Here is a 49,601-nt window from a genome sequence, read left to right as displayed (position 1 = left end):
GATGCTGGAGAACCATCCTCAACGGGTGGCTGCGTATTTTAGAGATCCGAAGGTGAAGTATGCTGCATAAACATTTCAATATTTAATTGCCGAATTAATAGTCTTAATGATGATTCTTAAGCCGCCAGCCCGAATTCGCGCGCCAAAAAAGCGCGCCCTTTTTCCGTGAGCCGCAACACGCGCGGGGCGGTGGCTGAAGCGTGCACATAAGACCGTGCGGCAAACGCATCAAACAAAGCCGCGCCGAGCCAGCCGGCAATATGCGGCACTTGCTCGGTCCAGTCCATGCACCAAGCCGTGTGCGGCTGCAATGCCGCAATATCCAGCGTTTCCAGCCACAGCCGCCCGGCATCGGTAATCACAAAGCGCCCGTTGGCCGCATCGGCCAACAATTTTTGCTGCGCCAACAAAGCCTGTGTCAGCGCCACGCCCTGCCGCCCGGCCATATGGTCGTAGCAGCGACGCAAGGTGTGTAAAGCCGGCTCGCCCGCCATCACGCTTTGCGGCTTGCTGCCGAGGCGGATTTCGGCCAATTGCTGCAACAAATGGTAAACCTGATTATCGGCAATGCGGAAATAGCGGAATTTCCCCTGCTGCTGCACGCGCAGCAGCCCCGCATCGGCCAACAGCTGCAAATGCCGGCTGGCCGTTTGCGCGCTGATGCCGGCGCTCTCAGCCAAGGCCGTGGCCGGCAAGGCTTCTGCGCCCAGCAAGGCATCGAGCATCAAGGCACGGCTGGGGTGGCCGATTAAGTGGGCGATGTGGGTGAAATAATGAGCGAGCGACATGGCGGTTTCCTCGGCTTTATACCGATTCAAAAAAGCAAGCTTGCAAGGTGGCAACGCAGCCAGATTACTTTTTAGAATGGATATTCTCGGCCGCTTTCAGACGGCCTGTGTGAATAGGACATGGTATGCTGACAATCAGTATGATGAAGCCACTGTGCCTGAATTCATTTCGTTACGCAACGAAATAAGGCCGTCTGAAAAATGTTTATATTGAGGCTGTCTTTTTATTGGGAGCGCATCATGCCCGTGTTTCTGTTTGGCTGCCTGTTCAGCTTGGTGTGGTCGTCGGCTTTTGTGGCGGGCAAGGTTTCCATTGATTATGTGTTGCCGCTGAATTTTTTGTTTTTCCGCTTTGTGTCGGCCGGCTTGCTGCTGCTGGCGGTGTGGGCTTGGCTAAACCGGCGGCAGCCTTTTGCCGGCTTGCGCAATCGCCGCTTGTGGCTTGTCGGCAGCTTGCTGGGGCTGCTCAACTATGCGCTTTACCTCGGCTTTTCCTACACCGGCCTGCAAACCGTGTCGCCGCAGCTGGTGATTTTATTGGTGGCCACCACGCCGTTTATCACTTTGCTGCTGTCGGTGCTGCTGGGCACGCGTCTGCATGCCAAGCTGCTGCTGGCCATCGCCATCGGCTTTTCGGGCGTGTATATCGCGCTGTCAGACAAATTGGGCAACGCCGCTTTCGGCCTAGGTGTGGTTTGGGTGCTGCTGGGCGTGGCCGCGCTCTCGGCCGGCACCCTGTTTTACCAGCGCCATGCCCAAGCATTGCATCCGCTGCCCTTAATCGGCATTCAAAATCTGGTCGGCGGCCTGCTGTTGTTGCCGTTCGCCGAATACCAAAGCCTGTATGCCGCAATGACGAATACACCATTTGTGTTGTCGTGGCTGTATCAAGTTATCGCCATTTCGATTGTGGCCATGTGGATGTGGTTTTGGCTGGTGCGCCGCATCGGCTCCGATTCGGCTTCGGTGTTTCACCTGATGAATCCGGTGTTCGGCATTTTGCTCTCTGCCGCGTTTTTTCATACCGCCGTTACCCGCAATGATATGATCGGCACCGCGGTGGTCATCGCCGGCATGGCACTGTCCATGCGTTGGAAAGCGCCGGGCGGGCACGCCCGCTGATGCCTGCCGTTTATTATCAGCATTAAAACCGAGTCTTTTGCACAACGCTTTTTTATCGCTTTTGCGACCACCGGCAACAAAAGGCCGTCTGAAAATATTTTCAGACGGCCTTTTGTTGATTTGCCAAAAACTTATTTCTTCAACACCGCACGCCGCACAATCTGCCACCAATCTTTCGCGCCCAGCTTCGGCCGCGCGCGGAACACATCGTATTTGTTTTCTTCAAGTTTGTGCACAATACGCTGGCCGCCGAGAATAATCATGCGCAATTCCAGGCCGGTGCGGCCTTTGAGCGTTTTGCCCAAAGGCGAGCCCGCCTTGAGCATTTTGTGCGCTTTGTCGCATTCATAAGCCATCAAGCGCTGGAAAGCAAAATCCACCCGCCCCTCGCCAATCTGCGCTTCGGTGACGCCGAATTTCTGCAAATCTTCCTGCGGCAGATACACGCGCCCTTTTTGCCAATCCAGCGCCACATCCTGCCAAAAATTAATCAGCTGCAAAGCAGTGCAAATGCCGTCGCTCTGGGCAATGCTTCGGCTGTCGGTTTCACCGTAAAGATGCAGCATCATGCGCCCCACCGGGTTGGCGCTTTTGCGGCAATAATCCACCAATTCACCGAAATCCTGATAACGCTTTTTCACCACATCCTGTTTAAAAGCATCGAGCAAATCGTAAAACGGCTGCAAAGGCATGGCAAACGGGCGCACGGCCTCGCGCTGCAAACGCTGCATCAACGCACTTTTCGGCGTTTCCCCGCGCGAAACCGTATCCAGTTCTTTTTGCAGCTCCTCCAGCCGGCACAAACGCACGGCATCTGCCACCTCACCTTCATCGGCAATATCGTCCGCCGTGCGCGCAAACGCATAAACCGCATGCACCGGCTTGCGCAAACGGCGCGGCAACACCAGCGAGCCGACGGGGAAATTTTCATAATGGTTGACTGACATATTGTTCTCTTTGGTTTTATCGTTTGATTTCGATAGATTTTCAGACGGCCTGCAAAAAGAAAAGGCCGTCTGAAAGATTAAAACCCGTTTTCCATCATAATATATCTTGACTGCTCAATATATTGATACTAAAAGGAATTTAGTTTTTATGAAAATATTTTACCCACTTGTTTACCCACTTTTTACGCTTGCTTGAAATATGCAATATCAATGCACATAAGCGGGGATTACATCGGGTTTGCCTTTTTGTGCGGCTTGCCACAAGTCATAATCGGCTTGCTGGTGTAGCCAACTTTCAGGGCTGGGGCTGTTGCTGCCTAACCAAGCATGCAGGCGCAAGGCCATATCGGCACTAATGCCCGATTTGCCGTTAAGCAGGCGGGAAAGGGTCACGCGGGAAATGCCTAATTGCTTCGCGGCCTCGGTTACGCTCAAGCCAAGTTCTGGCAAAATATCTTCACGAATCACTTCGGCGGGGTGCGGGGGGTTGTGCATACGCATGATGTTTGCTCCTAATGGTAATCTTGATAATCCACAATTTCGGCATGGCCGTTTTCAAGTTTGAATGTTACGCGCCAATTTCCATTTACTTTCACGCTCCAATGGTTTTTTAAATCTCCTGCCAGCGGGTGCAAGTGCCAGCCTGCAATATTCATATCACTAGGGGCTTTTGCGCTGTTCAGCCGCGCAAGGATACGGGCAAGTTTGACAGCATGGGCGGCCTGTATCCCTGCTTTGCTGCCTGTTTTGTAAAACCGCTCAAGCCCTTTGTGCTGAAATGAAATTATCATGGCTGTATCTCTATTGTTTACAACATTGTATCGTGTGTGTTTACATTTGGCAAGCATCGAAACCAACGCCAGCAGCCAGCCAGCGGGGCAAGTTTCCGCCGCGTTTTTTGGCCGTCTGAAAGGTTTGCTATGCCGCGCCATAAAGTGCCAATAATTAAGGGCTTAACAGGCTTGTTAAAAGTTAATTAACAATCCCCCACAAGAAAATTTTCTCTGTATGCGAGTGTGGGGGGTCTAGGAAAACAGGGGGCGGAAACTTTTCATGCCCCGCCCCTTGCGGGTTTCCAGCCCTTAAACCATTCTTCAACAAAAAACCTTTAACAAAATCAATGAAAAAACAGCTAAAAAGTATGCGTGAGAGGGGCGGCGGTCTAGAAGAAAAGGCCGTCTGAACTCTCAAACCGCCCCCCCCTTGCAGCCAGTAAGGAAGCATAAGCACCGCCACGCTTCCCAATAAATGCGGTGCGAATTGCCCGCATGGCTCGAACGGCTGGAAGTACCTAAGCTTTCAGACGGCCTTACCTCTGCCGCCGCTTATACCCGTGCCAACATAGCCAGCAAGCGGCCTTTGCCGTTTGCCTGCCCGATATGGTAGCCGCTCAACACGGCCAGCGCGGTGATATTCAGCTCTACCACCGCTTGCCCGTAATCATCTGCCAGCTTCGGCGTGATGATGCCGCCTAGTGATACCGTATCGCCCTTGCTCATGGCCAGCAGGGCGGTGCAAACACCCGCATCAAACGCGATTACATTGCCATGCACGGGTTGCCCGTCTTGCCGCACGGCCATCACATCAATCTTGCCGATAACGTAGGGGCTGGCGCGGCGGGTAAACAGCCGCTTCGGCGGCAACACCAACACGCCGCTAATGATACCGTCTATCATTTAAAACACCTTTTCCGCGCAAATATATATAGCGCACCCTCAAAAAGCTGGTTACTTTGGTTACTTCGTTGATTTAAAAGGAAAAAACGTAAAATTTCGTGGTTACCGCTTGGTTACTTTTACATTAACATATTGATTAAAAACAATAAAATAGCGGTTACCGCATTAAACTATTGATTTAAATAAACAAACAGCTTGTTTTACCTGTTTTTAAGTGCTTTTGCGTCACCATGAAACACTTAACCACATGATTTATAAAGATAAATAATTGGTTATCATAATAAATCATTGTTTTATATTATAAATAAAGATTGTTAAATTTCTCTATTCATTACGGGTAACCACGGTAACCACGGTAACCAAGCGGTAACCAGCAAAGTAACCAAGCCTTTTAGTTAAAAATATGATATAAAATAATAAGTTATATTCGAGTAACCAAAGTAACCACGTTTTTCACCCTCGCGTATGTGGGCGCAACGCCTGCTAGTCTTCTTCTGCATCTGCTTTCATCCGCTCCGCTGGCGGCAAATGGCCGTCTAAAACGTAATACCAGCCCGTGCTTATCCCTGCACGCTTAAGCTGTTTTGTCCACCGCGTGACGCTTCGTTTCAGCCATCCCGCCGCATGCAGCACTTCACACACGAAATCTTTATCAAAGCCGCCGCAAATATCGGTTTCAAATGCTTGGCTGTTGATGTAGAACACTTGCAAATCACGCGCCGCGTCATACTTCACATAGCCCGCATGGTAGCGGCTCGTTTGGGCATAACCGCCCTTGCCGATACTTTCCAGCTCGACAAACATTTCAGAATTACCCTTCGCTTGCAGGTAATCCGCCGCCCTCTGCAAAATAACGCGCTCCTCCTGATTGCCCTTGCCCTCACGCTCATACCACGCGTTAAAGCAGGCTTCCACACCAGCCGCACCCACACCAGCCGCCAAGCCTGTAATGCCCCATTCGGCGGCCAGCTCCAGCGCGGCGGCGGCTAAAGCAAAGCGTTTGGCCACACGGGCAGGCTGCCCGTCTAAATCGGCAGGCAGGCGGGCGCGGAACGCATCGCAATAGCTGTTTACCTTGCCGATTAAGGCGGCTTTATCCTGCTTCATGGCTTCGGCCAGCTTGCCCACCCATGCGCGGCCTGCATGGCCGTAATGGTGTTTGGCGGTTTCTTCCAGCATTTCTGCAAACGCCGCGCCGTCTGAATGGCCGTGCAGGGTATCGAACACGCGGAATCCTTTCCCCGCATCGGCAGGAATAGACGGCAGGCGCACATTCTGCCCCGCGTTCCACTCAAAGCCTGCTTGCTTCATATATTGGGATACAGGAAATTCACCCGTTGAAAGCAGTAAAACGCGCCATTCCAGCCGTTCGCGGTTGCCGCCCTGCTTTGCACCTTGCAGCTTGCCCACGCCGTTAAACAGCGAATAGGCCACGCTGCTCACGTCTTGCCCCCGCGCTTGGCTGATTTCATCCAGCAAAATAAAGCCGTCTGAAGTGGCCGCCGCCATATTGTCAATCGCCAAGGCGGTTGCTTTCCAAGTGTTTTTAAGCTTATCGGGGCGGCCATACACCGAAAGCGCCAGCATGGCGGTGGTGGTTTTGCCGCCGCTTGATGCGTGAAACAGGTGAAAACCGCCGTTTTCTATCTTCATCGGCGCAAGCAGCGGGGCGGCAAAGGCCGCGCCCAATGCCAGCAGCAGGCGGCTGTTGCCCGCTGCATAGGCGGCCAAATGCGCTTGCCACGTTTCAAGGCTGCCTGAAACGCCATAGGCGGGCTTTTTGCTGGTGTCGCCGTTGTAAATCACCTTGCCGCCCGTGTGGCCGATAATTTCCCCGCTGGGCAACACATAGGCCGCGCAATCGTCATCAAGCCAGCCGCCACGGTTGGCTATCTGCCATTCGGTTTTATCGCCCTCCCATTGCAGATAATCGGCTAATGCGCCCATGGCCTTACCGCCCGATTTCACGCCTATGCCCAAACCGCGCAAAAATGCCCAGCAAGCAGGCATGCCCACGATTTCCAGCGGCAAGGCGGCTTGTTTGGGCTGCTTTTCGCCAGCGCGGTAATACTCGATTACCCTGTATTCTTTGTCGTCTTCACCGATTCCGCGCCCTACCAAATTCACATAATCGGCAATATGCAGCGGCGGCAAGTGGTAAAAATCGCCCTCTCGTGTTGTACCTACTCCGACAAAAAACACACCAGCCAAGCCGCCGTTATTCGGCTTGCGCAATTCGTAAAACGGCAGAATCGGCGTGTCGTCTGCCGTCTGAATATTCTGCAAGGCCTCAAAATCGCTTTTTACGGCGTTTTTGCCGCGTGGGCTGGTGTTGCCCTTAACCACACGCAAACCGCGCTTAGGCGCTTTGTTTTCGCCCTTTGCTAGCGAGTTTTCGGTGTTGTGGTCTTGCTTGGTGTCGTTATCTTTCCCCAAATCGTCTTTATCCTTGCTCATGCTGCCGCCCCTTTCTGAATTTGCGCCGCCAACACATCCAGCGCATCCGCGCCCGTGTGGTCAGGTTGCCAAATCTTGATGCTTTCCAATTCGCGCTGATAGCGCCGCTGCAACAGCCTTGCCGCCTGCAAGCCCGTGCCGTTTGTGTCGTTGTCGGCAATAATCACCAGCTCGCGGATTCCATCGGGCAACACCAGCGATTGAATGCCGTGTGCAGAACCACACGCCCACATCGGCACACCCGATACATACCGCGCTGCAAAAGCGGTTTCTATGCCCTCGCATACCCCCAAAATGCCGTTTGCAGGCTCAAACAAGCGCATGGCCGCGCCCGTTAGGCTGCCGCTGGCCGCGCTCCGCATTTTCTTGGCGGGCAGGCGCTCGCGGGTTTTCGGGTCAAACAATACGGCCTTGGCGGGCAAATCGTTATAGGCCGTCTGAAAGTAAGTGATGTGCAGGCCGCAAGCCTTGCCCGTTACGTCTTGAAACAAGCCCACCATGGTGGGCAGATGGGCAATCACGCGCCCGTTATGCCAATAGCTCATGCGCTTGTGAAAGCGCAAAGCCGCGCCGTTTACAGGCATTTTTTCGGGCAACGGCACACCGCGCACCCAAAGGTAATCGGCAATATCGGGCGCTTCATCCCATGCCACACATTCCGCCCACAAAGCCGCCAAGCGGTCACGCCGCGCTTTGTCTTCGGCGGTGTTGTCGGCTTTTGGGGCGGCTCTTGCCACGGCGGGGGCGATTTGGCCGCCATCCAAGCCCACCACCACGGCCACGGCTTTCACGGCTTCGGCAAAGCTGTAGCCATACATCAGCATCAGCAAATCTAAGCCGCTGCCGCCATCGGGTGTGCAATGGTTGCAGATAAAGCCGCCGCCCTGCTTGTGGTTGGTGAAGCGAAAACGGTCACGGCCTCCGCAAGCGGGGCATGGCTGGTGTTTTTGGGTGTTGGTCAAAGCAGCAGGCACATTCAGCGCTTGCAGGATTTCAGGCCAGCGGCCACGGGCGGCGGCTTTAACGTCATCGAGCCGATAGCGCGGCTTGTTTTCGCGGGTTTGAGTGTTTGAATTCATGATTCTGCCTTTCCAAAGGCTGCAACAAGCCCGTCTAAGGGCAGAAATGCCCTTTAGGCTGCTTACATTGCGTTTTAATGGGGTTTTGTGGGTTGGGTGATGGGGTAGATAGCCTAAGCGCTGGAAACGCGCTTAAAACGCTTCTTTTGCGCCTTTAACTCATTTTGCAGAATCAGGGCGATATACCACTTACCATCTGATTGCTGCACCACGCACACGCGGCCATAGCTCGGATTAATCGCCAAGCCCTCAACCATGGCGGCCACTTCTTCAAGGCTGGCCACGGGCTGAAAGGGGCGGATTTCTAAGATTCGGTTCATGCCGCGCCCTCCGTCAAGTCAGCGAGGCCGTCTGAAAGCAAATCAGGCACGGGCAACGGCGCGGCTTGCTGGCCTTGCTCATGCACACGGAACACCAGCCAGCGCGGCGGGTGATACACCATGCCGAAACGCAACGCAGGGTAAGCACCATGCAGGGCTTTCAATGCGCCAAATGCAGCGGTCGCTTCGGTGTGACTGTGATGCGGGGTGATATATAACGGGGTTTGAATCTTCATGGCTTCGGCCTCCGCTCGCTGCTTTCCGCCGTGGCCGTGTCATAGCCCTTGCTGTAGCCCGCCTGATAGGCATATTCCACATCAAGGATTGAACGAATAGCCGACAATTCGGCCACAGCAGCCCCCAATTCGGCATTTACAGCATTCACACAGGCGCTTACGTCTGAAAGCGCCACTTGGTAGGCGGCTTCGGCGTGGGCATTGGCTTCAGCCAAGCGGCTGATTGTGTCCATCACAGCAGCGATATTGAGCAATGCCCCCTCTGCCTGCTCGGATAAAGCGCCCAATTCTTCGGCGCTCAAATCGCCGACAGCATCAGCGTGAAGCAGCTCGATATTGGCCAGCAGGGCAGGGATTCCGCCTTGATAGCGCTTATTTACGCGGTTTGGTGATTGTGTGGGCTTGTTCATTGCGCACCCCCTGCAATCACGCTGCACACCAGCCAACGGCCATCTTGCTGAATGATGTTGAATGCGTAATCGTTGCGGTTGGCTTCGGTTAAGCGGTCGATAAAGCGGCCAGCGTCTGCCAATGTGGCGAATGAGCGTATTTTGCGGCTGATTAACGGGCGTGAATAGCCCTTGCGGATTTTAGTCATGATGGTTAGTACCTTTTCGAACTGGGTTATTAAGCCCGCCGCCACGCTGCTAAACGTGTGGGCGGGAAACAAAAGGCGGGTTAGCAGACTGGCAGTTCGAACCAGCAGGCGCAAGGCCTCCCGCCCCTGTTTCCCATTGGAAAAGGTATAACAAGGGATTGCAGACGTAAAAATACCGCTTGCCCGTTGATAGGCTTTGGCGGCTTGTCTGCCGAACTGTAAAGGGCTGCTAAACCCTGTTGCACGATTGAATGCAACGAGCTTATTTTGCGGGTGTTTTAGCGAAGCGTCAAGCCATACACGGCAATGGCACAAGACAAGGCCGTCTGAAAACGCGGCAAAGCAAATAAGATTTTGAAATTGTGGTAACATCGGATTTCCTTTTTTTATGCCCCTATAGCCGCCAAACAAGGCGGGATTCACCGCCAAGCCGCAAAGCTTGGCGGTTTCGATTTTTGATTCATTCCAAGTCACAAATCAAAGCATCAAGGGATTCAAAAACTTCAGTTAAATCATCAATCACGCTATCAATTTCGTAGCTTTCTTCACTTACATCATCAGAAAGAAATACCGCCTTTGAAATGTCTTTCATTTTGCCTATCAGCGGTTCAATCAAATCGAATTGTTCTTGCAGAATGTCCACTAATTCATCTTTTTCAATATTCATGCTGTTTTCTCCTTGCTGGTGTGTTTTGCACGGCTCGCAGCGATTCGGGCGCGTAACCATGCGTCAATCTCCGATTCAACCCATGCAACCGCCGCCCCTGTTAGCCTGATGCTTCTTGGAAAGCTCGCATCATGGCGCGGGTCTTTCGGGTTTAATTTGGCGTAAATGGCTGCTTTCGATAAGGCCGTGCGTTCAACCACCTGCCCGATTTTCAGCATTTTTACTGCTTGGCTTTCGGTATTTTCCATAGCGGAAACTCCCATAAAAAAACCGCCCAAAGGCGGTAGATACAAAAAAAGCCCATACGGAAAACCCGTATAGGCTCATTCAAAAAACTATGGATTACAAAATAGAAATTTTACAATAATCGTCATTCAGACGGTCAAAGGCGGCTTTGTTTTGCGCTTTCAGCTTGTCAATTTCAATTATTACATCATAACCGCCGCCGCCAGCATTACAGTATATGCTGTTCATGGCGTAATATACCGCTGGAAGCATCAAGAAACGAAACGAATAATGATAACGCCGCGCCTTGCCATATTTCTTTACTTCCAAACGCCGATAACGCGCTAAATATTCGATTTCATCATTCCAGTAAACCAAATCAAGCAGCCTGTATTTTGCGGCCTGATTCCGCGCACTAAACGCCTGCAATTCTACCGCTTCCAGTTCCCACTCTTCCTCATGCTCTTGCCGCCGTGCTTCGCCGCTCAACATCTTGGCTTTCTGCCTTGCCCTACAAGCAGCCACGGCTTCGGCTTGCTGTTTCTGTTTTTCCACTATAGCGGCTTGTGATTCCGCATAATGCGCGGCTTCAATGGCGGCCATTTCCCTTTCAAACATCCAGCGGTCAATATCGCTTTTGCGCCATGCCTCTGATTTATTTCCGATAGGAACAGGCGCGGGAAAAGTAGGGTCATACGCCGCCTTGTCGTTTTTATTCATCATGCGCAAAATCATACCGTGCGCATGCCCGATAATCCTCACCAACTCAACCATTTTTATATAAGTTTCAGCCATATAAGCACCCATTCAGATACAAAAAAGCCGCCCGAATCAGGCGGCGGCAAACTCTCTAAAATTCAATAAAAATACAATAATCCACAAACATAAGCCTACCAAAGCGATTTAAAGGCGCAAAAAAAAACCGCCATCGGGCGGCTGGGCTTGCTGCAAACGCAAGTAAAACAGTTTGGCATAATTTAACCAAATTAGTGCACCATGTCAACCTATACAATTCCACAGCAACCAACTGGCAGCGATTTCAGACGGCCTTTAACCGCCTTTGCGCTTTTCAGACGGCCATTTGTATTCAAGCACCGCGCCCACAGCCAACACCAGCACCATAACCGCTACAAACTTCCAGCCCCATGCTTGCCAAGCCAAAAACAGCATAAACAACCCGATAACAAGAAAAAAGCCATGCGCAAGCCAAACCATCAGCCGAAATATAAACATCGTCTTCACTCCCTTGCTGGTGTATTCCCGTTTTCAGACGGCCTACAAAGCCGCCGAAAAACCGAAAAAGCGTGTGACTTTGACAAATTTACGGTACTTTTTACGGTACTTTTGATTTTTAATAAAATTTTTTTCAATAAAATCAATTTATTAATAGACAAGTTTGTGTCTTTACACAAGACAATAACACTATTTTCTACCGTTTTCAGCCGCCACAATCGCCGCCGCCTCGTCATACCGCTGTTTCAGAAAGCCGCTATACCATGCGGCCAGTTCGCGCCGCTCTTCAAAGCGGAACTCTGCCGCCGTCAGGTAGTGGGCTAAAGAATCCATGCCCTGCTTTTTCAACGCCGAACGCTGGATATGCCCAAGCGCCAAGTCTGTGGTTAGAACGTCTTTGCCGTTGATGGCGCAAATATTGGTCATGGTGTGCCTGAAGCCGTGCATAGACGCGTTGGATTTACCCGCATGGCTGCCATCAAAGCCCAGCCGCTTAATCGCCACGTTGCCCACCTTTTGGCTGATATAGGCATTGCCGCCCACACCACGGCGCAAGGGCGGAAACAGATAGGCTTGATGGCCTGTGATGGTATGCAGCTCTTGCAGCAGCGCCAGCGGCCAATCGGCCAGCGGTATCAGAAAATCATTGCCCATCTTCATATCTTCATCGGGCATAAACCAAATGCGCCGTTCAAAATCAATATTCTCCCAACGGCTCTTGCTCAATGCGCTTTTACGCGGTGCCAGCAGCGCATTGAATAACAGCAGATAGCGGGTTATCGGGTGAATATCCGCGCTGGTTTGCAGGGCGTGGAAAAAGGCCGTCAACTCCGCCGCTGGTAAATGCGGCTCGGGGTTGCTGGTGTGTTTGGCCAGCAGCAGCTTTGCGGTGTCTACAGGATTGCGCCGCTCTTGGCTGATTAAGCCCTTGTTCACGGCAAAATCCCAAATCTGCCCCACAATCTGCATGGTGCGCTTGGCGCGGGCGGGGATATTCTTGTGATTCAGCCACTCGGCAAATTCCGCCAACGCCTGCGCGTCCACATCGTTGATATTGGCATTCGCCGCAAAGAAGATTTCAATATGCGCCAAGCTCATGCGGTCACCGTTCAGCGTGTTTTGCGCCACCGCGCCTGCACGGCTTGCAAGCCACGTCTGCCCTACTTCGGTCAGGCTCTTGCCGTTTTCCCTCTCCAGCCGCTCCATGCGCTTAATGGCCTGCTTCTCCGCCATCGGGTCAATACCACCCCTAAGCTGCCTTGCCAGCTCAAAATTAGCCGCCCGTGCTTCTTTCAGGGAAACTTGCGGAAAAGTGCCGATAGAATATATCCGCTCTATGCCATCGTTGGATTTATAGCGCTTTTGCCATGATTTGCCGCCATGCACAGACACCAGCAAAAACAACCCCGCGCCATCCGCCAAACGATAAGGCTTATTTTTTGGCTTTGCGGTTTCAATTTGCCGCTGCGTCAGCTTGTCTTTGCCAGCCATTCAAACACCCAAAAAATTTTACCCACTTTTTTACCCACTTTTTACGGTCGCTTGGGGTAGATTCGTGTAGATTATTGTAGACAATATCAACCTATATATTTTTATAACATACTGTATTAAATCATATTTTTTAGATATGCATAGATTGCTATAGATTGTCAAATTTCTTAAAACCCGTTTTCCATCATAATCTGCCCGGGCACTTTGTTGCGGTGCATGGCAAAGCCCATATCGAGCAGGGTTTTGAAGGTGTCCTTCACCATTTCGGGGTTGCCGCAAATCATAAAGCGGCTGTTTTCAGGGGTGAAATCGATGTTGAAGGCGCGCGCTAAATCGCCGTTTGCCAGCAATTCAGGCAGGCGCGCGCCGTGCAGTTGGCCGCCGGGGCTGCGGGTGGTAACGGGCACAAAGCTGAGCTTATGGAAATATTCTTCAATCAGCGGGTGGTGTTTCAAGTCGGCGATGGTTTGGTTGAAAATCAGCTCGTCGGCATGCGACACGGAATGCGCCAGCGCCAGCCGCTCGAAGCGCTGCCAGATGTCGGGCTGCTGCAAAATGGATAAAAACGGGGCGATGCCGGAGCCGGTGCAGAGCATGATTAAATCGCGCCCGTCGGCAAAGCGCTCGGGCAGCAGAAAGCCGGTGGCGTTTTTATCGAGCAGCATTGTGTCACCGGCCTTCATTTCGGCAAATTTGGCGCTCATAGGCCCCGCTTCGATCAGCACGGCGAAGTATTCGAGCGTGTCGGCATATTCGGCAGACACCACGGAATAGGCGCGCCAAATAAAACCTTGTCCATCATGAAAGCCCAGCCGTGAAAATTGGCCGGCGGCAAAGCGGTAGGCTTCGGGGCGGGTGATGGCAAAGGTGATCAGCTTGTGTGTGTGGTGCTTCACCCACAATAGGGTTTCTTCGGTGTATTTGGCTTCGGGTGGCGCGGCCATGCTGTGCTCGTGATTTCAAATGGTTCAGACGGCCTTGATTATACTGTAAGGCCGTCTGAAACATAACCATGCGATTTATGGGGAAATCTGTGTTTGCGTTATGATTGCGGTTTGGCGGGTGCGCTTTGTTGGTGCGTTTGCGGGTGCGCAGGTGCCAATGGGTCGCTTTTGCGCTGATGGGCGGCAAACCAAGCCAGCGCGCCAATCAGGGCAGCCAGCAGCGTGAGCCACAGCAAAAGTTTGGCCACGGGCAGCGGCTCAGCGGCTTTTTGATGGTGCGCCGGCATGGGGCTGGCGATGGTTTCGGGCTCGTGCCCGCTTTGTTGTGCGGCAATCCATTCATCGTGGGCGCGGCGGCGCTCGGGATCGGAAAGCACTTGATAAGAGCGGTTGACCAGGCTCATGATGCGGTGGGCATCGGGATTATGGCGGTTTTGGTCGGGATGGTATTTTTTGCAGAGCAAACGATACGCCGCGCGGATAGCCTCTATCGGGGCATCCGGCGCCACTTTCAGATTATCGTAGTGGGTGCGTATGCGTTTGGACATAAAAGCCTGCATGGCCTGAAAAGAAAAGCCGATTATAGCAAAAGCCGTCTAAAACGTTCAGACGGCTTTTCGCTTGATTGATTCAATAAAGCAGCCTATCAAGCCGCATCATGGTTTACGGCATCTTGGCGGCGCAGCAAAGTAATCAGGCTGCAAATGCGCTGCTTCATTTCACGGCGGTCGACAATTTGATCGATGGCGCCTTTTTCCAGCAAAAATTCGGCGCGTTGAAAGCCTTCGGGCAGGGTTTCGCGCACGGTTTGCTCAATCACGCGCGGGCCGGCAAAGCCAATCAGCGCATTAGGCTCGGCCAGCACCACATCGCCCAAAAAGGCAAAGCTGGCCGACACGCCGCCCATGGTCGGGTCGGTGAGCACGGAAATAAACGGCAGGCTTTTTTCGCTAAGCAAATGCAGCGAAGCGCTGGTTTTGGTCATCTGCATCAAAGAATTCAGGCCTTCCTGCATGCGCGCACCGCCGGAAGCCGACACGCAGATAAACGAGCAGCCGTCGGCAGCGGCACGGCGCACGCCTTCAACAAAACGCTCGCCCACCACCGAGCCCATCGAGCCGCCGATAAAGCGGAATTCAAAAGCCGCCACCACCACCGGCAAGCCGTTCATGCTGCCTTTCATCACCACCATGGCATCGTCTTCGCCGGTGAGCTTGCGCGCAGCGGTGAGGCGCTCGGGGTATTTTTTGCTGTCTTTGAATTTAAGAATGTCTACCGGTTTGATTTGGGCGCCGATTTCTTCGCGGCCTTGCTCATCGAGCAGCAGATTGAGGCGCTCGCGCGCGCTCAGGGCATTGTGGTGGCCGCATTTGGGGCACACATAGCTGTTTTGCTGCAAATCGGTGGCATACAAAGTGGCCGAACACGACGGGCATTTGCTCCACAAGCCTTCGGGCACCACAGAAGAAGTGCTGTCGTCGCGCTTGATTTTCGGGGGTAAAATTTTATCTAACCAGCTCACGGATGGCTCCTTAAATGTGTTCAAACGGCCGGCCTCTATCTTTCAGACGGCCTTTGGAAAGGGTGAAAAAGCGCCCTGATTTTTCAGCTGATGGCGTTTTTCAATGTTTTGGCCAGCGCGCCGGCGGCGGCGGCTTCGTTGCCGGGGTTGCGCTCGATTTCGTTCACAATGCGGCTACCCACAATCACGGCATCGGCCACAGTGGCGATTTTGCGCGCACTTTCGGCATCGCTGATACCAAAACCCACGCCGATCGGAATATCGATGTGTTTGCGCAAAAGCTCTATTTTACGCGAAACGGCTTCGGTATCCAACTGCGCCGAGCCGGTTACGCCTTTGAGCGACACATAATACACAAAACCGCTGGCCAGCGAAGCAATGGTTTGGATACGCGCTTCGGTGGTGGTGGGTGCTACCAGAAAAATGCAGTCTATGCCTTGCTGTTTGAGCGCTTCATGCAAGGGCGCAATGGTTTCCACCGGCGAATCCACGGTGAGCACGCCGTCCACGCCCGCTGCGGCGGCCGCTTGGGCAAAAGCGGTATAGCCCATTTTGTGCACCGGATTGAGATAACCCATCAACACCACCGGCGTGGCGGCATTGCTTTGGCGGAACTCAGCCACCAGCGCGAGCACATCTTTGAGCGACACGCCCTGCGCGAGCGCACGCTCGGCGGCGCGCTGTATGGTGGGGCCATCGGCCATCGGGTCGGAAAACGGAATGCCCAATTCAAGGATGTCGGCTCCGTTTGCCGCCAAGCTGTGCATCAGCGAGAGCGTGGTGCGCAAATCAGGGTCGCCGGCGGTGATGTAGCTCACTAAGGCTTTGCTGCCGTTTAGTTGCTCGAAAGTGGTTTGGATTCTGCTCATGGCTCTGCCCGTGTTTCATACCCGTTCAAAAAAGCAAGCTTACAAGAGCGGGCCGCAAACAATACAGATAACAAGCAAAGCGGCAACGCAGTAAAGTTATTTTTGATGGGTTTCAGACGGCCTGCCGCACAAAGCGCCAGGCACTCAAAGCCTTGAGTATAACACCGCTTTCAGACGGCCTGTAACGATATTTTACACACAAGCCGCCCCCAAAGCCGTGGCAAACAGCGTGCCGCCGCGCGCTTTCGCCTTTATAATCGGGCGCATGACTACCGACACCCTCCTCCCCCCTACCGCACCGAAAACCCGCAATGCCTTAATCGAGCAAGTGATGAGCCGCGCTGCCGGCTCGCATTCGCGCTACGGCAACCGCATCGAAGTGCTGCTCGACAGCACCGAAAATTTTCCCGCTTGGGAAGCGGCTTTGCGCGCGGCGCAAGAATCGGTGTGCATCGAAATGTATATCTTCGCGCCCGATGAGTTCGGCCGCCGCATCCGCGCCATTTTGCTCGACAAGCTGGCCAAAGGCGTGAAAGTGGCGCTGGTGTATGACTGGTTGGGCAGCCTCAATGCGCATGTGCGCGGTTTTTTCAAGCCGCTGATTGAAGCAGGCGCAGAAGTGCGCCCTTACAACCCGCCCGCCTGGACCGCCGGCATCGGCCTTTTTTCGCGCAACCACCGCAAATCGCTGATTATCGACGAGCACACCGCTTTTGTGAGCGGCTTGTGCATTTCCGCCGCGTGGGAGGGCAAGCCGGCCAAAGGCATCGAAGCCTGGCGCGACACCGGCTTGGCGCTGCAAGGGCCGATTGTGCAAGATGTGTTGGCCGCGTTTGAAGACACCCTGATATCGCAAGGCGGCACCATGCCGCCGCTCAAGCGCTATGAGAATGAAGACGCCATGCCCGCGGGCAGCACGCGCGCCCGCGGGCTCGCCACCACGCCGGCCAACATCAACACCATGCGGTTCGATCTCAACATCATCGGCCTGGCCACGCAAAACCTGTGGATCACCGATGCTTATTTCATGCCCACGCGCATGTATGTGCAGGCGCTCATCAATGCGGCCAAAGCCGGTGTGGACGTGCGCATTTTGGTGCCGCGCACTTCCGACATCAAATGGATAGGCACGGTGTCGCGCACGCAATACCGCAGCCTGCTCGATGCGGGCGTGCGCGTGTTTGAGTGGGACGGCACCATGATACACGCCAAAACCGCGCTGGTAGACGGCCAATGGGCGCGTGTGGGCAGCACCAATCTCAATTTTTCCAGCTGGTATGCCAACCGCGAGCTGGATATTTCCATTGAAGACCCCGCCACGGTTTACCAGCTGGAGCGCGCTTTTATCAACGATTTAAACCACGCCACCGAAGTGATTCTAAACGAGCAGGCTCATGCCGAGCTCAAAGAAGAGCGCGAGCGCATGTTTCGCGGCTTTGCCCGCCTGCACAAAGGCCAGGCCAAAAGCGTGATGCGCCAGGCCATGCAGCTGAGCCACGCTTTCGACACCGGCATTTCGGGCACGCGCGTGGTGGATGAGTCGGAAGCCTGGGCTTATCTTTCCATCGGCATCGGCGTGTTGCTGCTGGCGCTTTTGTTGTGGTTTGTGCCGCAGATTGTGATGTGGCCGCTGCTGCTGATTTTGGTGGTGGGCGGGCTTTCCGCCGCTTTGCATGCCATCAAGCAGCTTGCCGAATTCAAGCGGCGCAAACCATAATACCGTTCAAACACAATACACTACCGCTCAACTATAACGTTGTTTAACAAGCATACCGTTTAGCCGTTTTAAATGCCGTCTGAATGTTTTCCCCACATTTCAGACGGCATTTTTGTATGCTGGGGCTGTAGTGCTCACTTTTGTATTTAAAAATAAAAAGGAAACAACTATGCGTATCAGCGTTTTCATACTCGCTGCGGCCGTTGTTGGCGGAATTTACTATCTGCAGGTCAACCCCGATGTTGCCGCACAAATCAAGCACGCATTCAGCCGTGAAAATCTGCTTGAGGTGCAATATCCTGAAAAAGGCAAGCATCTGCCGATTCAAAAAGATGCGCATCTTTCCGGAAAAGTGCACTCTTAAGCGAATAAAAAATCAGGCCGTCTGAAACGTTTCAGACGGCCTTTTCCATGCCTGTAAATCTTGCTCAGGTTTTCGGCAAGGTCACGCCGGTTTGGCCCATATATTTGCCTTTGCGGTCTTTATAGGAAGTTTCACACACTTCGTCGCTTTCAAAAAACAGCACCTGCGCCACGCCTTCGCCCGCGTAAATTTTGGCCGGCAGCGGCGTGGTGTTGGAAAATTCCAGCGTCACATAGCCTTCCCACTCCGGCTCAAACGGCGTCACGTTCACAATAATGCCGCAGCGCGCATAAGTGGATTTGCCCAAACACACGGTGAGCACGTTGCGCGGAATGCGGAAATATTCCACCGTGCGCGCCAGCGCAAACGAATTGGGCGGGATAATGCAGCAATCGTCTTCCACGGTAACGAAATTTTTCGGGTCGAAATTTTTCGGGTCGACAATGGTGCTGTTGATATTGGTGAAAATCTTGAATTCATTGGCACAACGAATATCGTAGCCGTAGCTCGAGGTGCCGTAGGAAATGATTTTCTGCCCGTTGGCTTCTTTAATCTGCGTGGGCTCGAAGGGCTCGATCATACCGTGCTCTTCGCTCATGCGGCGTATCCATTTGTCGGATTTAATGCTCATTTCGGTTTCCCTGCGGCTGCTCCCGCACGGGCGGGAATGGTTGGAATCAAAAAACTTATTCTAAGAAAAAGCGGCATGCAGCGCAATCGTTCTGCGCCGCCGGCACCATTGCTATGGCGCGGCTTCAAAACCTGCTCACGATTTTTTATGATGCCACGTCCGTGCCGAAACAGGCGGTAAAAAAAAAGCGCAAACAGGTTCTCAGACGGCCTATTACAGCCTATTCCTGCCAGCCGCCCAAGTATGACACCAATTCATCGAGCATGGTGCTCAAGGCTTCGGTCATCAGAATTTGCGAAGCAAACATCAGGCTGGCCGCATCATCGCCGTGCCCTTCGGCTTCTTCTTGCAACACATCCAGATATTGAATGCGCTTCAGTGTGAAATCTTGGGTGAGGATGAAGCTGATTTGCTCGCGCCAAGTCAGGCCGAGCTGGGTAACGGTTTTGCCGTTTTTCACATGCTGCACCACTTCATCGGCGGTGAGATCCTGCTTCGACACTTTCACCGTGGGCACCACATCGCCCACGCCTTTGAGCTCGCAATCGCTATCAAGCTCGAAGCCGCCTTCGGCCGCGCCGCGCAAAAGCCAGTCGGTCATCAGGCTGCCGGGCGATTGTTTGGTGTTGGGCAGGCTGGCTTCCAATCCGCCCAAGGCTTCGCGCAGCTTGGTGAGCAGGTTTTCCGCCTTGGCCGCGGCAGCATTGTTCACCAGCAAATAGCCGTGTTTGGTGTCGAAAATCGCTTGGCTGCGGCTGCTGCGGGTAAAGGCGCGCGGCAGCAAATCATCGGTAATCTGCTCTTTTAATTCTTGCTTTTCTTTGCGCCCGACATTGCGCGCTTCGGCATTTTGAATTTCCACCACACGCTCGTCGAGAATATCGCGTATCACGCCGGCGGGCAGCACTTTTTCTTCTTTTTTCAAGGCCACGCGCCACGTGTAATCAGCGGGAAACACCAATTCGGGTGAAAACGCCACAGGCGCGGCAAAACCCTCACTAAACCAGTCCAAACCCATGCAGGGCGCAAATTCGGCAGCAGCGAGCTTGTCGGCCAGCGTGTCCAACTCGGGCAGCTTGGCGGTGTTGAGCGGATAAAAACTGATTTGCTTAAACCACATGGTATCGTCCTCAAGGTCAAACCGCCGGATTATACAGCAATGAGGCCGTCTGAAACACCGCGCTGCGCTTTCAGACGGCCTCATTGCCTGCAAAACATGCGGGCTATTTCAAGCCGGGAAACGCGCCTTGCACGCCGGCAATCAGCATTTGCGCACCGATTACCGCCAAAATCAGCCCCATCATGCGCGTCATCACATTCATGGCGCTTTGCCCCAGCAGGCGCACCAATGTTTTGCCGTATACAAACAGCACATAAGTAATCAAACACAGTAGCGCAAAGGCGGCGATGGTGATTAATGTGTTGACAGGCGCTTCGTGCGCCGACAAATTCATGGCGGTGGCAATGGTACCGGGGCCGGCCAGCAGCGGCGTGGCCAGCGGCGACACGGCCACGCCCAGTTTATCGCCGCAGGCAGCCGCTTCGCCGGCAGGCGGATGATGCACCGCCGAATGCTGCCCTTGCAGCATATGAAAGCCAATCAAAAACACCAACGCGCCGCCGGCCAGCCGCAAAGCCGGCAGCGTCATGCCGAACATTTCAAAGATATAGCGCCCGCCCAAAGCAAACACCACAATAATGCCGAACGCAATCAGCAAGCCTTTGCGCGCCACTGCTTTGGCCGTGGCTTCATCATCACCAGCGGTGAGGCTGATATACACGGGCAGGCTGGACACAGGGTTCATAATGGCGAAAAAAGCCATAAAGGCCAGGCCGAATTGGTGCAGATAATCCATATTTTTGCTGCCTTAAAATTAAAAACTCACACTTGCCAATCAATCGGCGTATGCCCGTGTGCCTGCAAATAGGCGTTGGTACGGGAAAAAGGTTTGCTGCCGAAAAAGCCGCGATAGGCCGAAAGCGGCGACGGATGCGGCGAAGCAATCACCAAATGGCGCGTGCGATCGATAAACGCGCCTTTTTTCTGCGCGTGGCTGCCCCACAAGATAAACACCAAATGCTCGCGCTCATCGGCTAATTGGCGGATTACCTTGTCGGTAAAGGTTTCCCAACCAAGTCTGGCATGCGAATGCGCCTGATGCGCGCGCACGGTGAGCACGGCGTTGAGCAGCAACACGCCTTGCTCGGCCCAATGCTGCAAATAGCCGTGCGCGGGCATTTGAAAGCCGGCGATATCTTCGGCCAATTCTTTATAAATGTTTTGCAGTGAGGGCGGAATCTGCACATCGGGGCGCACCGAAAACGACAAACCGTGCGCCTGCCCTTCGTTGTGATATGGGTCTTGCCCCAATACCACCACTTTCACCTGATTGAATTCGGTGGCTTTGAAAGCATTGAACACATCGTGTGCCGGCGGGTAAATGACTTGCCCGCTCTCACGCTCTGCTTTGACGGTGTCCAAAATCTGCCGGAAATAAGGCTGCTGCTTTTCCTCGCCCAGCGCTTCGCTCCAAGTATTCATTGCGATATTCCGTTTAAACAATGCGCGTTATCATAACATGTTTGCCCATACGCAAAGGCCGTCTGAAAGCATTTGGCTTTTTCAGACGGCCTTTCATTCAAACCCATTCAAGCTTCGGCGCGAATCTGCTGCAAGAAGCGGCGGGTGCGCTCGTGTTGCGGATTGCGGAACAATTCTTCGGGCGCGCCCTGCTCCACAATCACGCCGCCGTCCATCACCACCACTTTGGTGGCCACATCGAGTGCGAATTTGATTTCGTGGCTCACCACCACCATGGTCCAACCCTCTTGCGCCAGATTTTTCATGGTGTCGAGCACATCTTGCACAAGCTCGGGGTCGAGCGCGGAAGTGGGCTCGTCAAACAGCAACAATTCGGGCGCAATGGCCAATGCCCGCGCAATGCCTACGCGCTGCTGCTGGCCGCCGGAGAGCTGATAAGGATAAAGATCGGTTTTGTCGCCCAAGCCCACTTTTTGCAGCAGCAAAAGCGCTTGCTCGCGCGCCTCGGCCACGCTTTTGCCCTGCACCGCCACCGGCCCTTCCATCACGTTTTCCAGCGCGGTTTTGTGCGGAAAAAGATTATATTGCTGAAACACCATGCCGGTTTTGCGGCGCAGCGCCAAAATGTCTTTTTTCGACGGATGCCCGGCAAAGTTGATTTTCAGCGGCGCTTCACCGCTAAATTCAATCATGCCCTGCTCAGGCATTTCCAGCGCGTTGAGGCAGCGCAGAAAAGTGGTTTTGCCGGAGCCGGAAGGGCCGAGAATCACCACCACATTGCCTTTGTCTACATCCAAATCAATGCCGCGCAAAATTGGGTTGCCATCGAATGCTTTGTGGATATTGCGGATTTTAATCATCGTGCAGGCTCCTTATTTCGCCACATAGCGGTCGAGGCGTTTTTCGATACGCGCCTGGGCGATAAAGAGGAAAAAGCAAAACACCCAATACACAAGCCCGGCCTCGATATACACCGGCAAGAAATCATAGCTGGCGTTGGCGATTTGCTGCGCCACGCGGAAAAGCTCGGTGATGGTCACCACAGAAGCGAGCGAGGTGTCTTTAAACAGGCTGATAAAGGTGTTGCTCAAGGGCGGCACCGACACGCGGAAAGCCTGCGGCATGATGATGCGGCGAAAGGTCTGCATATAAGTCATGCCGATGGAAAAGCCGGCTTCCCACTGCCCTTTGGGCACCGACAAAATCGCCGCGCGTATGGTTTCCGAGGCATAAGCGCCGATGTTGAGCGAAAAGCCCACAATGGCGGTGGGCAGCGGATCCAGCCGAATGCCGATGGCGGGCAGGCCGTAAAACACAATCATCAGCTGCACCAGCATCGGCGTGCCGCGTATGGCCGACACATAAAATTTCACCAGCAGCAGCGCAAGCTTGTGCAGCCAGCCGCCGGCCGGCACCACGCGCAGCAATGCCACGCCCACGGCAATAATCAGGCCGAGGAAAAAAGAAACGATGGCCAGCGGAATCGAATATAAAAAGCCCGCTTTCACCATCGGCCAAAAAGCGTTTATCACCAAGGCCGCGCGGGCCTCGGTCATAAACGGCAGGGTGCTCAATAACTCATTTAACACTGACATCTACACCAAAAAATTGTTCGCCCAGCTTTTTCAAAGTGCCGTCTGCACGCAATTCTTCCACCGCGCCGCTGATTTTGGCCAGCGCTTCATCGTTGCCTTTGTTCACAATAAAACCGGCACCGATTTTTTCATCGGCAGGCGCAGTCCAGGCCACTTGCAGGCCGGAATTGGGATTTTTCTTCAGATAATCGAGCAGCGCGAGCGAATCGTTAAAAGTAAAATCGGCGCGGCCTTGCTGCACCAACGCCAGCGCTTGCGCCATGCCGTCGACCGGCACGATTTTGGCACCGGCTTTTTCGGCCATTTCGCCATAATTGCTGCTCAAGGATTGCGCGGAAGACAAACCTTTCACATCGGCCAGCGTTTTGATGCGCTGATCATCTTGGCGTGTGAGCGCCATCGGGCCCGAATAGCTGTAGTCGGCCGATTTGTCGAAAGTGGCTTGGCGCTCGGGCGTGGTCAGGCTCACCTGGTTGGCCACGATATCGAAGCGGCCGGCTTTCAAGCCCGCTAGCATGGCATCCCATTGGGTTTCTTTGAAATCCACCTTCACGCCCAATTTATCGGCCACCGCGCGGGTGACTTCCACATCGTAGCCCGTGAGCTTGCCGCTCTCATCGTGATAAGTGAAGGGGGCATATGTGCCTTCGGTGCCCACGGTAACAGTGCCTTTATTGTCGATGCGCGCCAACAGGCTGCCCTCGGCCGCTGCTGCCGGCGCAGAAGCGGCCGATTGCGCGGCGCTGCCGCCCTCGTTGCCGCACGCGGCCAACACCAAAGCGGCCACGCCGCCCAAAACGAATTTTTTCAACATAAACACACCTTTTTGTGAACAATCTTACCCAATAAAACAAATATTGTACGATATGCGCGCGGCAAACACAAAGAACCGCTGTTTATAAGCGCAAGCCATGCTGAGCCTGTATTTATATAAAGGAATCACCGCCACAACACACCGAAATCAAGCTGCTTGGCTTTCAGACGGCCTCTGAGGGCAAATCCCACGCCACCCGCAGCGTATAAAGCCATATTTGCGCACGCAATAAATCGGGCGATGCTTCGGCAATCTGAATGCAATCGGCCAAAATGCGGCGGCGCTCAGGCTCGGGCAACGCAGCCGCATCATTCAATGCAGCTTGAATATTTTGCCAACGCTGCTGCGGCAGCCGCACCGATGCCGTTTGCAGCGGCGCAGCCAACACTTCGGCAGTAAACGCTGCGATTTGAACAGCATCGCCTTGCACACCGCCGCCCTGCCCCTCTGCATTTTTAGCGCCCGCATAAACCCACAACAGCAGCCACACGCAAGCCTGCATCAACGTGGGTTGCTCATTGGCGGTAAAAGCCGCGTCGGCATCTTGCCACAGCTCGGCCAGCATCTCATCGGCAGCGGCTTGCGGCAGCATCTCATCCAATGTGTCGATATAATCTGCCGGCGCCGGCATGTGTTGCACCAAGCGCGCCAGCGTGTCTTGCCGCAGCGGATTGTGCAGCAGCCATTGCTGCCGAAGCGCTTCGGGCACGTCCATTTCGCCGGCCAGCATCAGCCCGGCCAAAAGCGGCAGCCGCTCGCCGTCGCCGGCGGCCGAGCGCCAGGCGCGCGGCGCGGTGCGCTGCCAGGCGGCGCTGCGTGTGGCTGCGCCGGGGCGGAAAGCTTCGATGCGCCGGCGCATGGCGGCGGCGCGCGCTTCGTGTTCGTTTTCCAGCGCTTCTGCTTCGGCATCCGCCCACGAAGCTTCGCGGCGCACCTGCGCAAAACCGAGCCAGCCTTCATATTGCATGCCGCCGGCAGCGGCATGGTCGATTTCATCGGCCAACTGGCGCGCCCGAAACGGGCTTAAACGGCGGATGCGCTCGATGGTGGCCGGATGGGTGGCGGCGAGCTTGTCGAAAATATCCGGCTCGTGAATGCTGCCAAACATAAAATGCGCATATTCGGCAGCATGCCACGAATGCAGGCGCTGGCGCGGCACCACGGCGATTTTGTGCAGCGCGCCCACCATGCCTTCGGTTTGGCGGGTAAACTGCACCGCCGAAGCATCGGCCAAAAATTCGCGCTGGCGGCAAATCGCCGCCTGTATCCAGCCCGCCAGCACGTTGCCGAGGCCGCCGATCAGCATCAGCAGCCCGCCCAAAAACGTGAGCGGCAGCGACACCATACAGCCGGCCACCGCCGCTTCGGCCTCGTTGGCCGATGTGTCGCGGCGCGGTTTCAGACGGCCTTTTTGCCGATAATCGAGCAAATCCGTGCCAAACATCAGCCAGCGGGCGCACACGGTAATCAGCTGCAAGCCAAACAGCCAGCCGGTGAGGCGCATATTCAGGCGCATATCGCCATTGGCAATGTGGCTGAATTCATGCGCCACCACCGCTTGCAATTGGGCGCGGTCGAGCTGTTGCAACGCGCCGCGGGTAACGCCGATCACGGCATTGGCCGGCGTGGTGCCGGCGGCAAATGCATTAATGCTGCCATCGGGCAGAAGATACACTTTCGGCACCGGCATCATCGCCGCCAGCGCCATTTCTTCCACCACATTCATCAGCCGCCGCTCGGCCGCAGAGGCCGGCGCATAAAGCCGCGCGCCTTCCAGCGCTTCGGCCACCACCTCGCCGCCGCCCGACAATTCGCGCAAACGCCAGGCACTCGCGCCCAGCATTAGCGCCGACCACGCCGCAGCAATCAGCCCGTATTGCAGCGCACCGGCATCCTCGCGCAAAAACAGCCCTACCGCCCAAGTGAGCGCCGCCACCGTGAGCGACAAGGCCGCCACATAAAGCCACACCAGCCACAAAGTGTAGCGCCGTGCCTGCGCCTGCCCTTTAAAAAACCGCATCAAGGCTGCCCCGCTGCTTACAAACGCACGCGCGGTGCCGCTTGGATTTCGGCGGCATCGTCAAATTGCAGCAAGGCGGCGTTTTTCTTGTGGCCGAAAAAATCGGCTAACAGATTGGCCGGAAACGATTGGCGCAAGGTGTTGTAATCCATCACCGCATCGTTATAAGCCTGGCGCGCAAAAGCCACGCGGTTTTCGGTGCTGCCCAATTCTTCGCTCAGCTGCATCACGCTTTGGTCGGCTTTCAATTCGGGATAGGCTTCAATCGCCACATGAAGGCCGCGCAAAGCGCTGTTGAGCGCGGTTTCGCTGTGGGCGAGCGCTTCGAGCGAAGAAGCGCCCGGATTGGCCGCCGCCGCGCGCAAAGCCTGATCGGCACCGGCGCGCGCCTGCGTCACTGCCTCAAGCGTGCCGCGCTCGTGCCCCAAATAAGCGCGCACCGCTTCCACCAGATTGGGCACCAAATCGTGCCGCCGCTTCAGCTGCACCTGAATTTGCGCAAACGCATTGAGATAAAGGTTTTTGGCGGCCACCAGTTTGTTGTAAAGCCACGCCGGCCACAACACCAGCACGGCCAACAGCAATAAAGCCACTAAAATGCCCATATGATTCCCCTTTGTAAAATATTAATGGTTTCAGACGGCCTTGTTTACGCCATATGATAAGGATGGATATGCTTCAATTGCTCGGCAATCGCCACCCGTGTGTTTTCTGCATCGTAATGACTTTGCAGGTTCAGCCAGCTTTGCGCATCGGTGTTGAAAAAAGCAGCCAGCCGCAAAGCCGTGTCGGCCGTGATTGCGCGCTTGCCTTTCACGATTTCGTTGATACGGCGCGGCGGCACATCGATGGCTTTGGCCAAAGCATATTGGCTGATATTCATCGGCTTGAGCCAATCTTCCAGCAGAATTTCGCCGGGATGGGCCAAAGGTATTTCTCGCATATTCATCATTAATTTGCCTTTCCTGATTCTTTAATGATAATCCACAATTTCAACACAGCAGGCATGGCCGTTTGCCCAGATAAAGCAAATCCGCCATTGATCATTGATGCGGATGCTGTGCTGACCCTGCCGGTTGTCTTTCAACGCTTCCAAACGATTGCCGGGCGGTATTTTCAAAAAACTCAAATCCGCAGCGGCATTCAATTGTTGCAGTTTGCGCATCGCTACCGCTTCAATATTGGCAAACCGTTTCACCCGCCTGCCTTGAAACAGGGCTTTGGTGTCTTTGCAGTAGAATTCGGTAATCATCGCCAAATAATAACGAAACCCGTTAATAACGTCAAACGTTATTGATATTACCAAACATTTCATTCGCACCCCAATCAGCTATAATACAGGCCGTCTGAACCCTTTCCCCTATTCACCGAGCCGCCTTATGAACCGCATCGCCGCCCTGCCCGACCATCTTGTCAACCAAATTGCCGCCGGCGAAGTGGTGGAGCGCCCCGCCAATGCCTTGAAAGAAATTGTGGAAAACAGCATTGATGCGGGGGCGGATGAAATCAACGTCGAGCTATCCGGCGGCGGCATCAAGCTGATCCGCGTCACCGACAACGGCGCGGGCATTCATGCCGACGATATCGAATTGGCGCTTTCCCGCCACGCCACCAGCAAAATCGCCAGCCTCACCGATTTGGAACATGTGGCCAGCATGGGCTTTCGCGGCGAAGGTTTGGCCAGCATCGCCTCGGTTTCCCGTCTCACCCTCACCAGCCGCCGCGCCGAAAGCAGCCACGCCCGGCGCATCAGCGCGGCCGACGGCAAGCTGCACCCCGGCGGCGCGGCGGCGCATCCTGTGGGCACCACCGTGGAAGTGGGCGAATTGTTTTTCAACACGCCGGCGCGGCGCAAATTTCTTAAGTCTGAAAACACCGAATACGCCCATTGCGCCACCATGCTCGAGCGCCTGGCGCTGGCCCACCCGCACATCGCTTTTTCACTCAAACGCGACGACAAAGCCGTGTTTCACTACCCCGCCCAAAGCCTGCACGAGCGCGTGGCCGCGGTGGTGGGCGAAGATTTTCAAGCAGCCTCGCTTGAAATCGACAGCGGCGAAGGCCTCATGCGCCTAAGCGGCGTGATTGCCAAACCCACGTTTGCCAAAGGCAAAAGCAGCCAGCAATATTGTTTTGTCAACCGCCGTTTCGTGCGCGACAAAGTAATGATGCATGCGGTGAAACAAGCCTACCGCGATGTGCTGCACCAAGCGCTCACACCCGCTTTTGTGCTGTTTCTCGATTTGCCGCCCGAAAATGTCGACGCCAATGTGCACCCCACCAAAACCGAAATCCGCTTTCGCGACAGCCAGGCCGTGCACCAATTGGTGTTTCACACCCTTAACAAAGCGCTTGCCCACACCCGCGCAGACCAAACCGAGAGCGTGGGCAATGCCGGCCAAGTGCTGCACGAAATGTTGGGCGTGCAGAGGCCGTCTGAAAGCCTTTCAGACGGCCTCAACATGCACACACCGCAACCCAACAACTTCGGCGGACTCAGCAGCGGCAAATCCGCGCCCGCCGCCTATTCCCCCGCCGCACGCCCGCAACAGCGCAGCCTTTCCCTGCGCGAAAGCCAAGCCGCGCTCAACACCTACGCCGAACTTTACCGGCGCGAACCGCAAAACCCGGATAACGATGCTGAATTAAGCCAGCTCGAGCAAGCCCGCTTCGGCTATGCCGACAGGCCGTCTGAAAACTTTTCAGACGGCCATGAAGCAGCGCACAACACCCCGCCGCTGGGCTTTGCCATCGCCCAATTATTGGGCATCTACATTCTCGCGCAAGCCGAAGAGAGCCTGCTGTTAATCGACATGCACGCCGCCGCCGAGCGCGTGAATTACGAAAAAATGAAAGCCCAACGCCAAGAAAACCGCCAAATCGCCAGCCAGCAATTGCTGATACCCGTCACCTTTGCCGCCAGCCACGAAGAAGCCGCCGCACTGGCCGATCATGGCGACACCTTGCGCGAATACGGGCTTGACCTTTCCAGCCTCGGCGGCAACACCCTCGCCGTGCGCGCCGTGCCGCAAATGCTCGGCAAAAGCGACGTGGCCGCGCTGGCGCGCAGCATGTTGCACGAAATCGCCCAACACGGCAGCGCCCAGAGCCTGGAAGCGCGCGAAAACGCCATTTTAAGCACCATGGCCTGCCACGGCTCCGTGCGCGCCGGCCGCAAGCTCACCCTGCCCGAAATGAACGCGCTTCTGCGCGACATGGAGCGCACCCCGCGCAGCAACCAATGCAACCACGGCCGCCCAACTTGGGTGAAGCTCACCCTCAAAGAATTAGACGCCTTGTTTTTGCGCGGGCAGTGATGTCATGTCAGGCCGTCTGAAAAAGTGCGCAAATCGGATACTTGTATCCGATATTTGCCGCCAAGACCAAAAATATCTTGTTCTGCGAACAAGTCGTAGGTCGGATACTTGTATCCGACATTTATCTCAGCCCCGCAAATCTTGTTCTGCGAACAAGCGTCGGATTCGAGAATCCGACCTACGGCTTCTTGTTGTGCGGGCAGCAAAGCCATACTGAAAGGCCGTCTGAATGAAAAAGTTTCAGACGGCCTAAAGCAATCTGGCAAGCCATCAAGCCGTTTGGCTGCACATGCGTCAACGCCCACATTATCCCGCAAACTTTATTTTTTCACCGCCAAGCTCACGGTGAAAATGCCATCACCATCTATCCATTGGCGCACTTTTTCAAAGCCGGCTTTTTCCACTAATTGATCCATTTCCTGCTGGCTGCGGCGGCGCATCACCCAATCCTGCCCTTCGCGGTGGCTGGAGAGGCAGCGGGCGATCATTTCGAGCTGCGGGTGCCACGGCTGGCCGGTGTAGATCAAATAGCCGCCGGGCTCAATCGCATCGCCGAAGCCATAGAGCGACTGCAAAATCAAATCGTTATCGGGAAATAATTCGTGCAAACCCGACACAATGCCCAAGGTGGGACGCGGGTTGAGGTTTTGATAATTGGCGCGATCGTAGGCATTTGCTTCTTCAAACGATACGGTGCTTTGCAAGCCGCGCTCGGCAATCAAGGCTTGCCCGGCGGCTACATTAATCGGGCTGTAGTCGCGCAGGCGCACGCTCTCGGGCAGGGCTTCGGCGGCGAGCGCATCGAGCACATAGCGGCCGTGCCCCGATGCGATATCGAGCACGTGCACGGGTTTGCCTTTTTCGCGCAAATGCTGCGTGGCCGTCTGAATGGCTTGGCCGATATTGGCTTTGCGTTGGCGGATACCGCGCCAGCCGACGGCATCGAGATAATAGCGGTCGATGGCGCGCCCGAAAGCGTTGCGGCCTTGCGGCCGGTTTTGATACACATAATCGAGTGTACTGCCCGAATCGAAGCCCGTGTCCACGCCGAGCTTCACGCCGGTTGACCAATGCCGCCCCAAGCGGGTAAAGCGGCGCTGCGCCGCCCAATAAGCGCCGCGCGGCGTAAACGGCGACAGCGGCGTGGCCAATTCATCGGCTTCGCGGCGGCTCGCGCTGTGGATATGCGCATCGGTGACATCGGTTTGGGCATAAGGCCCGGCAAAGCACGCGCGGATAAAGCGGCGGATATGCGCAAAAGCCTGCTCGCGTCCGGCTTCACCCAAGGTGTCGTGATAAAAGCCTTTGAGCACATGGCGCTCTTTGATGCGGCTGCCCAAGCGGTTGTAGAAATCGTGTTGCGGCCGGTGGTGCACCACCCAATCGCTGCCTGAAATCAATAGCTGTATCGGCGTGGTGATGGCGGCGGCATCGGCCACCACACGTTCGCCCGCATCGTAAAGCCCCAGCAAAATGCGCACCGAAATAGCGCGCGCAATCAGCGGGTCGGTGTTGTAGCTGTCGATGCGCGCGGGGTCGTGGCTGAGATAATGCGCTTTCACATAGCTTTGCACGAAAAAATTGCCGCGCCATTTCTGCATCAGCTTCAGGCCGCTGCGGGCAAAGGGCACATAAAGTTTCACTTTAAAAGCCGGTGAAGCCAGCACGGCGCAGCGGATTTTCGGCGCGTAATCATGCAGCCAGGTGCTCACCAGCACCGCGCCCACGCTTTGGGCGATCACGGCGGTGTTTTGCGGTGCAATGCCCCAGGCCGTCTGAATGTGGTCGAAAAAATCCTGAATATCCGCCACCGATGCGGCCAGGCTCGGGCTGTCGCCGCGCTCGCCCGGGCTCTCGCCGTGGCCGCGCGCATCCCAAGCGAAATAGGCGAATTCATCCAAGCCGGCTTCATCGGCAATGTGCATCATGCGCGCCGAATGCTCGTGGCCGCGGTGAAACAGCACAATGGCTTTATCGTTGCTGCCGTCTTTGGCGGGGCGGTAGCGGTAAAACAGCTCGGTGCCGTCGCGGGTGGTGAAGGTGTGTTGCTGTTCAGTCATCTTCAGTTTTCCAAAGGTTGGGCAGCGCCTGCATGCGCTGCAAATCGGTTTCGGGCGTGTGGGCAAGCTGCGTCCACCTCTCGCGTGGGCGGTGGTGCTCCGCACGGCTTTGATTAACGCCGGTAACCATTTTGACTTTACCGTTCAAAAAGTTAGCACTGTAATATGATTCATCATGACTGGCACGGGAAAAAGACAGGCCATCGGCACCAATCAGCCGCATTACACCGTTTTGATAGCGGAATTGGTAACGGTTTATCTGCGTTTCGTAACTGCCACAACTGAGCCAATAAGACACATTCAGCCATAACCTGCCGCGTTTGATGCCAATCACCGCTTCATCTTGCGCCTTTTCATCCAGCGGGTCTTGCAGACAAGGCGCTTCCAGTGATGCTTGCGGCGGCAGCAGGCTGTCGGGCGATTGCGCCAGCAGGCGATAACCTTTATTTTCACGCACCAACACCAGCAGGCGGCGCGGATTGGTGTCGAGCACATCCGCGCCCAAGCCTTCGTTTTTCAGGCGCAAAGCCGGGTTTTGCTGCTGGATAATCAGCGCGGCATCGGCGCGTTGGTCGCCATTCAAATCGCCGCTTGCATAATGCGTGGCCGCCCAGCCCGGCGGCACGGCTTGCTGCAAAGCGGCCGGCAGCTTCATTTCTGCCGCAACGGCTGCCGGCATCAAGATGGCGAAAATGATCAGCTGTTTCATTTTGACGCTCCTTTTTTTCAGACGGCCTTCAAGCCATTGGCCACGCGCCGCCAGCATGTCCACAGCAATGCCGCAATCAGCAGCCACATCACCGCATCGAGCCCGCCGGGCAGGCTGCCCGCGAGCGCATACCACAAAGCCAGCGCGCCAAACACAAACGCGCGGTCGCTCTTGCCCATCGGCCCGTCGTAGCGGCGGCCGTTGCCGTGCACCTGCCCGAGCACGCCGCAAAATTCGCTCATCGCCGCCAGAAAAATCAGCAGGCCGATTTGCAGGCCGCCAAAAGGCGCAATAAAGGCAAACGGCAGATAAAGCGCGGCATCGGCCGCCACATCGGTGATTTCGTTTAAATAGCCGCCCAGCGCCGATTGCTGGCCGAATTCGCGCGCCAACATGCCGTCCACCGCATTGAGTGCCATGCGCAGGAAAAACCACAGCGGCAGCAGCCAAAACCAACGCGGCGAATCCGCCAAAGCGCACAACAGCAAGCCCAGCAGCAACGACACTGCACAAGCCGCCAGCGTTACCTGATTGGCGCTGATGCCGCGCCGGTGCAGCGCGCGCACGGCGGGGCGCAATAATTGTTGGAAGCGCGGTTTTAAGGCATAAATGCTCATTTTGTTCCTTGCAAAAAACTCGAGATTAAAGCTTGAGGCCGTCTGAAAGCAATGGTGATGATGTGTTTAACCATACGGCATTTGCTTATCTGTGGCAAAGCATTGAGGCCGTCTGAAACCTTTCAGACGGCCTGCACACCTTTACCCGTTCCAAAAATAGCGCACCACGTGAAAAAACACCGGCGCGGCAAAGCAAACCGAATCCACCCGATCGAGCATGCCGCCGTGGCCGTGAATCAGATTGCCCCAATCTTTCACGCCGCGATCGCGCTTGATGGCCGACATCACAAGCCCGCCCAAAAAGCCCATGATGCAGATAATCAAGCCGATTAAGGCCGCCTGAAAAGGGGAAAACGGCGTAATCGGATAGAACGCGGCGGCCAGGAGCGTGGCGCTGGCTATGCCGCCCACGGTGCCCGCCACCGTTTTCGAGGGCGAGAGCGCGGGCATGATTTTGCGTTTGCCCAAAAGCTTGCCCCACACATATTGCAACACATCGCTGGCCTGCACCACCGCCACCAAAAACACCAGCAGCAAAATATTCTGCCCTTCAAAGCCGGCGATTTTCAGGTTCATCAAAGCCGGCACATGCGACAAACAGAAAATGCTGATCATCACCGCCCACTGGATTTTGGCCGTGCGCGCCAAAAAATGGTCGGTGTCGCCGCCCAGGCTTGCGATAATCGGCAGCAGCAAAAAGCCATAAACCGGAATAAAAATCGAAAACATGCCATACCAATCGGTGAGCACAAACCAATATTGCAGCGGCAGCAACACATAAAAACACACCACCATCACCCGATGGTCGGCACGCCGGCTTTCCACCAGCGACAAAAATTCGCGCAAAGCCGCAAACGACACCAAGAAAAACAACACAATCGTGCCGATGCGCCCAAGCCAAAAAGCCAGCAGCAACACCGCCGTCATCACCCACCAGGCATTGATGCGCGCATTCAGATTATCAATCGTGGCATTGGCCTGCCCGTGCAAGCGCCATTTCAAAGCCGCCGCAATCGCGCTGGCCAGCAGCAACACCCCGAAAATCGCCGCAAACACCCAGCCCGCCTGCGGGTTAAACGCCTGCACCGCCGCATGGCCGTCTGAAAAAATGCTCATGTTTCCCCCTTTTCCGCCGCGTTGGGCGCCAAAGCCAAAAGCGCCGCCTGCGTGCGCTGCAAAAATGCCGCCTTCTCTTCGCCTTCGTTTAAATAAAGCGCCGGCCCCACCGCCACTTCACACAGCAGCGGCACCGGCAGCAAGCCGCCTTTGGGCAGCACGCGGTTGATATTGTTGAGCCACACCGGCACAAACGCCGTGCCCGGATTTGCCGCAGCCAAGTGGTAAAGGCCGCTTTTAAACGGCAGCAAACGCACTTCGTCGCTGGTGTTGCGCGTGCCCTCGGGAAAAATAATCAGCGAATCGCCCTGCTGCAAAGCCTCGTCCATCTGCGCAATCATCTGCTGCGGATCGCCGCCTTGACGTTCAACCAGCAAGCCGCGAAACACTTCTTCAATCACAAAACGGCGCAGCCTGCCGCGCAGCCAATAATCCGCCCCCGCCACCGGCCGCGCATGAATGCGCCAGCGCTTGGGCAGCGAAATCCACACCAGCACAAAATCACCGTGGCTGTTGTGGTTGGCATAAAAAACCGTGCCCTCGCTCGGGCAATCGAGCTGCTGCGGCTGCTTGGGGCGCACACCGGTGATAAACGAAGTGGCCGCACACAACACAGCATCAATGATGCGCGCCAACATGCTGGTGAATATTTTCCGGCTCATCGCCCGTTTCCTTTTTTATCGCACCGCTTTATCTTAAAGTCTGTTCGCAAGGCCGTCTGAAAAAATTTCAGACGGCCTTTGTCACCGTAGGTGTGATTAGCCGCAAGACGGCGTAATCATACACATGGCGCGCACACCAACAGCCCGCAACCACATAGGCCGTCTGAAAGAAAAGCTTCGAGCAGCCTTTCTTAAATTATTCACACAAAATATCAAAACGATAGCGATGCCGATAAGGGCGCAACAGCCGCCGCAAACAGCAAACACAGCACCAACACCAGCTCCAAAGCCAGCGCACACAGCCACACACGCAGCAAACGCAAGGCGCCGCGGCAGCGCGCCTGCATGCTGCGCGGCGCCACCGCCTTGCGCAAACCCAGCGCCGACAAAGCCGCATCCAGCTGCGCCGGCGTTTGCCTGCCTTCTGCAAAACCGGCAAACAGGCGCGCATCAAAGGCCAGCCGCAGTTGCAAAAAGCAGCCTATCGAGCCGGCGAACAACGCCAAAGCCGCCAGCCACGCAGGTGCAGCCAGATAAACCGCCGCCGCCATCAGCAGCAGGTTCAGCCCGCCCGCCCACATCGCAGCGCGTAATAATTGCGCCGTGGTATAGGCCAATTGTTGTTCGGATTCATAATCCATCATGCCTGCTCCATTTCCCGTTTGGCCGTCTGAATGCTTTGGCGCACCGCATCGGGCAACACCATCTGCGGCCGCACCTGCCGCAAGCGCGCCACCGCCGCATCCAAATCAGCACAACCGCCATATGCCCACAGCCACAGCAACACCACCGCCGCGCTGCGCCCGTAGCCCAGCGCGCAACACACCAACACCGGCCGCCCTGCCCGCCGCATTTGTTCCAATAGGCGCACGGCGCGTATCAAATCGGCGCATTCCGGCGGCACCATATCCAGCATCGGCACGGCGGCATAATGCTCAGGCCGTCTGAACAGCGGATATTCTGCACACACATCCACCACCGCTTCACATTCCGCCGCCGCCAAAATGCTGCCCACATGCACATTTTCGGCCACCGCCACGCTTTTGGGCACACCACGCAGCCAATAAGCCATATTCAGCCGCACCACGATGAAATAAGGCAGCAGCCACACAGCCACCGCCGCGCTGTGCCGCCCATCGGCCTGCTTTTGCAAAGCCTGCGCACCCAAGCCCGCATAAGCGGCAGCCAACAAAAGGCAGGCCGAGGCCGGCCACAGCCACCACAAAGCCGCTCCGCCCATGCAGGCAAGCCCGGCAAACAGCAACACCAAACCCGCATAAAAAACCAGCCAGCGCTTATGCGCCCGCTGCGGCTGCAAGCTGCGCCGCAAAGGCATGCCGCCCGCCTGCGGAAACAGCCACCACACCAACAAGCCCGCCCACAGGCCGGTGGGCATATCGATAAAATGATGTTGGTAAGTGGTGAGCACCGAAAGCGCAATCAGCAGCAGCCACGCCAGCCACAACCCGCGCCAGCGCTTCGGCAGTCGCGGCCAATAAAAGCGCCCCACAATCAGCGTGAGCATAATATGCAGCGAGGGCGCTTGATTATAAGGCTGGTCAAACGCCGCCAACGAAGCAAACAGCCAGCCCGACAGCCCCGCCGCTTCCGGCTTCGGCCAACTGAATTGCAGCGGCCACACCATAAAACACACCACCGCAATGGCTTGCGCCAGCAGCAATTGCGCCGTATAGCGGCGCAATTCAGAGCGGGTGCGGCACAGAAAAAAGCCCAGCGCATAGAAAAGATTCAGCGTCCAATAAGGCACAATCGTCCACGCCCAAAACGGAATCTGCCGCTCCCAGGCAAACGCGATTTCCGCCACCGGCGCGCGCACAGCGGCGAGCCGGTTGGCCAAGCCGTAGGTGCTGTAGAAAATCGCACCCATCAACAGCAAATGCCGCAGCGCTTCATAAAAGCCCGGCCGGCGGCCATCGTCAACTGCCGTTATGTTTGACACGCTGTGTCCCTTAAAATTAATACGGCGGTTGCAAACCCAACAAATCCACAAGCCGTCTGAAACCTTGGGTTTATCAATCCAACCTATAGATACGGCAACTAATTATTGAATATTCACATCCTCTTGCCCGCAGCAGAAACCTGTTCCCTCTCCCGTGGGAGAGGGCTAGGGAGAGGGCAACAAGCCAAAGGCTTGTTTGCCGGCATCTGAAAATGTTCAATATTTAATTGCCGAATCAATATGCTGTGGCAGTATGCAGTTTTGTGTCCTTTTTTCCTGCATTTCACTATATCTGCCGCACCCGCGCAAGCGATGAAAAGGGCGTTTTGCAAAGGCTTGAGGCCGTCTGAAAAAAGGCCGTCTGAAAAGCTTGCTGACTGTGCAGCTTGATTTCAGACGGCCTTGAGCCTTTATCGTTAAAACTCTTCATACACCGCCGGATCCTGCCCGGCCAAACGGCCGTCGGGCTTGGCCAGCGTGGCGATGGCGGCCATATCGTCGGCGCTCAATTCAAAATCAAACACCGCCAGATTCTGTCGCTGGCGCTCGCTGTTGGATGATTTCGGTATCGGCAGCGCGCCGTGTTGCAGCTGCCAGCGCAACACCACTTGCGCCACCGATTTGCCCAAGCGCGCGCCGATGTCGGCAATCAGCGGGTTTTGCAGCAAATCGCTTTTGCGTCCCAGCGGGCTCCACGCCTGCGTGGCGATGCCGTGGCGGCGGTGGAAAGCCAGTGCTTCATCTTGCGGAAAAAAAGGATGTAGCTCGATTTGGTTCACCGCCGGACACACGCCGGTTTCGGCCATCAGCCGCTCGATGTGTTCGGGCAGAAAATTGCACACGCCAATCGAGCGCAGCAAGCCTTTTTGCTGCGCTTCTATCATCGCCTGCCAAGCTTCCACATAAAGATTTTGGCGCGGATTAGGCCAGTGAATCAGGTATAAATCGAGATAATCGAGGCCGGTGCGGTAGAGCGATTCTTCGATGGTGCTCACCGCTTCGGCATAGCGCTGATGGCGGCCGGGCAGCTTCGAGGTAACAAACAATTCGCCGCGCGGCAGCCCGCACTCGCGCACCGCCGCGCCCACGCTGCCTTCGTTTTCATAATTAAACGCCGAATCGAGCAGGCGGTAGCCGTTGGTGATGCCCTCGAGCATCGAAGCCACGCCCTCGCGGCCGTTGAGCTTGTAAGTGCCCATGCCCACGGCCGGCATGCCTTGGCCGCTGTTGAGGGTGAACACAGGGTGAACGATATTCATGCCAAGCACCTTTCTTGTTGAGTGGTATTGAGTGAAGCAAGGCCAACCCTACCTTGCGCCGGCATTTTTTTCAATACCGCGCTTATCGAGTTTTTCCAGATAGCGGCGCAGGCTTTCCATATCGCCAAACACATGCTGCCCGCCCAAACGCGGCAGCCAGCGAGTGCGCAGCAGCAAATCGCGCGGCTGCTGGCGCAGGCCGTAAACCAAAATCGGAATGCCTTTTTCCTGATAAAGCTCAAGCAATTCTTCCAGCGATTCTTCGCCCGATGAATCAATATAAATCACGCTGGAAAAATCCAGCACCAGCGCCCGCTCGGGCACATTCACGAGCAAGCTTTCGATAAACTGCACCGCGCCGAAAAAGAGCGCGCCGGTAAGCTTATACACCGCCACGCCGTTGCTGGCGAAATTATCGGGCAATTGCGCAGGCTCGGCGGTGGAAAGGCTGGAAATCCGATAAATAAAGATAAAGCAGGCAAAGAAAATGCCCACCTCCACCGCCACGGTTAAATCCACCACTACCGTGAGCACAAACACCGATAGCAAAATCACCCGATAAGGCAGACGGAAAGTGCGCAAGCGCACCAATTCGCGCCATTCGCCCATATTCCACGCCACAAACATCAAAATCGCCGATAAAGCCGCCAGCGGAATATATTGCGCCAAAGGTGCCGCCACCAGCACCACCACCAGCAAGGCGAGCGCGTGCACAATGCCGGCCACCGGGCTGTTGCCGCCGTTTTTGATGTTGGTTACCGTGCGGGCGATGGTGCCGGTGGCCGGCATGCCACCGAAGAAAGGCACCACCATATTGGCAAAGCCCTGCGCCAGCAATTCCTGATTGGAATCGTGTTTGTCGCGTATCATGCTGTCGGCCACGCGCGCGCACAAAAGCGACTCAATCGCGCCCAAAAGCGCCAGCGTCAAAGCCGGTAAAAACAAACCTTTCACCGCTTCCCAGCTATAGGTGGGCACGGTGAATTCGGGCAAGCCTTGTGGAATACCGTTAAACTTGCTGCCGATGGTTTCCACATTCAGCCCGAAAAACTGCACCGCCAGCGTGGCCGCCACCAGCGCCACAATCGAGCCGGGTATCAGCGCCAGCGAGCCCGACATGCGCGGCAGCAGGCCGGCTTTTTCGCTCAACTGCGCCGTTTTTTTCATGCGCCACTGCCAGCCGACAATAATCACCAGCGACAATAAAGCCACGCCCAAAGCCTGGCCGTTCCACGTGGGCAGCGCCTGCCACAAGGTTTGCAGCAGCGCGAAAAATTCCGCCGGCATTTTGCCCTCTATCTGCAAGCCGAAAAAATCTTTAATCTGCGATAAGCCGATCAGCACCGCAATGCCGTTGGTAAAGCCGATAATCACCGCCACGGGAATAAATTTAATCAATATGCCCATGCGCAAAAAGCCCATCATCCACAGCATCACGCCCGACATAAACGTGGCCAGCAGCAGCCCGCCCACGCCGTATTGCTCCACAATGCCATACACAATCACGATAAACGCGCCGGCGGGCCCGCCGATCTGCACGCGCGAGCCGCTGAAAAGCGAAATCAGCAAGCCTGCGATAATGGCGGTAAACAAGCCCGCTTCCGGCTTCAGCCCCGAAGCAATCGCAAACGCCATCGCCAGCGGCAGCGCCACCACCGCCACCGTAAGCCCCGCGCCCAAATCTTTGAAAAAGCGCTCTTTGCTATAGCCCTTGCCCAGCTCAAACAGCTTGGGGCGGAAGCGGGTGGTGAATTTCATGGCCGGCCAGTTAAATAAGGTAAAAATTAATTATAATTTATTTGCACGCCATTGTGCTTGATGCAGCGCAGAAATAAAGGTGCGGCTGAATCAAGCAGGCCGTCTGAAACCCTATTTGCCCACGCAAAAATGCTATAATGTTCAATTCGCTTTCAGACGGCCTCACACCATGGACACCATCAAAATACGCGGCGCACGCACCCACAATCTGAAAAATATCGACCTCGATATTCCCCGCCACAAGCTCGTGGTGGTCACCGGCTTGTCGGGCAGCGGCAAATCTTCGCTCGCGTTCGACACCTTATATGCCGAAGGCCAGCGCCGCTATGTGGAAAGCTTGTCTGCCTATGCGCGCCAATTTTTGCAGATGATGGACAAACCCGATGTCGACTTAATCGAAGGCCTCTCGCCCGCCATTTCCATCGAGCAGAAATCCACCAGCCACAACCCGCGCTCCACCGTGGGCACGGTTACCGAAATCCACGATTATCTGCGCCTTTTATATGCCCGCGTGGGCACGCCTTATTGCCCCGACCACGATTTGCCGCTCACCAGCCAAACCGTGTCGCAAATGGTGGATGCCGTGCTGAAGCTGCCGCAAGACACGCGCGTGATGATACTCGCCCCCGCCGTGCGCGAGCGCAAAGGCGAATTTGCCGATTTGTTTGCCGACTTGCAGGCACAAGGCTTTGCGCGCGTGCGCGTAGACGGCGAAGTGTATCAGCTCGATGAAGTGCCCAAGCTTGAAAAAAACATCAAACACAATATCGACGTGGTGATCGACCGCGTGAAAGTGAAAGATGACATCAAGCAGCGCTTGGCCGAAAGCTTTGAAACCGCGCTGCGCCACGGCAACGACCGCGCGCTGGCGATGGAAATGGACAGCGGCGAAGAGCATTGGTTTTCCGCCACTTTTTCCTGCCCCGTATGCTCTTACAGCCTGCAAGAGCTGGAGCCGCGCCTCTTTTCGTTTAACAACCCTGTCGGCGCCTGCCCCACTTGCGACGGCTTGGGCAGCATGAATTTTTTCGACCCCGAGCGCGTGGTGATGCACCCCGAATTATCATTGGCTTCGGGCGCAATCAAAGGCTGGGACAAACGCAACCAGTTTTATTTTCAAATGATTCAGTCGCTCGGCAAACATTACGGCTTCGATGTGAACGCGCCGTTTGAAGGGCTACCTGAAAAAATCCAAAAAGTAGTGCTGCACGGCTCGGGCAAAGAAGTGATTGAATTCCGCTATTTATCCGAGCGCGGCACCACCTTCAACCGCGAACACGCTTTTGAAGGCATTTTGCCCAACCTCGAGCGCCGCTACCGCGAAACCGATTCGCCCACCGTGCGCGAAGAATTGGCGCAATACCAAAGCCACCGCGCCTGCCCGCAATGCGGCGGCGCGCGCCTGCGCAAAGAAGCGCGTTATGTGTATGTGGGCAAAGAGCCGCTGCACGAAATTTCCGCCTGGCCGCTCACCCGCAGCCACCAATTTTTTGAAAACCTCGATTTGGAAGGCAACAAAAAGCAAATCGCCGAAAAAATCCTCAAAGAAATCACCGAGCGGCTGGGATTTTTGATCAACGTCGGCCTCGATTACCTCAACTTAAGCCGCAGCGCCGACACCTTATCCGGCGGCGAAGCCCAGCGCATCCGCCTCGCCAGCCAAATCGGCAGCGGCCTCACCGGCGTGATGTATGTGCTCGATGAGCCTTCCATCGGCCTGCACCAGCGCGACAACGACCGCCTGCTCGCCACCCTCAAGCGCCTGCGCGATTTGGGCAACAGCGTGATTGTGGTCGAACACGATGAAGACGCCATCCGCGAAGCCGATTTCGTCATCGACATGGGCCCCGGCGCCGGCGAGCACGGCGGCAACGTGCTGATTGCCGACACCCCCGAAAAAGTGGCCGCCTGCGCCGAATCCATCACCGGCCAATACTTAAGCGGCAAAACCGCCATCGCCGTGCCCTCCGTGCGCACACCCGTCAACCCCGAGCGCATGCTGGTGCTCAAAGGCGCGCGCGGCAACAACCTTAAAAACGTCACCCTCGAATTGCCATTGGGGCTGATTACCTGCATCACCGGCGTGTCCGGCAGCGGCAAATCCACCCTCATCAACGACACCCTGGCCAAAATCACCGCCCGCGAGCTCAACCGCGCCAGCGAAGAGCCCGCCCCTTATGAAGCCATCACCGGGCTCGAGCAGCTCGACAAAGTGATTAATGTCGACCAATCCCCCATCGGCCGCACCCCCCGCTCCAACCCCGCCACCTACACCGGCCTGTTCACACCCATCCGCGAACTCTTCGCCGGCGTGCCCCTCTCGCGCGAGCGCGGCTACAGCGTCGGCCGCTTCTCGTTTAACGTCAAAGGCGGCCGCTGTGAAGCCTGCCAGGGCGACGGCGTAATCAAAGTGGAAATGCACTTTCTGCCCGATGTGTATGTGCCCTGCGAAGTGTGCCACGGCAAACGCTACAACCGCGAAACGCTCGAAGTGCAATTCAAAGGCAAAAACATCAGCCAAGTGCTCGACCTCACCGTAGAAGAAGCCCGCGAATTCTTCGACGCCGTGCCCACCGTCGCCCGCAAACTGCAAACCCTGATGGACGTGGGCTTGGGCTATATCCGCCTCGGCCAATCCGCCACCACCCTCTCCGGCGGCGAAGCCCAACGCGTCAAACTCGCGCTTGAGCTCTCCAAACGCGACACCGGCCGCACCCTCTATATCCTCGACGAACCCACCACCGGCCTGCACTTTGCCGATATTGCATTGCTATTGGAAGTGATAGGCCGTCTGAAAGGCAAAGGCAACTCGATTGTGATTATTGAGCATAATCTTGATGTGATTAAAACAGCGGATTATATTGTCGACTTGGGGCCTGAGGGCGGCGATGGCGGCGGCAAGATTATTGCTAAGGGGACGCCGGAGGAAGTGGTTAAGAGTAAGAAAAGTTATACGGGGAAGTACTTGAAAGGAATATTACAAACTTAAAATATTCAGTATTTAATAATAATTAATACGAAAGCACAATACTACGAAAGTTATCATGCAAATTACATTTGAAGAATATTACAAAAAATTTAATTTTCAGGAATTTCCTTTTCAACGAGCTAATGCTGAAGCAGAAAAAGAACAACTAGATTCATATTATGTGGAACCTATAAATTACTCCATAATAGTCAATGGGCTTAAAACCTCATCAGCTATTGTTTCGGGAGAGCGAGGAACAGGAAAAACTGCCCTAAGCTATAAATTAGTTAAAAACTTAAAATCTTCTGATGCAAATTTGGTTATTTATATAACAGATTTTGCTTCACTACCTCTTAACTATACATCTGATGACTTATATAAATTTTTAATTAAGCAAATTTCCTCAAGTTTTTTCTTTAATTTAGTATCTAATTCTACCTTATTGTGGGACTATAGCAAGGTAGATAGAATAAAGCTATCTAGGTTTAAGAATGAATATACTCTTTCTTCTACATATAAACAATTATCGGAAGAAATAGCAAAAATACAGCATCACTTTATTAAACGACATAGTATTAATACATTTAATTTTTTTAGAGGTATTCTCAACTACGGCTTGAAAGCAGCTATTCAAATTTTATCTGATTCTGTTTCTAGACATTTTGCAGCATTACCTCCTCCCGAAATTTCAAATGAGTATTTTAAAAAATTAAATTATGAAATTGATACAGGATTTATACAAGACCCGCAACGAAGTAGCTTTGATGATTTAAAAGAAATTTGCACTTTAATTAATAAATCAAAATTTAAAAATATATATCTTGTGCTAGATAAAATTGATGAAGATAATCGTTTAGATAATGATATAGAAAAAATATCTACTTTTATAAAACCTATTGCTCAAGACAATAGATTATTAATTAATGAAGTAAATTTATACACATTATTATTCACTTGGAGTCCTCCGTTTAATCACATTAAATCTGAGATTAGAACTCAAAAATTAACTACTGAGACATTAAGCTGGGATACAACTCAGTTGAAATCAATTCTAGAAAAACGTTTAGAATCATACTCTAATAATAAAACAAAGATATCTGATTTATTTGATTGTACTAATGAAAAAATAAAATTAATTCTAGAAATGTCCAATAATAACCCACGAGATTTATGGAAAATAATTTATGAAATATTCAAACAACAGTTTAAAATAAACCCGAACTCAAAATTAACAGATAATGCAATTACAGAAGGGATTGACTCTTTCGTTAAAGAATTTAACTATTATGAATATTATCCTAAAAAATCAAATGCAAGGAAAGACAGCATGGATATTTATAAGTATTTTAATCATTTAATACAAATAAATAATTTGAAGGAAGACGATTTTAAATTTACTAAAAACCAATTATCCAAAGACGCAAAAACATCTGGCACTTCTGCCAATAACTATGTTGTAGGAATGGAACGAATCAACCTAATTAAGTTAGTTCCAGAAAAAAAACAGGGTGGTTCTTTATATCAAGTAGTAGACCCTAAAATAAAATATGCAATTGCTAATAATTTAGAACTCCAATCCAGTTAAAGTCGTAGCAAGCTGTAGCCTGCATCACCCCACCAACCGCGTGCGTGCCTATGGCACACACGCGTTCTTCGGGTGGGTTTAAGCCTCCCGCCGGCAACCTGCTCTCAACCCAAACAACTGTGCCACACTTGCTTTAAAATAACCTCACCCATCAAACAGTGAATTTCGCATATAAAAAACTCAGGCCGTCTGAAAGAAATCTTTCAGACGGCCTTTTATTGCACCCTACCCTTAATCCTCTCCGATCATCAGCTTGATTTTCGCCGCCTCTTTCAACCCTTTGGCCGTTAAGGCCACGGCATCGCTGCTTTTTTTACCGGGCAGCACCCAGCCTTCTTCAACCAGCAGATCGGCTACACCCTCTTCCACCAAATCGCCCCAATTAACCTGGCTGTTGGTTTGCGGGTCGGCCAGCACCAGCAGCAAGCCGATTTTGCGCATGCTTTGTGCCGCTTCGCTATCGCCTTCCCACATGCTGTCTTCATCGTATTGCGGCGGTGAGTCGCCCACTTTTTTGACGATCTCGGCATACCAACCTTTACTCTCGGCATCATCATCGTTAATCTGGAAAATCTTTTCCAGCCTGAGCCGGTGCAGCCAGTCGTCGCCGAAGTCAAACCAATAATAGATAAAGTCTTTTTCTTTCAGGCCGGCTTCATCCAGCGTGTAGGTAAACACATCATGCACCGTGCGCCCTTCATCGCCGAAATCCTGCGCAAATTCCAAATCGCCCACTTCTTCGGGGCAATTAAATAGGGCACGCCCACCTTTGGCCTCTTTGCGGGTGAGCATAAATTTAAACAGATGCGGGTCGAAGCGATCGAAAGCTTCGAAAATCAGCTCGTGCAAAACCACAAACGGCGCATTGCCGGCCACATCGATAATGCGGTGCAGCTTGCCGATCGGCTGCTCGTGCAAGCCGATCAGCGACACTTTGAAACGGTACATGGTGATTTTTTCAGCCATCACAGTGCTTTCCAATATTCAGATGAAAGATGCAGAAGGATAACGTTTTCTTGCCACCGCCACAAGCCCAAAGGCCGTCTGAACGCTTTTTATCAAGCCATGTTCGGCATGTGCAACCACTGGGCTGAATGGCATGGCGCCGACACACTTTACAAATCCGCCGCCACGCCACAAAATCACCGTTTATCATCTATTGTACAAAGGCAAACCCATGTTGAAAGTCAACCAATATTTCGATGGCAAAGTGACTTCTATCGCGCTGCAAACCGCCACGCTGCCCGCCACCGTGGGCGTGATGCAGCCGGGTGAATACACATTCGGCACCAGCCAGTTTGAAACCATGAGCATCATCAGCGGCGCGCTCACGGTGAAATTGCCGGGCGAAGCGGCTTGGCAAACTTTTGCTGCGGGCGAGCGCTTCACCGTGGCCGCGCATCAGGAATTTCATTTGCAGGTGGCGGTGGACACGGCTTATTTCTGCACCTACGCCTAATTGATAAGGCCGTCTGAAAAGTTTTTCAGACGGCCTTATCCACTTGCTTTAAAGCCGCTTTATGGCGCACAATTTGGCTGAGCCGTTTATTTTGGAGAATCTCTTATGCCTGAAAAAAATTATTACGAAGTGCTCGGCGTGAGCCGCGATGCCAGCCTGGCCGACATCAAAAAAGTCTACCGCAAGCTGGTGCGCCAATATCACCCCGATGTGTGCAAAGATAAAGATGCCGACGAGAAAACCAGCGAAATCAACCAAGCGTATAACACGCTGAAAGATCCTGAAAAACGCGCCGAATACGATGCCATGCTGGACAACCCCTTTGCCGGGCAGGCGCAGCAGCAAGGCGGCTATGGCGGCGCACACGATTTCTACGGCAACCAGGATTTCCAAGGTTTTGAAGGCCGCTTCGGCGACGGCCAGCCTTTCGGCAGCGGCGATTTCCGCTTCGACGATATTTTCTCCGCCTTCGGCCAAGCCGGCCACCGCCAGCAGCGCCGCCAGCCCGAAGGGCCGATAAAGGGCGACGATCAACATGCCGAATTAAGCATTGATATAGCCGCCGCCTATCAAGGCGCCGAGCGCAGCCTCTCGCTCGATATGCCCACGCTCACGCCCGAAGGCCGCATGGCCTACACGCGCAAAACGCTGAATGTGAAAATCCCCAAAGGCATAGGCGAAGGCCAGCAAATCCGCCTCGCCGGCCAAGGCCTACCGGGCTTTAACGGCGGCCAACCCGGTGATTTATACTTAAAAATCCGCTTTCACGACAGCGCCGATCTTTATGTGAAAAACCAAAAAGACGTTTACCAACGCATCGATGTGATGCCCTGGCAAGCCGTGCTCGGCGGCAAAATCGAGGTCAACACCATTGCCGGCACTTTGGGCGTTACCCTGCCCGCCGGCAGCCGCCCCGGCCAAAACCTGCGCCTCAAAGGCAAAGGCATTCCCGCCAAAACACCGGGCGATTTATATTTAAACATCAATATCGTGCTGCCCCAAGCCGAAAGCGAAGCCGACAAAGCCGCTTGGCAGCAATTGGCCGCACATTATGCCGGCAAACGCTGAGCCGCAAAGAAAGGATAAGCCCATGAACCAAGAATACGATGTGCAATTGAGCTTTGAAGAGCTGGTGCACGCTTGCGACAACGACCGCCAATGGGTGGTGAGCCTGATTGAAGAAAACGCCATCAGCATCAGCGGCGAGCCGCATTTGGCCACCTTCAGCGGCTACCAACTCGCCCGCGTACGCCGCGCCCGCCGCCTGCACCGCGATTTCGACGCCAGCGCCGCCGCCGCCGCGCTGATTTTAGAGCTGCTGGACGAATTGGAAGAATTGCGCAAGCTGCATAATTAACCGCCGCAAGATGGTGCAACAACCATACAAAAAGGCCGTCTGAACATTTTTTCAGACGGCCTATTCTATCAATTCTATCCATGCACACCGGCAAAACCATTTAGCTACGTTAATATATAGTGAAATGCAAGAAAAAGTGACACAAAACTGCATTTTGCAACGGCGTAGGTTGGGTTGATAAACCCAACGTTCCAAACGGCTTGTGGATTTGTTGGGTTTTCAACCCAACCTACCCGCTTGCGTGAGCATGAAAACAGGCTTGAGTTTGGCAAAGGCCGTCTGAACACTTTTTCAGACGGCCTATTCTATCGATTCTATCCATACAAACCGGTAAAACCATTCAGCGGCGTTAACACAATTTCAGCGCCTGCAATTGCTGCTGCACCCGGCTGGCATTCCAGCCGCCCGACACGGCCAAGGTGAGCAGCGCGGTGGCGGTTTCCAAGTTGGCTTTGCCGCCGTTGATCACGCCGGCCTGCCGCAGCGCATCGCCTTGGGCATACACGGCGGCGGCGCGGCCTTGCGGCACTTGGCTGATGTTGAGCAGCAAGCCGCCGCACGCGGTGAAGGCTTGCACGGCTTCGATAAACGCGCCATCGGCCGGCGCATTGCCGTGGCCGTAGCTTTGCAGCACCACGGCGCGCGCCGGTGTGTGCTGCAGGCTCGCCGCCACGGCTTCGCTTGAAAAACCGGGAATAAGCGTGTGACACAACACTTTGGCTTGTGAACCAAGCGGCAGCGCGTGCAAAGCGGCCTTATCCGCAGCGGGTGGCGGCGCAAATTCAGGCTGCGGCTGCCAGCCTTGCGCCGCCGACCATGCGCCAAGCGAGCCGAAATGGGCGTTGCCGAAGCCTTCGGCGGCTTCGGTGCTGATTTTGCTGCTGCCCACGGCGGGGAAAAGTTTGCCGTTAAAAGCCAGCACCACTTCGCGCAAGCCCGGCAGGCTGAATGCGGCCACAGCGGTGGCCAGATTCAGCGGCGCATCGCTGCCCTCGCTGTCAAACGGCCATTGTGCGCCGGTAAGCACCACGGGCTTATCCAAGCCTTGCAAAGCCAGCGCCAGCAGATTGGCGCTGTAGGCCAAGGTGTCGGTGCCGTGCAGCACCAGCACACCATCGTAGTGCGGGATTTTTTCCACCAAAAGCGCCAACCAGTCGCACCAGTTTTGCAGGGTGAGCGCCGATGAATCAATTAAAGGTGTGCACACATGCCAATCGAATTGAAGGCCGTCTGAAAAGGGCTGCAAAGCTTTGCCGACCAGCGCCACATCGGGGCGCAGGCCTTGGCTGCTTTGGCTCATGCCGATGGTGCCGCCGGTGTAGAGCACGAAAATGCGTTGTTTGCGGGTCATGTTTTTCTCTGCCTTGCACAATACCAATCAGGCCGTCTGAAAAAGGTTCAGACGGCCTGATTAACATTAAAGCTTGCCGGCCACTTTTTTATTGCGCATCAGGCACAGCATATCGGCGGCCACATGCGCCGCGGCGATGGCGGTGATTTCAGCATTGTCGTAAGCGGGCGACACTTCCACCACATCCATGCCCACGATATTCAAATCGCCCAAGCTGCGGATAATGCCCAGCGCGGTGTGCGAATTGAGGCCGCCGGGCACGGGCGTGCCGGTGCCCGGCGCAAACGCGGGATCGAGGCAATCAATGTCAAACGTCAGATAAACCGGATTATCGCCGATGATTTCATAAATGCGCTTCACGGTGGCTTCCACACCATTTTCATTCACCCACGGCGCAAATAGCATGTTCATGCCCATAAAATCGCTGTTCCAAGTGCGGATGCCCACTTGTGCCGAGGTGGCGGGGTTGATCAGGCCGTCTTTAATCGCTTTGTAAAACATGGTGCCGTGGTTGAGCGATTCGGGCGCATCATCGGGCCAAGTGTCGCAATGGGCGTCAAAATGCAAGAGGCTCAAAGGTTTGCCGTATTTTTCGGCATGCGCCTGCAACAGCGGATAGGTGATGAAATGGTCGCCGCCGAAGGTGAGCATTTTGGCATGGCTGTTTTGAATGATGTCCAGCGCGTGCTGCTTGATGGTTTCGCGTATGGTCCACGGTTGGTGCGCGTCAAACCAACAATCGCCGTAGTCGATCACCGCCAAATCGTCAAACGGATCAAAGCCCCACGGGAAAAGATTCAATTCGGCCAGCTGCACGCTGGCAGCGCGAATCGCCGCCGGCCCCAGGCGCGCACCGGGGCGGAAAGTGGTGGCCAAATCGAGCGGCACGCCCGACACCACCACATCCGCTTCGCTCAAATCGCGTGTGTAGCGGCGGCGCATAAACGACAATGCGCCGGCATAAGTGTTTTCAATGGTGGAGCCTTGCAGCGATTCGCGGCGGAATGCGCCATCGCCATAGATTTTTTCGGTCATGGTTTTGCCTCTATCGGGTTCGGTTAATGTATTCAGCCATTTGGCGCAAGGGTCTTCTCGGTAACTGGCAGCGGTAGTTTTTTCTAAAGAAACGCAGCATCATCCATAAGTTATCCGATGCCGTCTGAAACCAAAAAGGTTTTCAGACGGCCTGAAAACCTTTGCATAACACTGAAAACCTATTTGTTGGCAGCTGATTTTTCAGCGGCTTTGCGCACCGCTTTTTTTGCCTTGCGCTGAGCCCGCAATTCGCGCAGATGCTCGCGGTAAAAGCGCAAACGCTGGCGCTTTTTCCACCAAAAATAGCCCAACACCGCCGCGCCAATGCCGATCAGCACAAACAGGCCGTATTGAAACTGGTGGATTTTCTGCATCAGCCAATCGGTGTTTTCCGCGCCATAAGCGCCCAAATACACCCACACCGGCACGGAAATCAGCGCCGCCAGGCCGTCCATCATCAAAAAGCGCAGATAAGACACTTTGCGGCTGATGCCGGCCGTGATGAAAATCGGCGTGCGCAAGCCGGGCAGA

The 49,601-nt window shown here is 54.6% G+C and carries 53 protein-coding genes (1 of these 53 running past the window's edge); 9 read left to right on the top strand and 44 right to left on the bottom strand.

What is annotated here, in order from left to right:
- Positions 1-116 precede the first annotated feature (116 nt).
- Positions 117-788, bottom strand: a complete 672-nt coding sequence (locus EV680_RS03675; RefSeq protein WP_132953321.1) for an ArsR/SmtB family transcription factor — start codon at positions 786-788, stop codon at positions 117-119.
- A 201-nt stretch (positions 789-989) separates the two neighbouring features.
- Between EV680_RS03675 and EV680_RS03670 the strand changes: the two genes are divergently transcribed.
- A complete protein-coding gene (locus tag EV680_RS03670) occupies positions 990-1,910 on the top strand; it encodes a DMT family transporter (RefSeq protein ID WP_132953319.1) in 921 nt (306 codons plus the stop codon).
- 131 nt (positions 1,911-2,041) lie between these two features.
- Here EV680_RS03670 and hpnC read toward each other — a convergent pair whose 3' ends face one another.
- The 18 genes from hpnC to trpA form a co-directional block, all read right to left on the bottom strand.
- Entirely contained in the window at positions 2,042-2,857 is an 816-nt protein-coding gene (gene hpnC / locus EV680_RS03665) for a squalene synthase HpnC (protein WP_132953317.1), read from the bottom strand.
- Between the two features lie 207 nt (positions 2,858-3,064).
- Complete coding sequence (locus tag EV680_RS03660; protein ID WP_132953315.1) at positions 3,065-3,358, bottom strand: HigA family addiction module antitoxin; 294 nt, start codon at positions 3,356-3,358, stop codon at positions 3,065-3,067.
- A gap of 11 nt (positions 3,359-3,369) precedes the next feature.
- Positions 3,370-3,648 (bottom strand): type II toxin-antitoxin system RelE/ParE family toxin, encoded by a 279-nt coding sequence (locus EV680_RS03655; protein WP_132953313.1) that lies wholly within the window; start codon positions 3,646-3,648, stop codon positions 3,370-3,372.
- Between the two features lie 534 nt (positions 3,649-4,182).
- On the bottom strand, positions 4,183-4,533 hold the full coding sequence (locus EV680_RS03650; RefSeq protein WP_132953311.1) for a single-stranded DNA-binding protein: 351 nt from the start codon (positions 4,531-4,533) through the stop codon (positions 4,183-4,185).
- A 483-nt stretch (positions 4,534-5,016) separates the two neighbouring features.
- On the bottom strand, positions 5,017-6,990 hold the full coding sequence (locus tag EV680_RS03645) for a DUF927 domain-containing protein (RefSeq protein WP_132953309.1): 1,974 nt from the start codon (positions 6,988-6,990) through the stop codon (positions 5,017-5,019).
- Positions 6,987-8,069 (bottom strand): toprim domain-containing protein, encoded by a 1,083-nt coding sequence (locus EV680_RS03640; RefSeq protein ID WP_132953307.1) that lies wholly within the window; start codon positions 8,067-8,069, stop codon positions 6,987-6,989. The genes EV680_RS03645 and EV680_RS03640 overlap by 4 nt, the downstream gene beginning before the upstream one ends.
- A 113-nt stretch (positions 8,070-8,182) precedes the next feature.
- Positions 8,183-8,389: a hypothetical protein gene (locus tag EV680_RS03635; RefSeq protein WP_132953305.1), complete on the bottom strand. Its 207-nt coding sequence runs from the start codon at positions 8,387-8,389 to the stop codon at positions 8,183-8,185.
- Positions 8,386-8,625 (bottom strand): hypothetical protein, encoded by a 240-nt coding sequence (locus EV680_RS03630; RefSeq protein WP_132953303.1) that lies wholly within the window; start codon positions 8,623-8,625, stop codon positions 8,386-8,388. Before EV680_RS03630 ends, EV680_RS03635 begins: the two co-directional genes overlap by 4 nt.
- Positions 8,622-9,035, bottom strand: coding sequence for a hypothetical protein (locus tag EV680_RS03625; protein WP_132953301.1), 414 nt, complete (start codon positions 9,033-9,035; stop codon positions 8,622-8,624). Before EV680_RS03625 ends, EV680_RS03630 begins: the two co-directional genes overlap by 4 nt.
- On the bottom strand, positions 9,032-9,697 hold the full coding sequence (locus EV680_RS03620) for a hypothetical protein (protein ID WP_132953299.1): 666 nt from the start codon (positions 9,695-9,697) through the stop codon (positions 9,032-9,034). The genes EV680_RS03625 and EV680_RS03620 overlap by 4 nt, the downstream gene beginning before the upstream one ends.
- The gene (locus tag EV680_RS03615) at positions 9,684-9,890 is read right to left on the bottom strand and encodes a hypothetical protein (RefSeq protein WP_132953297.1); all 207 of its coding nucleotides are present in this window, start codon (positions 9,888-9,890) and stop codon (positions 9,684-9,686) included. The genes EV680_RS03620 and EV680_RS03615 overlap by 14 nt, the downstream gene beginning before the upstream one ends.
- Entirely contained in the window at positions 9,887-10,138 is a 252-nt protein-coding gene (locus tag EV680_RS03610; protein WP_132953295.1) for an AlpA family phage regulatory protein, read from the bottom strand. The genes EV680_RS03615 and EV680_RS03610 overlap by 4 nt, the downstream gene beginning before the upstream one ends.
- Positions 10,139-10,232: 94 nt before the next feature.
- A complete protein-coding gene (locus EV680_RS03605; RefSeq protein ID WP_165870897.1) occupies positions 10,233-10,910 on the bottom strand; it encodes a helix-turn-helix transcriptional regulator in 678 nt (225 codons plus the stop codon).
- A 627-nt stretch (positions 10,911-11,537) separates the two neighbouring features.
- Complete coding sequence (locus tag EV680_RS03600; protein WP_132953291.1) at positions 11,538-12,839, bottom strand: tyrosine-type recombinase/integrase; 1,302 nt, start codon at positions 12,837-12,839, stop codon at positions 11,538-11,540.
- Positions 12,840-13,006: 167 nt separating this feature from the next.
- On the bottom strand, positions 13,007-13,783 hold the full coding sequence (locus EV680_RS03595; RefSeq protein ID WP_132953289.1) for a ferredoxin--NADP reductase: 777 nt from the start codon (positions 13,781-13,783) through the stop codon (positions 13,007-13,009).
- A gap of 98 nt (positions 13,784-13,881) precedes the next feature.
- Positions 13,882-14,331 (bottom strand): J domain-containing protein, encoded by a 450-nt coding sequence (locus EV680_RS03590; protein WP_132953287.1) that lies wholly within the window; start codon positions 14,329-14,331, stop codon positions 13,882-13,884.
- 98 nt (positions 14,332-14,429) lie between these two features.
- Positions 14,430-15,305 carry an acetyl-CoA carboxylase, carboxyltransferase subunit beta gene (gene accD / locus EV680_RS03585; protein WP_132953285.1) on the bottom strand — a complete coding sequence of 292 codons (876 nt, stop codon included), beginning with the start codon at positions 15,303-15,305 and terminating at the stop codon, positions 14,430-14,432.
- Positions 15,306-15,388: 83 nt separating this feature from the next.
- Positions 15,389-16,174: a tryptophan synthase subunit alpha gene (gene trpA, locus EV680_RS03580; RefSeq protein ID WP_132953283.1), complete on the bottom strand. Its 786-nt coding sequence runs from the start codon at positions 16,172-16,174 to the stop codon at positions 15,389-15,391.
- 265 nt (positions 16,175-16,439) lie between these two features.
- On the opposite strand from trpA, the gene EV680_RS03575 reads away from it, so the two are divergent.
- Together EV680_RS03575 and EV680_RS03570 are read left to right on the top strand one after the other, a co-directional pair.
- Positions 16,440-17,891 (top strand): phospholipase D-like domain-containing protein, encoded by a 1,452-nt coding sequence (locus EV680_RS03575; protein ID WP_132953281.1) that lies wholly within the window; start codon positions 16,440-16,442, stop codon positions 17,889-17,891.
- Between the two features lie 169 nt (positions 17,892-18,060).
- Complete coding sequence (locus EV680_RS03570) at positions 18,061-18,255, top strand: hypothetical protein (RefSeq protein WP_132953279.1); 195 nt, start codon at positions 18,061-18,063, stop codon at positions 18,253-18,255.
- A 64-nt stretch (positions 18,256-18,319) separates the two neighbouring features.
- Here the strand turns inward: EV680_RS03570 and dcd are convergent, their stop codons facing one another.
- The 11 genes from dcd to EV680_RS03515 all read right to left on the bottom strand — a co-directional run bounded on the left by dcd (position 18,320) and on the right by EV680_RS03515 (position 27,022).
- Positions 18,320-18,886: a dCTP deaminase gene (gene dcd, locus EV680_RS03565; RefSeq protein WP_132953277.1), complete on the bottom strand. Its 567-nt coding sequence runs from the start codon at positions 18,884-18,886 to the stop codon at positions 18,320-18,322.
- Between the two features lie 220 nt (positions 18,887-19,106).
- On the bottom strand, positions 19,107-20,006 hold the full coding sequence (locus tag EV680_RS03560) for a recombination-associated protein RdgC (RefSeq protein WP_132953275.1): 900 nt from the start codon (positions 20,004-20,006) through the stop codon (positions 19,107-19,109).
- A gap of 103 nt (positions 20,007-20,109) precedes the next feature.
- Positions 20,110-20,742: a MarC family protein gene (locus EV680_RS03555; protein ID WP_132953273.1), complete on the bottom strand. Its 633-nt coding sequence runs from the start codon at positions 20,740-20,742 to the stop codon at positions 20,110-20,112.
- Positions 20,743-20,768: 26 nt separating this feature from the next.
- On the bottom strand, positions 20,769-21,428 hold the full coding sequence (gene ung / locus EV680_RS03550) for a uracil-DNA glycosylase (protein ID WP_132953271.1): 660 nt from the start codon (positions 21,426-21,428) through the stop codon (positions 20,769-20,771).
- Positions 21,429-21,535: 107 nt separating this feature from the next.
- On the bottom strand, positions 21,536-22,288 hold the full coding sequence (locus tag EV680_RS03545) for an amino acid ABC transporter ATP-binding protein (protein ID WP_132953269.1): 753 nt from the start codon (positions 22,286-22,288) through the stop codon (positions 21,536-21,538).
- A 12-nt stretch (positions 22,289-22,300) separates the two neighbouring features.
- A complete protein-coding gene (locus EV680_RS03540; RefSeq protein WP_424580109.1) occupies positions 22,301-22,984 on the bottom strand; it encodes an amino acid ABC transporter permease in 684 nt (227 codons plus the stop codon).
- Between the two features lie 22 nt (positions 22,985-23,006).
- Positions 23,007-23,837 carry an amino acid ABC transporter substrate-binding protein gene (locus EV680_RS03535; protein WP_132953267.1) on the bottom strand — a complete coding sequence of 277 codons (831 nt, stop codon included), beginning with the start codon at positions 23,835-23,837 and terminating at the stop codon, positions 23,007-23,009.
- 163 nt (positions 23,838-24,000) lie between these two features.
- On the bottom strand, positions 24,001-25,857 hold the full coding sequence (locus tag EV680_RS03530) for a M48 family metalloprotease (RefSeq protein ID WP_132953265.1): 1,857 nt from the start codon (positions 25,855-25,857) through the stop codon (positions 24,001-24,003).
- Positions 25,858-25,874: 17 nt separating this feature from the next.
- Positions 25,875-26,462 (bottom strand): LemA family protein, encoded by a 588-nt coding sequence (locus EV680_RS03525; protein ID WP_132953263.1) that lies wholly within the window; start codon positions 26,460-26,462, stop codon positions 25,875-25,877.
- 44 nt (positions 26,463-26,506) lie between these two features.
- A complete protein-coding gene (locus EV680_RS03520; RefSeq protein WP_243650331.1) occupies positions 26,507-26,809 on the bottom strand; it encodes a HigA family addiction module antitoxin in 303 nt (100 codons plus the stop codon).
- A 21-nt stretch (positions 26,810-26,830) separates the two neighbouring features.
- Positions 26,831-27,022 carry a type II toxin-antitoxin system RelE/ParE family toxin gene (locus EV680_RS03515; protein ID WP_243650332.1) on the bottom strand — a complete coding sequence of 64 codons (192 nt, stop codon included), beginning with the start codon at positions 27,020-27,022 and terminating at the stop codon, positions 26,831-26,833.
- A gap of 214 nt (positions 27,023-27,236) precedes the next feature.
- On the opposite strand from EV680_RS03515, the gene mutL reads away from it, so the two are divergent.
- Positions 27,237-29,174 (top strand): DNA mismatch repair endonuclease MutL, encoded by a 1,938-nt coding sequence (gene mutL, locus EV680_RS03510; protein ID WP_132953261.1) that lies wholly within the window; start codon positions 27,237-27,239, stop codon positions 29,172-29,174.
- Positions 29,175-29,176: 2 nt separating this feature from the next.
- Here mutL and EV680_RS03505 read toward each other — a convergent pair whose 3' ends face one another.
- The 10 genes from EV680_RS03505 to EV680_RS03460 form a co-directional block, all read right to left on the bottom strand.
- Positions 29,177-29,386 carry a hypothetical protein gene (locus EV680_RS03505; RefSeq protein ID WP_132953259.1) on the bottom strand — a complete coding sequence of 70 codons (210 nt, stop codon included), beginning with the start codon at positions 29,384-29,386 and terminating at the stop codon, positions 29,177-29,179.
- 108 nt (positions 29,387-29,494) lie between these two features.
- On the bottom strand, positions 29,495-31,234 hold the full coding sequence (locus tag EV680_RS03500) for a bifunctional alpha/beta hydrolase/class I SAM-dependent methyltransferase (RefSeq protein ID WP_132953257.1): 1,740 nt from the start codon (positions 31,232-31,234) through the stop codon (positions 29,495-29,497).
- Positions 31,227-31,943: a hypothetical protein gene (locus EV680_RS03495; RefSeq protein ID WP_132953255.1), complete on the bottom strand. Its 717-nt coding sequence runs from the start codon at positions 31,941-31,943 to the stop codon at positions 31,227-31,229. The genes EV680_RS03500 and EV680_RS03495 overlap by 8 nt, the downstream gene beginning before the upstream one ends.
- Before the next feature lie 17 nt (positions 31,944-31,960).
- Positions 31,961-32,560: a CDP-alcohol phosphatidyltransferase family protein gene (locus EV680_RS03490; RefSeq protein WP_132953253.1), complete on the bottom strand. Its 600-nt coding sequence runs from the start codon at positions 32,558-32,560 to the stop codon at positions 31,961-31,963.
- 141 nt (positions 32,561-32,701) lie between these two features.
- Positions 32,702-33,676 (bottom strand): phosphatidate cytidylyltransferase, encoded by a 975-nt coding sequence (locus EV680_RS03485; RefSeq protein WP_132953251.1) that lies wholly within the window; start codon positions 33,674-33,676, stop codon positions 32,702-32,704.
- On the bottom strand, positions 33,673-34,338 hold the full coding sequence (locus tag EV680_RS03480; protein WP_243650330.1) for a lysophospholipid acyltransferase family protein: 666 nt from the start codon (positions 34,336-34,338) through the stop codon (positions 33,673-33,675). The genes EV680_RS03485 and EV680_RS03480 overlap by 4 nt, the downstream gene beginning before the upstream one ends.
- A gap of 212 nt (positions 34,339-34,550) precedes the next feature.
- Complete coding sequence (locus EV680_RS03475; protein WP_132953249.1) at positions 34,551-34,982, bottom strand: hypothetical protein; 432 nt, start codon at positions 34,980-34,982, stop codon at positions 34,551-34,553.
- Positions 34,979-36,298, bottom strand: a complete 1,320-nt coding sequence (locus tag EV680_RS03470; RefSeq protein ID WP_243650329.1) for a phosphatase PAP2/dual specificity phosphatase family protein — start codon at positions 36,296-36,298, stop codon at positions 34,979-34,981. The genes EV680_RS03475 and EV680_RS03470 overlap by 4 nt, the downstream gene beginning before the upstream one ends.
- 416 nt (positions 36,299-36,714) lie before the next feature.
- Positions 36,715-37,557 carry an aldo/keto reductase gene (locus EV680_RS03465; RefSeq protein WP_132953247.1) on the bottom strand — a complete coding sequence of 281 codons (843 nt, stop codon included), beginning with the start codon at positions 37,555-37,557 and terminating at the stop codon, positions 36,715-36,717.
- Positions 37,558-37,605: 48 nt separating this feature from the next.
- The gene (locus tag EV680_RS03460) at positions 37,606-39,315 is read right to left on the bottom strand and encodes a SulP family inorganic anion transporter (RefSeq protein ID WP_132953245.1); all 1,710 of its coding nucleotides are present in this window, start codon (positions 39,313-39,315) and stop codon (positions 37,606-37,608) included.
- Between the two features lie 169 nt (positions 39,316-39,484).
- Here EV680_RS03460 and uvrA point away from each other — a divergent pair, with 169 nt between their 5' ends.
- On the top strand, positions 39,485-42,304 hold the full coding sequence (gene uvrA, locus EV680_RS03455; RefSeq protein WP_132953243.1) for an excinuclease ABC subunit UvrA: 2,820 nt from the start codon (positions 39,485-39,487) through the stop codon (positions 42,302-42,304).
- 55 nt (positions 42,305-42,359) lie between these two features.
- Positions 42,360-43,868: a P-loop ATPase, Sll1717 family gene (locus EV680_RS03450; RefSeq protein ID WP_132953241.1), complete on the top strand. Its 1,509-nt coding sequence runs from the start codon at positions 42,360-42,362 to the stop codon at positions 43,866-43,868.
- Between the two features lie 231 nt (positions 43,869-44,099).
- Here EV680_RS03450 and EV680_RS03445 read toward each other — a convergent pair whose 3' ends face one another.
- Complete coding sequence (locus EV680_RS03445; protein WP_132953239.1) at positions 44,100-44,834, bottom strand: IS1096 element passenger TnpR family protein; 735 nt, start codon at positions 44,832-44,834, stop codon at positions 44,100-44,102.
- Positions 44,835-45,045: 211 nt separating this feature from the next.
- On the opposite strand from EV680_RS03445, the gene ppnP reads away from it, so the two are divergent.
- From ppnP to EV680_RS03430, 3 genes are all read left to right on the top strand, one after another.
- Positions 45,046-45,327 (top strand): pyrimidine/purine nucleoside phosphorylase, encoded by a 282-nt coding sequence (gene ppnP, locus EV680_RS03440; protein WP_132953237.1) that lies wholly within the window; start codon positions 45,046-45,048, stop codon positions 45,325-45,327.
- 105 nt (positions 45,328-45,432) lie between these two features.
- The gene (locus EV680_RS03435; RefSeq protein ID WP_132953235.1) at positions 45,433-46,395 is read left to right on the top strand and encodes a DnaJ C-terminal domain-containing protein; all 963 of its coding nucleotides are present in this window, start codon (positions 45,433-45,435) and stop codon (positions 46,393-46,395) included.
- A 22-nt stretch (positions 46,396-46,417) separates the two neighbouring features.
- Entirely contained in the window at positions 46,418-46,684 is a 267-nt protein-coding gene (locus EV680_RS03430; RefSeq protein WP_132953233.1) for a chaperone modulator CbpM, read from the top strand.
- A gap of 349 nt (positions 46,685-47,033) precedes the next feature.
- Here the strand turns inward: EV680_RS03430 and EV680_RS03425 are convergent, their stop codons facing one another.
- The 3 genes from EV680_RS03425 to EV680_RS03415 form a co-directional block, all read right to left on the bottom strand.
- Positions 47,034-48,035 (bottom strand): asparaginase, encoded by a 1,002-nt coding sequence (locus tag EV680_RS03425; protein WP_132953231.1) that lies wholly within the window; start codon positions 48,033-48,035, stop codon positions 47,034-47,036.
- Between the two features lie 66 nt (positions 48,036-48,101).
- On the bottom strand, positions 48,102-49,070 hold the full coding sequence (gene speB, locus EV680_RS03420) for an agmatinase (protein ID WP_132953229.1): 969 nt from the start codon (positions 49,068-49,070) through the stop codon (positions 48,102-48,104).
- A 179-nt stretch (positions 49,071-49,249) separates the two neighbouring features.
- Positions 49,250-49,601, bottom strand: partial view of a DedA family protein gene (locus EV680_RS03415; protein WP_132953227.1) — the 3' portion only. It continues 341 nt past the right edge of the window; only the last 352 of its 693 coding nucleotides appear in the window; the start codon falls outside the window, past its right edge — the gene reads right to left on this strand; it ends in the stop codon at positions 49,250-49,252.

The organism is Uruburuella suis (assembly GCF_004341385.1).
GTDB classification, from domain to species: domain Bacteria; phylum Pseudomonadota; class Gammaproteobacteria; order Burkholderiales; family Neisseriaceae; genus Neisseria; species Neisseria suis.
This window is presented reverse-complemented; position numbering and strand designations above follow the sequence as displayed.

What these genes read in the sequence shown, in the direction of transcription:
- EV680_RS03600 (WP_132953291.1), bottom strand. Translation starts at nt 12,839, where the DNA reads ATGGCTGGCAAAGACAAGCTGACGCAGCGGCAAATTGAAACCGCAAAG.
- EV680_RS03635 (WP_132953305.1), bottom strand. Translation starts at nt 8,389, where the DNA reads ATGAACCGAATCTTAGAAATCCGCCCCTTTCAGCCCGTGGCCAGCCTT.
- EV680_RS03675 (WP_132953321.1), bottom strand. Translation starts at nt 788, where the DNA reads ATGTCGCTCGCTCATTATTTCACCCACATCGCCCACTTAATCGGCCAC.
- EV680_RS03445 (WP_132953239.1), bottom strand. Translation starts at nt 44,834, where the DNA reads ATGGCTGAAAAAATCACCATGTACCGTTTCAAAGTGTCGCTGATCGGC.
- EV680_RS03460 (WP_132953245.1), bottom strand. Translation starts at nt 39,315, where the DNA reads ATGAAATTCACCACCCGCTTCCGCCCCAAGCTGTTTGAGCTGGGCAAG.
- EV680_RS03630 (WP_132953303.1), bottom strand. Translation starts at nt 8,625, where the DNA reads ATGAAGATTCAAACCCCGTTATATATCACCCCGCATCACAGTCACACC.
- EV680_RS03605 (WP_165870897.1), bottom strand. Translation starts at nt 10,910, where the DNA reads ATGGCTGAAACTTATATAAAAATGGTTGAGTTGGTGAGGATTATCGGG.
- EV680_RS03425 (WP_132953231.1), bottom strand. Translation starts at nt 48,035, where the DNA reads ATGACCCGCAAACAACGCATTTTCGTGCTCTACACCGGCGGCACCATC.
- uvrA (WP_132953243.1), top strand. Translation starts at nt 39,485, where the DNA reads ATGGACACCATCAAAATACGCGGCGCACGCACCCACAATCTGAAAAAT.
- EV680_RS03545 (WP_132953269.1), bottom strand. Translation starts at nt 22,288, where the DNA reads ATGATTAAAATCCGCAATATCCACAAAGCATTCGATGGCAACCCAATT.
- EV680_RS03430 (WP_132953233.1), top strand. Translation starts at nt 46,418, where the DNA reads ATGAACCAAGAATACGATGTGCAATTGAGCTTTGAAGAGCTGGTGCAC.
- ung (WP_132953271.1), bottom strand. Translation starts at nt 21,428, where the DNA reads ATGAATACTTGGAGCGAAGCGCTGGGCGAGGAAAAGCAGCAGCCTTAT.
- EV680_RS03465 (WP_132953247.1), bottom strand. Translation starts at nt 37,557, where the DNA reads ATGAATATCGTTCACCCTGTGTTCACCCTCAACAGCGGCCAAGGCATG.
- EV680_RS03645 (WP_132953309.1), bottom strand. Translation starts at nt 6,990, where the DNA reads ATGAGCAAGGATAAAGACGATTTGGGGAAAGATAACGACACCAAGCAA.
- EV680_RS03595 (WP_132953289.1), bottom strand. Translation starts at nt 13,783, where the DNA reads ATGGCCGCGCCACCCGAAGCCAAATACACCGAAGAAACCCTATTGTGG.
- EV680_RS03515 (WP_243650332.1), bottom strand. Translation starts at nt 27,022, where the DNA reads ATGCGCAAACTGCAACAATTGAATGCCGCTGCGGATTTGAGTTTTTTG.
- EV680_RS03485 (WP_132953251.1), bottom strand. Translation starts at nt 33,676, where the DNA reads ATGAGCATTTTTTCAGACGGCCATGCGGCGGTGCAGGCGTTTAACCCG.
- EV680_RS03480 (WP_243650330.1), bottom strand. Translation starts at nt 34,338, where the DNA reads ATGAGCCGGAAAATATTCACCAGCATGTTGGCGCGCATCATTGATGCT.
- EV680_RS03640 (WP_132953307.1), bottom strand. Translation starts at nt 8,069, where the DNA reads ATGAATTCAAACACTCAAACCCGCGAAAACAAGCCGCGCTATCGGCTC.
- EV680_RS03610 (WP_132953295.1), bottom strand. Translation starts at nt 10,138, where the DNA reads ATGGAAAATACCGAAAGCCAAGCAGTAAAAATGCTGAAAATCGGGCAG.
- mutL (WP_132953261.1), top strand. Translation starts at nt 27,237, where the DNA reads ATGAACCGCATCGCCGCCCTGCCCGACCATCTTGTCAACCAAATTGCC.
- EV680_RS03535 (WP_132953267.1), bottom strand. Translation starts at nt 23,837, where the DNA reads ATGTTGAAAAAATTCGTTTTGGGCGGCGTGGCCGCTTTGGTGTTGGCC.
- EV680_RS03435 (WP_132953235.1), top strand. Translation starts at nt 45,433, where the DNA reads ATGCCTGAAAAAAATTATTACGAAGTGCTCGGCGTGAGCCGCGATGCC.
- EV680_RS03570 (WP_132953279.1), top strand. Translation starts at nt 18,061, where the DNA reads ATGCGTATCAGCGTTTTCATACTCGCTGCGGCCGTTGTTGGCGGAATT.
- EV680_RS03650 (WP_132953311.1), bottom strand. Translation starts at nt 4,533, where the DNA reads ATGATAGACGGTATCATTAGCGGCGTGTTGGTGTTGCCGCCGAAGCGG.
- EV680_RS03525 (WP_132953263.1), bottom strand. Translation starts at nt 26,462, where the DNA reads ATGGGCATTTTAGTGGCTTTATTGCTGTTGGCCGTGCTGGTGTTGTGG.
- EV680_RS03670 (WP_132953319.1), top strand. Translation starts at nt 990, where the DNA reads ATGTTTATATTGAGGCTGTCTTTTTATTGGGAGCGCATCATGCCCGTG.
- EV680_RS03625 (WP_132953301.1), bottom strand. Translation starts at nt 9,035, where the DNA reads ATGAACAAGCCCACACAATCACCAAACCGCGTAAATAAGCGCTATCAA.
- EV680_RS03555 (WP_132953273.1), bottom strand. Translation starts at nt 20,742, where the DNA reads ATGGATTATCTGCACCAATTCGGCCTGGCCTTTATGGCTTTTTTCGCC.
- EV680_RS03655 (WP_132953313.1), bottom strand. Translation starts at nt 3,648, where the DNA reads ATGATAATTTCATTTCAGCACAAAGGGCTTGAGCGGTTTTACAAAACA.
- EV680_RS03490 (WP_132953253.1), bottom strand. Translation starts at nt 32,560, where the DNA reads ATGAGCATTTATGCCTTAAAACCGCGCTTCCAACAATTATTGCGCCCC.
- EV680_RS03495 (WP_132953255.1), bottom strand. Translation starts at nt 31,943, where the DNA reads ATGAAACAGCTGATCATTTTCGCCATCTTGATGCCGGCAGCCGTTGCG.
- EV680_RS03475 (WP_132953249.1), bottom strand. Translation starts at nt 34,982, where the DNA reads ATGATGGATTATGAATCCGAACAACAATTGGCCTATACCACGGCGCAA.
- EV680_RS03520 (WP_243650331.1), bottom strand. Translation starts at nt 26,809, where the DNA reads ATGATGAATATGCGAGAAATACCTTTGGCCCATCCCGGCGAAATTCTG.
- EV680_RS03450 (WP_132953241.1), top strand. Translation starts at nt 42,360, where the DNA reads ATGCAAATTACATTTGAAGAATATTACAAAAAATTTAATTTTCAGGAA.
- speB (WP_132953229.1), bottom strand. Translation starts at nt 49,070, where the DNA reads ATGACCGAAAAAATCTATGGCGATGGCGCATTCCGCCGCGAATCGCTG.
- EV680_RS03590 (WP_132953287.1), bottom strand. Translation starts at nt 14,331, where the DNA reads ATGTCCAAACGCATACGCACCCACTACGATAATCTGAAAGTGGCGCCG.
- EV680_RS03615 (WP_132953297.1), bottom strand. Translation starts at nt 9,890, where the DNA reads ATGAATATTGAAAAAGATGAATTAGTGGACATTCTGCAAGAACAATTC.
- EV680_RS03500 (WP_132953257.1), bottom strand. Translation starts at nt 31,234, where the DNA reads ATGACTGAACAGCAACACACCTTCACCACCCGCGACGGCACCGAGCTG.
- EV680_RS03530 (WP_132953265.1), bottom strand. Translation starts at nt 25,857, where the DNA reads ATGCGGTTTTTTAAAGGGCAGGCGCAGGCACGGCGCTACACTTTGTGG.
- EV680_RS03505 (WP_132953259.1), bottom strand. Translation starts at nt 29,386, where the DNA reads ATGGCTTTGCTGCCCGCACAACAAGAAGCCGTAGGTCGGATTCTCGAA.
- ppnP (WP_132953237.1), top strand. Translation starts at nt 45,046, where the DNA reads ATGTTGAAAGTCAACCAATATTTCGATGGCAAAGTGACTTCTATCGCG.
- EV680_RS03540 (WP_424580109.1), bottom strand. Translation starts at nt 22,984, where the DNA reads ATGACCGAGGCCCGCGCGGCCTTGGTGATAAACGCTTTTTGGCCGATG.
- EV680_RS03575 (WP_132953281.1), top strand. Translation starts at nt 16,440, where the DNA reads ATGACTACCGACACCCTCCTCCCCCCTACCGCACCGAAAACCCGCAAT.
- dcd (WP_132953277.1), bottom strand. Translation starts at nt 18,886, where the DNA reads ATGAGCATTAAATCCGACAAATGGATACGCCGCATGAGCGAAGAGCAC.
- trpA (WP_132953283.1), bottom strand. Translation starts at nt 16,174, where the DNA reads ATGAGCAGAATCCAAACCACTTTCGAGCAACTAAACGGCAGCAAAGCC.
- hpnC (WP_132953317.1), bottom strand. Translation starts at nt 2,857, where the DNA reads ATGTCAGTCAACCATTATGAAAATTTCCCCGTCGGCTCGCTGGTGTTG.
- EV680_RS03560 (WP_132953275.1), bottom strand. Translation starts at nt 20,006, where the DNA reads ATGTGGTTTAAGCAAATCAGTTTTTATCCGCTCAACACCGCCAAGCTG.
- EV680_RS03660 (WP_132953315.1), bottom strand. Translation starts at nt 3,358, where the DNA reads ATGCGTATGCACAACCCCCCGCACCCCGCCGAAGTGATTCGTGAAGAT.